This window comes from Mycobacterium simulans (genome assembly GCF_900232995.1).
GTDB classification, from domain to species: domain Bacteria; phylum Actinomycetota; class Actinomycetes; order Mycobacteriales; family Mycobacteriaceae; genus Mycobacterium; species Mycobacterium simulans.
The window spans coordinates 628,973-686,313 of the sequence record NZ_OCVX01000005.1 but is presented as its reverse complement, the minus strand read 5'-3'; the positions used below and the strand labels follow the sequence as shown (position 1 = coordinate 686,313).

The window sequence follows — 57,341 nt, the reverse complement described above, 5'->3', positions numbered from 1 at the left end:
AGCTGCTGGCCGAGCTGGACCGGGTGTGGGAGCACTTGCCCTTCGGCGCGCAGTGGTATTCGGCCAACGAGCTTGTCCGACACCGCGCCATGATCCGGGCATTCGTCGAGTGGCGGGCGGAGTCTCGTGGTGAGCTGACCGAGGCCGGCGTCGAGGTCGACATCGACGGAATCCTCAAGGGACTCGGTAAGGACGGCGGCGACGTTCGGCTGCGCGGCAGGGTTGACCGGCTCGAACGCGATGCCGCCGGTCGACTGGTAATCGTCGACATCAAGACCGGCAAGACACCGGTCAGCAAGGACGACGCCCAACGGCACGCTCAGCTGGCGATGTACCAACTGGCTGTCGCCGAAGGCCTGGTGGCGGCCTGTACCGACGTTCGTGAGCCCGGCGGCGCCCGCCTGGTCTATCTGGGCAAGACCGGGGCCGCCGGCGCCACCGAGCGTGAGCAGGATCCGCTGACCCCGGCCGCTGGTGACGAATGGCGCCACCTCATCCGGCAGGCGGCCGACGCGACAGCCGGGCCGCAGTTCGTCGCGCGGCGCAACGACGGTTGCTCGCATTGTCCAATCCGGTCGTGCTGTCCGGCCCACGCCGACGGGTCAACGCGGTGACCGGGCCTGCTGGTGGTGACCCGCTGCGACCGGCTGGGTCCGATGGTGGCGCGCCGCTGTTGCGATCATCGCGGGCAGCCGTGCGGTATAGCCCGTCCGAATTAGCTTGTGCGCTAGGTCTTTTCCCGCCCACCGATGAGCAGGCCGCCGTTATCGCCGCGCCGCCGGGGCCGCTGGTCGTCATTGCGGGAGCGGGAGCCGGCAAGACCGAGACGATGGCCGCCCGAGTGGTGTGGCTGATCGCCAACGGCTACGCCGAGCCCGAACAGGTGTTGGGACTGACGTTCACCCGCAAGGCCGCTGCCCAGCTGCTACGCCGCGTCCGGTCCCGGCTGGCCAGGTTGGCCGGCATCGGCTCGGCGGCAGCTGGTCCGGCGGCCGGGTCTCCGACGGTCAGCACCTACCACGCCTTCGCCGGCTCACTACTTCGCGACTACGGCCTGTTGCTGCCGGTAGAGCCCGACACGCGGCTGCTCAGCGAGACCGAGCTGTGGCAGTTGGCCTTCGATGTGGTGAACGGGCACGGCCCGGGGCTGCGCACTGACAAGACCCCGGCGGCGGTTACCTCAATGGTGCTGCGCTTGTGGGGTCAGCTCGCCGAGCATCTGGTGGACACCCGGCAGCTCCGCGATACCCACATTGAGCTGGAACGGTTGGTCCACACCCTGCCGGCAGGCCCCTACCAGCGGGAGCGCGGCCCCAGTCAGTGGCTGCTGCGGACGCTGGCCACCCAGACCGAGCGTGCCGAGCTGGTGCCGTTGCTCGACGCCATGGCCGAACGCATGCGTGCGCAGAAGGTGATGGACTTCGGCTTGCAGATGGCGTCAGCCGCACGGTTAGCCGCAACATTCCCGCATATTGGACAGGACCTGCGGAACCGCTATCGGGTGGTGTTGCTCGACGAGTATCAGGACACCGGGCACGCCCAGCGCGTCGCGCTGTCCGCACTGTTCGGCGGTGGAGTCGATGACGGGTTGGCGCTTACCGCGGTCGGCGACCCGGTTCAGTCGATCTACGGCTGGCGCGGTGCCTCGGCCACCAACCTGCCGCGGTTCACCACCGACTTCCCGTTGTCCGACGGGACCCCAGCACCGGTCCTGGAGTTGCGCACCAGCTGGCGCAACCCGCCGCGAACGCTGCATGTGGCCAACGCCATCTCGGCCGAGGCGCGGCGGCGATCAGTCGCCGTGCGCGCCTTGCGCTCACGACCGGATGCCCCACCGGGAACCGTCCGCTGCGCCCTACTGGCCGACGTGCAGGCCGAACGCGAATGGATCGCCAACCATTTGCACGGGCATTACCGGCGGGCCCAGGTTGACGGCGTCAGACCACCCACCGCGGCGGTGCTGGTGCGTCGCAACGCGGACGCCGCGCCCGTCGCCGAGGCCCTGCGCGCCCGTGGAATCCCGGTTGAAGTCGTCGGGCTGGCCGGTCTGCTGTCGGTTCCCGAGGTCGCCGACGTGGTTGCGATGTTGCGACTCGTCGCCGCCCCGATGGCCGGCGCGGCGGCGATGCGGGTACTTCCCGGTCCACGGTGGCGGCTCGGTGGCCGGGACCTCGCGGCGCTGTGGCACCGCGCCCAAGCTTTGGCTGGGCGATCCTGCACAACTGGGCCAAGCGCACCGCCGTCGCCCGAGTCGGTCGCGATTGCGGCCGACTCGGATGCCGACACGCCGTGTCTTGCGGACGCCATTTGCGACCCGGGTCCGCCAGACCGATATTCGGCGGCGGGGTTCGAGCGCATCGGTGCGCTGGCCGGCGAACTGAGCGCCCTGCGCGGCCATCTCGGCTACTCCCTGCCTGACCTGGTCGCCGAGGTGCGTCGGGTATTAGGCATCGACTGCGAGGTGCGCGCTGGGGTGGGGGTTGCAGGGGAGTGGGCCGGCGCCGAGCATCTGGAAGCTTTCGCCGACGTCGTAGCGGGCTACGCGGAGCGCGCGGGTGCGGTGTCCCACGAATCCTCGGTAGCCGGCTTGCTCGCCTACTTGGACGTGGCCGCGGTGGTGGAGAACGGGTTGGCGCCGGCCGAGGTAGCCGTCTCCCGCGACCGGGTCCAGGTGCTCACCGTGCACGCCGCGAAGGGTTTGGAGTGGCAGGTGGTGGCGGTGGCACATCTGTCCGCCGGGGCGTTTCCGTCGACCGTGTCGAGGAGCAGTTGGCTCACCGACCCCGGTGAGCTGCCGCCGCTGCTGCGAGGTGATCGCGCCTCGCCAGGCACGCTGGGGATTCCGGTCCTGGACACCTCGACCGTTCTCAATCGAAAGCAGTTGTCGGACAAGATCTCTGAGCATCGTCGCCAGCTCGATCAGCGACGCGTCGACGAGGAGCGCCGGCTGTTGTATGTGGCCGTCACGCGGGCCGAGGACACATTGCTAGTGTCCGGTCATCATTGGGGTGCCACGGGGATCAAACCGCGGGGGCCGTCGGATTTTCTGTGCGAGCTCAAGGACGTCATCGACAGTTCAGCCGCGGCCGGCGATCCCTGCGGGGTCATCGAACAGTGGTCGCCAGCCCCGGCCGATGGTGACCGAAACCCATTGCGTGACAATGTCGTCGAAGCAGTTTGGCCGGCCGATCCGTTGGCCGCGCGTCGCCGCGACGTCGAACGCGGGGCAGCGCTGGTGGCCCAGGTGATGTCGGCGGACGTGACTGTCGCCGGTGCAGATGTAGACGGTTGGGTCGCCGATGTCGATGCGTTGCTGGCTGAGCGTGCCCGTGCGACGCAACCGCCCGACCAAACTCTGCCAAGCCAGTTGTCGGTCAGCGGGCTAGTGGAGCTGGCACGCGACCCCGCGGGCGCCGGACAGCGCCTGAGGCATAGGCTGCCGACACGTCCGGGCCCGCATGCGTTGTTGGGCAATGCTTTTCACGCCTGGGTCCAGCGGTTCTATGGTGTCGAGTTGCTGTTCGATCTGGGCGACCTTCCTGGTGCCGCGGACTCCGACGTTGGCGACACGGAGGAGTTGGCCGCGTTGCAGGCGGCATTCACTCGGTCGCGGTGGGCGACGCGCACTCCGGTCGCGGTCGAGGTGCCGTTCGAAATGCCCATCGGCGATACCGTCGTGCGCGGGCGCATCGACGCGGTCTTCGCCGACCCCGATGGCGGGGCCACCGTCGTGGACTGGAAGACCGGTGAGCCGCCGCGCGGGCCGCTAGCCATGCGTCAGGCCGCCGTCCAGCTCGCTGTCTACCGGTTGGCGTGGGCCGCTCTGCGCGGATGCCCGGAATCGTCGGTGCGTACCGCGTTTCACTACGTCCGCACCGGAATCACCGTTGTCCCCGAGGAACTGCCCAACCCCCAGGAGTTGGCAGCGCTGCTGGCTGACTCCGGCCGTCCTGCCGCCGTCTGAGCGTGGTTACATTTGTCTCGTGCGTAGGTTATGCGCTGGGATTAGGCCGATGACGGATCGTTGTGGGCAACGTTAAGTCGCGGCACTTGAGCGGTCTGGATCAAACGTTGACCGCCCAGCCCAGTTATGCGCTTGTCGGCGTGCTGCGGATTCCGCAGGGGCGGGCCGGTCCGGCTCGCATCATTTCGCGGCGAGTGGCCATCGCCCTGGTGGCGTTGTTCATCGCTGCGATGGCCGTTTACGTCGATCGCGACGGGTACCGAGACGCCCAAGGCGATCAACTGTCATTTCTGGATTGCCTGTACTACGCGGCGGTGACCCTATCGACGACCGGCTACGGCGACGTCACGCCCATCTCTGAATTCGCGCGCGCGATCAACGTCTTGGTCATCACGCCGCTGCGCATCGCGTTCTTGATCTTGCTGGTCGGTACGACGCTTGAGGTTGTCACCGAAACGTCTCGTCAGGCACTGAAGATCCAGCGTTGGAGGAGCAGAGTGCGCAACCACACCATCGTCATCGGCTACGGGACCAAAGGCAAAACAGCCGTCGGCGCCATGCTCGGTGACGAGGCAGTCCCAGGTGAGATCGTCGTCGTCGATACCGATCGGGCGGCTCTCGAGCGCGCGGCGGCGGCCGGCCTGGTAACCGTGCACGGTGATGCCACCAAGTCCGACGTGCTGCGGCTCGCCGGGGCTCAGCATGCCGCCTCGATCATCGTTGCCGCCAGCCGCGACGATACTGCCGTGCTGGTCACGTTGACGGCTCGGGAAATCGCGCCTAAGGCCAAGATTGTCGCGTCCATCCGCGAAGCCGAGAATCAGCACCTGTTGCGACAATCGGGCGCGAACTCGGTGGTCGTCTCATCGGAGACCGCTGGTCGGCTGCTGGGCATCGCTACCACCACGCCCGGCGTGGTGGAGATGATCGAGGATCTGCTTACTCCGGATGCCGGGCTGGCCATCGCCGAACGTGAGGTGGAGCAGCACGAGGTCGGCGGGTCACCGCGGCACCTGCGCGACATAGTGCTCGGCGTGGTGCGCGACGGCCATTTGCTGCGGATCGGTGCGCCCGAGGTTGACGCCATCGAGGCCAGCGACCGGTTGCTCTACGTCCGCCAAGTGGGGCCGTAGCGGTGGCGATCGCAAGCGCCGTGGCGGTCGCGAGTGCGGCGAACCTGGGCGTAGCGGGTCGCCACTGTTGGGGTCAGCAGCCGGGCGCAGCTGGACGCCACCGAAAAACGCGGTATTAGCCGTGGAGTTTCAGTTGCGAAGCATTCCGCTGCTGTCGCGTGTCGGCGCCGACCGGGCCGATCAGCTGCGGACCGACGTCGAAGCGGCCGCCGCCGGATGGGCGGAGGCGGCACTGCTACGCATAGATTCTCGAAATCAGGTGTTGGCCGCCGATGGTCGGGTAGTGCTCGGCGAGGCCGCCGCGCTGGGCGACAAGCCGCCGCCGGAAGCGGTATTTTTGGGCCGCATCGAGGGTGGACGCCACGTGTGGGCGATCCGTAGTGCGCTGGAACCGCACGAGGATCCCAACATGCGGGCCGAGGTGGTAGACCTACGCAGGCTCGGCCGGATCATCGATGATACGAGCGGCCAGTTGGTGTCGTTGGCAACGGCATTGCTGAACTGGCATGACAGCTCCCGATTCAGCGCGGTGGATGGGACGCCGACGAAACCGGCCAGGGCCGGCTGGTCACGCGTCAACCCGATCACCGGCCGAGAAGAATTTCCGCGTATCGACCCGGCGGTGATCTGCCTGGTTCACAACGGCGGTGATCGCGCGGTGCTCGCGCGTCAGGCGGGGTGGCCACAACGGATGTTCTCTCTGCTGGCCGGATTCGTCGAGGCCGGCGAGTCGTTCGAAGTCTGTGTCGCCCGGGAGATCCGTGAGGAAATCGGCCTGACCGTTCGCGATGTGCGTTATCTGGGCAGCCAGCCCTGGCCCTTCCCGCGCTCGCTGATGGTTGGTTTCCATGCGTTGGCTGACCCGGATCAGAAGTTTTCGTTCAATGACGGCGAGATCGCCGAGGCCGCCTGGTTCACCCGAGAGGAAGTGCGCGCAGCGCTGGAAGCTGGCGATTGGACCAGCGGAGCGGAGTCGAAACTGCTACTGCCCGGGTCGATTTCGATCGCCCGCGTGATTATCGAATCCTGGGCGGCGCACGACTGAGGGGGGCGTGCCGCTACTTGATTCGTTCGGTGATGGCCTGCAGGACGTTCGTCGCGATCCGCTCTGCTGGTTCGATGCCCAACACGCCGACGGAGATCAACACCGCATTCTTCACGCGATACAGGTGGCTCCAACCCTGGTCGGTGATCCTCAGGGTGGATGAATCCGGTTTGTCCAGGGTGAAATCGTAGTTAGGGTCGTGCAAGGCGATACATGCTTGCAGCGACGACTCCAGCTGATCGAGCGCTTGGCGCGCCGCATGCGAGTCTGGGTAGATCGCAACGGCCTGGCTGACTGAGTCGATCATCGCGGGCCCGCCGGGCTCTAGGTCGTCGGTCACCCCGCTGTAACCGGCGCTACGAAACTCCAACCAGCCACTGGCGAAGGTGACATCGCTAGTTCCCGCTGCCCGGCAGGGACCCGGTGCGTTCAAATCTCCCTGTGGCGGATGGCGCAAGTCAGAATGCACCTGTGACGTCAGCCGGTCATAGTTGGCGATGCGCCGCACATCGTCGAGGCTGACGATCAGTGCATCGGCTCCTGACGGAGGCGCGGTAACGGTCTGCTTGGCAGCTGGGCTGTTATGCGAGCACGCCGTGATCGTGACCGCAGCACAGCAGACGATCAAAGCCGACCGGCAGGCCCGGGCAACAGCGATACCGATCATTAATAGCCGTTTTCTGCGGACTGCCGTCCGCGGTCGATTTGGCGTTATCGTACCGACGGATTTCGCCGAAATGTGTGCAACCGGCCGTGTAGGTCCAGGTACCGAGATTCCTACCCGGCCAGCTTCGCTTTGACTTCGCCCGCGCTTGGATTGGTCAGCGTCGACCCGTCGGCGAACTTCACCGTCGGAACCGTCCGGTTGCCTCCGTTGACCGAGCCAACGAACTCCGCGGCCACGGCGTCGTGTTCGATGTCGATCTCGTCGTATGGGATCCCGGTGGCCTGGAGCGCCGTCTTGAGCCGATGGCAGTAGCCACACCATGACGTCGTGTAGATGGTGAGCGCAGCGTTGGTCATAGCCCGTTAACCTAACGTGACAGCGGATCATTCCGGCACCGGCGGTGCGAAACGGCGTGGCGACACGCCCGCTTTGTCGGCGACCCCTGCCAGTATGAAAGCCAAGATGGACGCCATGCCAATGGTCGCAGACCCGTTGACCGCAGGGCTGGACGACGAGCAACGTGAAGCCGTGCTGGCTCCGCGCGGACCGGTGTGTGTGCTCGCGGGTGCCGGAACAGGCAAGACCCGCACCATCACGCACCGGATCGCACAGCTGGTCGCCAGCGGACATGTCGCCGCGGGGCAGGTGCTGGCGGTGACATTCACCCAGCGTGCGGCGGGGGAGATGCGCAGCCGGTTGCGGGCGCTCGGTACCGCGTCTCGGACCGGTGCCAGCGTTGGCGCCGTGCAGGCGTTGACCTTTCACGCCGCCGCACACCGTCAGCTGCGGTATTTCTGGCCTCGGGTGGTCGGTGACATCCGCTGGGCGCTGCTGGACACCAAGTTCGCTATCGTCGCTCGAGCCGCCAGTCGTTCCCGGTTGAATGTCAGCACCGATGACGTGCGGGATCTCGCCGGCGAGATCGAGTGGGCCAAGGCCTCGCTGATCGGCCCGGAGGAATATGCGGGCAAAGTGGCGGCCGTCAGCCGGGACATCCCGTTGGACGCCACCAAAATCGCAGACGTCTACGCCGCGTACGAGGCGCTCAAGGTCCGCGACGAAAACCTCGCCCTGCTCGACTTCGATGACCTGCTGCTGCACACCGCGGGGGCGATCGAAAACGATGCAGCGGTGGCCGACGAGTTCCGGGACCGCTACCGCTGTTTCGTCGTCGACGAATACCAGGACGTCACCCCGCTGCAACACCGGGTGCTTGCGGCCTGGTTGGGCGATCGAGACGACCTAACCGTCGTCGGCGACGCCAACCAGACGATCTATTCGTTCACCGGAGCCTCACCGCGCTTCCTGCTCGACTTCTCGCGGCGGTTCCCGGACGCCACGGTGGTGCGCCTAGAGCGCGACTATCGGTCCACGCCGCAGGTGGTATCGCTGGCCAACCAGGTGATCGCGGCGGCCCGGGGTCGTGTCGCGGGCAGCAAGCTGCAGCTCGTCGGCCAACGCGAGCCCGGCCCGGCGCCGTCGTTCCACGAGCATCCCGATGAGGCCGCGGAAGCCGCCGCGGTGGCTGCGTCGATCAGCCGGCTGATCGAATCCGGTACTGCGCCAGCCGAAATCGCCATCCTCTATCGGGTCAACGCGCAGTCGGAGGTCTACGAGGAGGCGTTGACCGAGGCCGGCATCGCCTATCAGGTCCGCGGCGGCGAGGGGTTTTTCAACCGTCAGGAAATCAAGCAGGCACTGCTGGCACTGCAGCGCGCTTCTGAACGCGGCGCCGAAGGTCCCTTGCCCGAGGTGGTGCGCGGCGTCCTGGAGCCGCTGGGCCTGACGGCCGAGGAGCCCGTCGGCACCCGCGCCAGGGAGCGCTGGGAGGCGCTCCACGCGCTTGCCGAGCTGGTCGACGACGAGGTGGCCCAGCGTCCGCAGCTGCAACTTCCCGGGTTGCTGGCGGAGCTGCGGGCCCGCGCCGACGCGCGTCACCCACCGGTTGTCCAGGGCGTCACGCTGGCCTCGCTGCATGCTGCCAAGGGCCTCGAGTGGGATGCGGTATTCCTGGTCGGATTGGTCGACGGCACATTGCCCATCTCGCACGCGTTGGCGCACGGCCCCGACAGCGAGCGGGTCGAAGAAGAGCGCCGACTGCTCTATGTCGGAATCACCCGAGCCCGAGTGCATTTGGCGCTCAGCTGGGCGCTAGCGCGCGCCCCCGGCGGGCGTCAGAGTCGCAAGCCGTCGCGGTTCCTGAACGGCATTGCGCCGCAGACGCGGGTCGAGCCACCGAGCAAGTCCCGGCGCAGCCGAGGTGCGGCGACCCGGTGCCGGGTCTGTAACAACGCGCTGACCACGCCGGCCTCGGTCATGTTGCGGCGCTGCGAAACATGCGCCGGCGACGTCGACGAGGAGTTGCTGTTGCAACTCAAGGCATGGCGGTTGGACATGGCCAAGGAACAGAAGATGCCGCCCTACATCATCTTCAGTGACAACACTCTGATCGCGATCGCCGAGATGCGGCCCACCGATGACGCGGCGCTGATCGCGATCCCGGGGATCGGCGCCCGCAAGCTCGAACAGTACGGGCCAGACGTATTGGAGTTGGTTCGACAATCGCGCTGAGTGACAAACGCGCAGGTCAGAAAATCGGTTGTCATCGCCCACGGTGACCGTTTACCCTCGATAGCGCATTCCGCCAGCTGTAGCTGAAGGCTGGACTCCGGGTAGGCAACACGAGAGGAGGGTCGCCACGATGATCAACGCAAACGCGTTCGGTGTAGGCATGGCGGCTTCTCTCTTCGCCGCCCATGTCGCCCATGCCGCCGTGCCGGCGGCAGCGGTCAAGCACCGTGTCGCCGCCGCGACCGAAGTGTCCGTGCATCGAGGCTCCACGTAACTACGTAACCAGCCCACTCGATGGCCACGGACCGGACGTCACAAGGATCCGTGGCCACAAATTTTGGGTCGATCACCACCAACCTGGTCCGGATCACTGAAAAGGACAGCCACCAGACCAGGAAGCAGGTGAACAGGACATGTCGGCACCGACAGTCCCCAAACAGACGCGCCGGCCCGACCACCAGCTGGCGTTGCCCTGTCATGTCGGCGATCCCGACCTGTGGTTTGCCGACACCCCAGCCGACCTCGAGCGCGCCAAGACGCTCTGCGTCGATTGTCCCGTCCGGCGCCAGTGCCTGGCCGCGGCACTCGAGCGGGCCGAACCCTGGGGTGTCTGGGGCGGCGAAATATTCGAGCGGGGATCAATAGTGAGCCGCAAACGTCCGCGCGGACGTCCACGGAAGGTCGCTGCTTAGGTCTAGACGACCGCTGTATCGGGTTCTGCGAAACCCGGGATCAGCTCTTCGGACAGGGCTTTGATCGGTACATGCGCATCCAGCTGGCACAGCATCGCGGCGACCGACGCGATCACCCGCATCGGAAGTGCGAGCTTGGGCGGTAAATCCATTTGCCGCGCCGTGCGGATCTGCGCCACCGAGCGGTCGATCTGGCTGACGGTCATTCTCTGCAACCACTTGCGGGTGTAGTGGAAGACCTCGACCTCGATGGGTTCGACATACTGGCGCAGCATCTCGTCGATCTCGCGGACGGACACCTGTTGTCCTCGCTGGATGAACCCGGCCTTCTCCATCGTCGGCAACAGCAGGTCGTAGTTCTTGTCGCGGGCCAAGCGAATGGTCATTCCGAGCTCGACCGGATAGCCCCCCGGCAAGGGCGCCACGGCGCCGAAGTCGATGACGCCCATCCGGCCGTCGGGCAGCAGCATGAAATTTCCCGGGTGGGCATCGCCATGCAACATCCCCAACCGGCGCGGCGCGTCGAAGGTGAGCTCGAGTAGCAGCGTGCCCATCAGGTCGCGCTGTTCGGGTGTCCCGTGGCGAATGATTTGCGACATCGGCACGCCGTCGATCCACTCCTGGATCACGACCTTGGGGGCGCTCGCCACAATGCGCGGCACCAAGAAGCGTGGGTGGCCTTGATACGCCTTGGCGAAGGCGCGCTGGTTGTCGGCTTCCAGCCGGTAGTCGAGCTCCATCTCGGTGCGTTCAATCAGTTCGTCGACCACGCCCTGGACGTCGGCGCCCGGCGAGAGCTGTTTGAGCACGCCGACCATGCGTTGCATGGTCTTGAGGTCAGCACGAAGTGCCTCGTCGGCCCCCGGGTACTGGATTTTGACGGCAACGTCGCGGCCGTCGGACCACACCGCCTTGTGCACCTGACCGATGCTGGCCGAGGCCACCGGGGTGTCCTCGAACGAAGTAAACCGCTCGCGCCACTTGGTGCCCAGCTGAGCGTCGAGCACCCGGTGCACCTTGTTTGCGGACAGCGGCGGGGCGTCTTTCTGCAGCTTGGTCAGTGCCTCGCGGTAGGGCTCGCCGAACTGCTCGGGAATGGCGGCTTCCATCACTGACAGCGCCTGGCCCACCTTCATTGCCCCGCCCTTAAGCTCGCCCAAGACGGTGAAGAGCTGGTTGGCGGCCTTCTCCATCAGCTCGGCACTGACCTCGTCTTTCGACTTTCCAGTGAGCCGCTTACCGAAGCCGAGTGCTGCCCGGCCGGCCATGCCGACCGGCAGGCTGGCGAGTTTGGCATTGCGGGCCGCACGGCCACGCTTGATGTCTGTCACACGACCATCATCCATGACGGGTTGTTCCTCCGGGCATCGATCTGGCAACAACCGTTTTCATGCCCGCTGGCGCACGCCGTCCGACCGGCGAGATCGCCGTCCGACAGACCACCAGACAGATATGTAGTCTCTTGCAGGTCACTCATCGAAACCCACGTCCGGAGGGTGGACCGCAAGAAACCATGTCAGCAAAATCAGCGCAGCACGACGCCGCCGAAGCCCTCTTCAGGGCGCTCATCGAAACGCTGGACAAGCACCGCAATGACCGCACCTTGACCCCAGGAGTGCTGGACGATTTGGCCCGGGCCTACGCGTCCGTCTCCACGAACGTGCCGGAGCAAGGTCGACTGGGCTAGCAGGCATCACGGAGGGGCGTCAACACGAGCACAGCGGGTGCTTGGTCCACTGCCGCGAGACGATGGAGCCGGCGTTGAGGTCGAACTCCAGAGTGGCGTTCAACGCGGACGGTGGATCGGTCGCGGTTTCCTCCCCGCGTACGGCTGCGATCACCCGGTTGACCTGGCTGAGTGCCAACGCCGCGGTCGCTAACAGGGTGGCCCGGTCGGCCACTCCGACGGTGTCTCGCAATTGGGCCGCGATCGCCGGCCACGCGGCGTCGCGGTCGCTACGGTGCAGGTCCGCGCAACTCAGGCAGCTAGTGACACCGGGAATGACCAGCGGTCCGATCAGCCCGGTACCGTCCCGAACCCGAACGGGAAGATGCGGCACGCCGTCGCTGTGCAGATCCCTAACCAGGCGCGGATCGGCAACCAGGTAATCCGACAACACCACCAGGTCCACAGCGGTGTGAGTCACCGCAGCATGAGGTTGGCTGCTGTGTCCAATCCGCGCCCCAGAGCGGCGCAGAGCCTGTATGAGCAGGTCGGACAACGGCCCGCGACCATGCACCCGGATCGACGCCGACCGGGCCGCGGAGTCCCGGTGTCGGCGGTTGGCTACACCGGCGCCGACCAGTTGCGCGACGAGATCGGCCAGGTCGTCTCCGTCCACCAATCCGCGGTCGGAGGCTTGGCGCTGCAGCTCGGCTAGTGGCATCGGTGATCGCATGGACCGCAGCAGTGCGGCCAAAGCCGCCGCGGTCAGACCGCACGGTGGACGGACCAGCACGGCGCGGCGGGGATCCCAGCCCACCTGTACAGCACCGTCCGGACGCAGCAGCACCGGCATCGCAGGATCTAACGAATAGGAGGCGGGCTTTAAGGAGGAGGTAGCCCGAGGCATGACCTGACACTGTGCCACGCCAAGCCTGGCCGCCCGGCTCAGTTATCCACAGGGCCGTCTTCGTCTTCGTTGCCGTCGTCGTCGCGGTCCTGCTCGAGTAGGGCGATCGCCTCGTCAATGCCGCTGGTGTCGCCGCCGATAACCCGGTCGATGAACCCGGCCGGGTCATCGAGATCCTCGGCGTCGGGCAGCAGGTCCGGGTGCTGCCAGACACCATCGCGGGCGTCCATACCGGCCGCCTGTGTTAGCCGCTCCCATAGCGAGCCGGCCTCGCGTAGCTTGCGTGGCCGCAGCTCCAAGCCCACCAGGGTCGCGAATGTTTGCTCGGCGGGGCCTCCGCTGGCCCGGCGCCGGCGAAGCGTCTCGCTGAGGGCGGCGGTGCCCGGAATCCGCTCACCCAGCGCGTCGGTCACCACCGTCTGAACCCAGCCCTCGATCAGAGCGAGCAGCGTCTCGAGTCGCTCGAGTGCCTGTGTTTGCGCCGGCGTCGCTTTCGGCTCGAATACACCTTGGCTCAGCAACTGTTCCATGGCGGCAGGATCGGCCAGCGAGGCCGGGTTGAAATCGCGGGCCAGCTCCTCGATCCCGGTCATGTCAATTTTCATGCCCATGGCGTAGGCCTCGACGGCGCCCAGCAGCTGGCTGGACAGCCAGGGAACATGGCTGAACAGCCGGTGATGCGCGGCTTCGCGGGCGGCCAGGAATGTCAAGATCTCGCTGCGCGGCTGCTCGAGTCCCGAGGCGAACGATTCGACGGCATCCGGAAGGACTGCGCCGATCCCCTTGGGGCCGAGCGGCAGACCGATGTCGGTGGACGTCAGCACTTCGCGAGACAACCGGCCGAGCGCCTGGCCTAGCTGCGACCCGAACGCAATGCCGCCCATCTGCGACATCATCGACAGCAGTGGCCCTGCCATGCTCTTGGCCTCTTCCGGCAGCGACGACGCCCATACCGCCGAAATCTGCTGGGCCATGGGGTCGCACAGCCGCTTCCAGGTCTCCAAAGTGTTGTCGACCCAGTCAGTCGGGCTCCAGCCCAGTGCCTTGGTAGTGCCGGCGGGTATTGCGGTCACCCCATCGAGCCAGGTCTCGGCAAGGTGGACTGCGTCGGCGATGGCAGAGTTGGTCGTGGCCGGGATGGGTGCGATGAACCCGATCGAGCTCGACGCGACTTGTCGGGCCAAGTCGTAGTTGACCGGACCCGAAGCTTTGCCCGCGGCCATCGCGGTACCGACACCGCCGAACATTTCACCCAGACGGGTGAACAGCTGCCCTAAGTCGGCCATGTCGAATTCCCCGCCTTGACCGAACGGGTTAGCGCCCGAGCCCGAGCCAGGATCGTTCTTGCCGCGTTTGTCGCGGTCGGGGTCCTCTCCGGAGGAGAAGCCGAACGGCAGGTCACCCATAACCCCAACGGTACCCACCGGGCCAACAGAAAGCGCGAGGCGCCGTCACGCTCGCAGCTGAATGAGCCTGGGACAGGTCCGTCTAGTGTATGCGGCGTGAACAGGCGGATTTTGACCTTGATGGTCGCGCTGGTGCCGATCGTGGCGTTCGGTGTGTTGCTCGCGGCGGTGACAGTGCCGTTTGTGTCACTGGGCCCCGGACCAACGTTCGACACCCTCGGCGAGGTGGACGGCAAGCAGGTAGTCCAGATCGAGGGAACCCAAACCCACCCGACCTCGGGTCACCTCAACATGACGACGGTGTCCCAGCGCGACGATCTGACCCTGGGTGAGGCACTTACCCTGTGGCTCTCGGGTCAAGAGCAGCTCGTGCCGCGGGATCTCGTGTACCCGCCGGGCAAGTCGCGTGATGAAGTTGATAAGGAAAACAACGCGGACTTCAAGCAGTCCGAGGACAGCGCCGAGTATGCGGCGCTGGGATATCTTAAATATCCGGAAGCCGTCACCGTCGCCACGGTCACTGACCCCGGTCCGTCGGCCGGCAAGCTGAAGGCCGGCGATGCCATCGACGCCGTCAATGGCACTCCGGTGGCCAACGTCGAGCAGTTCACGGGGTTGCTGAAAAAGACGAAGCCCGGCCAGGTGGTGACGATCGACTTCCGGCGCAAGAACGAGCCGGCCGGCATCGCGGAAATCACCTTGGGCACCAACAAGGATCGCGACTACGGCTTCATGGGCGTCGCGGTGCTTGACGCGCCATGGGCGCCCTTCGTCGTCAACTTCAACCTCGCCAACATTGGCGGACCCTCGGCCGGATTGATGTTCAGCCTGGCCGTTGTCGACAAGCTCACCACCGGAGACCTGGTCGGGTCGACGTTTGTCGCCGGCACCGGCACGATCAGCGTCGATGGCAAGGTGGGGCCCATCGGGGGGATCACGCACAAGATGGCCGCCGCTCGCGCGGCCGGTGCCACGGTGTTCCTGGTGCCCGCCAAGAACTGTTATGAGGCGAGCTCCGACGACCCGCCGGGCTTGCGGTTAGTGAAGGTCGAGACCCTCAGCCAAGCGGTGGACGCGTTGCACGCTTTGCGGTCCGGGGCTGCGACGCCAAGTTGCTAGCCCGGCGACGTGCGGGCTGACGATGCGTACAGTTGTGACCATCGGGAAGACAGAGCAGGGAGCGTAGCTAGTGGGAATGCGGCCCGCCGCAAGGATGCCGAAGTTGACTCGGCGCAGCCGGATTCTGATCCTGGTCGCACTTGGTGTGATCGTGTTGCTGCTCGCTGGCCCACGCCTGATCGACGCCTACGTCGACTGGCTGTGGTTCGGCGAGCTTGGCTATCGCTCGGTGTTCACCACCGTGCTGGTTACCCGCATCGTGGTGTTCCTGGTGGCCGGGTTGCTGGTTGGCGGCATCGTGTTCGGTGGGCTCGCGCTGGCCTACCGCACTCGCCCGGTTTTCGTTCCCAATAACGACAGCGATCCGGTGGCGCGGTATCGCGCCGTGGTGCTGAGCCGACTGCGGCTGGTGGGCATTGGAATCCCGGCGGCGATCGGCGTGCTGGCCGGCGTCGTGGCGCAGAGTTACTGGGTTCGGATCCAGCTGTTCATCCACGGCGGCGACTTTGGGATCACAGATCCACAGTTCGGCAAGGACCTCGGCTTTTACGCATTCGAGTTGCCGTTTTACAGGCTGGTGCTCACCTATCTGTTCGTCGCAATCTTCCTGGCATTCATAGCGAACCTAGTGGCGCACTACCTCTTCGGCGGCATTCGGCTGTCCGGGCGCACCGGCGCGGTGAGTCGTTCGGCGCGTATCCAGTTGGTCAGCCTGGTCGGCATCCTGGTGCTACTGAAAGCCGTTGCCTATTGGCTGGATCGGTATGAGCTGCTGTCGCATACGCGTGGCGGTAAGCCGTTCACCGGCGCCGGGTACACCGATATCAACGCGGTGCTGCCGGCCAAGCTGATCCTGCTGGCCATCGCGGTGATCTGCGCGGCCGCGGTGTTCTCCGCGATTACCTTGCGGGACTTGCGCATTCCGGCAATCGGTCTGGCGTTGTTGCTGCTGTCGTCGTTGATCGTCGGTGCCGGCTGGCCGCTGATCGTCGAGCAGATCAGCGTCAAACCCAATGCTGCGCAAAAAGAAAGCGAATACATCAACCGAAGCATCATCGCGACACGGCAAGCCTACGGCCTGACGTCCGACGTGGTGACTTACCGCAACTACACCGGCGACGGCCAGGCGACGGCGCAGCAGGTCGCCGCCGATCGCGCCACCACGTCGAACATCCGGCTGCTCGACCCGACCATCGTCAGCCCGGCGTTCACCCAGTTTCAGCAGGGCAAGAACTTCTACTATTTCCCCGACCAGCTGTCGATCGACCGATACCTCGACCGTAACGGCAGCCTGCGCGACTACGTTGTCGCTGCGCGTGAGCTCAACCCCGACCGACTGATCGACAACCAGCGTGACTGGATCAACCGCCACACCGTGTACACACACGGGAACGGGTTCATCGCGTCGCCGGCGAACACCGTCCGCGGAATCGCCAACGACCCGAACCAGAACGGCGGTTACCCCGAGTTTTTGGTCAACGTGGTCGGTGCCAACGGCAGCGTGGTGTCCGACGGTCCGGCGCCACTAGACCAGCCCCGCATCTATTTCGGTCCGGTCATCTCCAACACGTCAGCCGACTACGCGATCGTCGGGAAAAACGGTGCCGACCGGGAATACGACTATGAGACCAGCACCGAAACCAAGAACTACACCTACACCGGCGTTGGCGGGGTGTCGATCGGCAGCTGGATCTCGCGCAGCGTGTTCGCCGCAAAGTTCGCCGAGCGAAACTTCTTGTTCTCCAATGTGATTGGATCAAACAGCAAGATATTGTTCAACCGCGATCCGGCGCAGCGGGTAGAGGCGGTGGCGCCGTGGCTGACCACCGACAGCGCGGTGTACCCGGCGATCGTCAACAAGCGACTGGTCTGGATCGTCGACGGCTACACGACATTGGACAACTACCCCTATTCCGAACTGACATCACTGTCGTCGGCGACGGCGGATTCCACCGAGGTGGCGTTCAACCGCCTGGCCCCCGACAAGAAAGTCTCGTACATCCGAAATGCGGTGAAGGCAACGGTTGACGCCTACGACGGGACCGTCACGCTGTACCAGCAGGACGAGCAGGATCCAGTGCTGAGAGCCTGGATGCGGGTATTTCCGGGCACGGTCAAACCGAAGAGCGATATCACTCCTGAGCTTGCCGAGCACCTGCGTTATCCCGAAGACCTGTTCAAGGTGCAGCGCATGTTGCTGGCCAAATACCACGTGAACGATCCGGTGACGTTCTTCTCCACCTCGGACTTCTGGGACGTGCCGCTGGACCCGAATCCGACCGCGAGCAGCTACCAGCCGCCGTATTACATCGTCGCGAAAAACATTGCCAAGAATGACAATACGGCCTCGTATCAGCTGACCAGCGCGATGAACAGGTTCAAGCGCGACTATCTGGCCGCCTACATCAGCGCCAGTTCCGATCCCGCGACGTACGGCAAGATCACGGTGCTGACCATCCCGGGCCAGGTCAACGGTCCGAAGCTGGCCAACAACGCGATCACCACCGATCCGGCGGTGTCCCAGGACCTCGGCGTGATCGGGCGTGACAACCAAAACCGGATCAAGTGGGGCAACCTGCTGACGCTTCCGGTGGGCGTGGGCGGGCTGCTGTACGTCGAACCCGTTTATGCGTCGCCGGGAGCCAGCGACGCAGCCTCGTCGTATCCGCGACTGATTCGGGTGGCGATGATGTACAACGACAAGGTCGGATACGGGCCGACGGTGGGTGATGCTCTTACCGGGCTATTCGGACCTGGCGCCGGCGCCACGGCGACCGGAATACAACCCACCGACGCCGGTGTGCCGTCGGCGGCACCGCCTGCCAACCCACCGCCGCCGGCGAATGGACCGGCCTCGCCCCCGCCGGCGGCGGTGGTGCCGCCAGCCCCCGATGGTTCGGTCGCCTTGTCACCGGCCAAGGCCGCTGCCATGCAAGAGATTCAGGCCGCGATCGGTGCCGCACGTGACGCGCAGAAGAAGGGTGACTTCGCCGCGTACGGGGCAGCGCTGCAGCGACTCGACGAGGCCATCACCAAGTTCAACAACACCAAGTAGCGTGGCGGGCCGCCGGGCCGCCGGGCCGCGAGCGTGCGTGCCGCTACGCGGCCCGGGCCGCGAGCGTGCGTGTTTGTACAGCGACACGCCGTAAACCCTGACATTTTGCGCACTCTCGCCGAGTGCTACCGGTGCATGAGGCGCGCGACCTCGCCGTAGCGTTCGAAGCGCTCGTGATCGCCAAGTGCATCGCCAAGGGCGTTGTACAGCACCAGGCGGGTCGCGATCCCGGCGTACTTCTCGGTCAGCGCGTCGGCCAACCCGTCCCAGGTCGACTCGGTCGCAAAGACGGCGATGTGCTCATCGGTGATCTGGGCCGCCATGCCGGCGAAGCCCCCGGCCTTCTGCTTCTCGCGAATCCGCGCCGTCGTCCCCTCGAACCCAGCCTCGTCCCAGATGAACGCATAGTTCGGTGTGCTTCCGTAAAAGGCCAAGCTGGCTCGCACCGACTCGCGGTCGTTGTCGCGCTCTTCGTCGCTGTCGCCGACGATCGTCATCGTCGGTACGATCACCGCGACATCCGACGGGGTGCGCGCCGCTTTCGCCACGCCCTCGGCGACGTTCGGCAGGACGTGACGGGTGAGATAGCCGGGCTCGCCAATCGGGTGGACGTGCACGCCGTCGGCGACTTCGCCCGCCATCCGCAGCATCCACGGATTCACCGCTGCGACATCGACTTTGGGATCGGGTGCATCAATAGGTCCCGCGCTCCATTGCGGAGTGAGGAAATCGAGATCGTAGAACTCACCGTGGTGATCAAGTGTCCCGGTTCGGAAGGCGGCGAAACACGCTTTCACCGCAAGGACGTAGTCGCGCATCCGCGGTCCGGGACGGTCGAAGACCGCACCGTAACGCCGCACGACATGAGTGCGCACTTGCGTGCCGAGACCGAGCCGGAACTTCCCGCCGGTTGCTTCCTGGAGCTCCCACGCCGTGGCCGCGGTGACGAACGGACTACGCGGAAATGCCACCGCCACCCCGGTGGACAGCTCAAGGCCCGGTGCGGCCTGCGAGGCAACCGCGGCGTTGAGATACGCGGTGCGGCCGGTCTCGGTAAACAGCAGACCCGAGAACCCCGCGCCCTGGGTTCGACGCGCCAGGTCGCCGATCCGGGCCAGCGGTTGCGGGATCGCCATCACATCGATGTGCATGGCTGCACAGTATGCCCGAAGGGCGGACTGGCACTGTCGGTTTCAGTTGCGAGACGCGGTGCGAAACCTGGGTGCGTGCCGGCACGGTCTTAAGGGCATCGATCAGCGCGGGATCTATTGGCCGGCCGACCAGTTGATCGCCGCCGGCGACCAGGACGGTGTCGGCGGCGTCGATCGACGCAATACTGTGGTAACGGCGAAATGCGTTCCTATCGACGTGGTTACGTCGTGTCCGTTTACGGATGCGATCTCGAGCGAGTAATGCGCACCGAACCGGTTGGCTTCGTCGAACACCTCAGCGGGTCCGGCCGCGTCCAACAGCTTCCCGCCGCCGAAGACGACGATCGCCACGACGCGGGTCGTGTTGGAATTGCCGGCATCGTGATACCTGACACGCCATTGGTTCGTGAGGTCACCGAGTTCATTCGGGACGCCGAAAACGACCTGCTCTTCGACCATTCCCGGCGGGTGTTCCTCTTCGGTGTTCTGCATGGCCGTCGGCTCGGCCTGGAGCTAGACCGGGAGCTGCTCTATGTGGGGGCAATGTTTCACGACATCGGCCTGACAGCGCGCTACCGCAGTTCCGCCCGACGCTTTGAGGTCGACGGCGCCGACGCTGCTCGAGATTTCCTACTGGAACGTGGGTTCGACGAAGCCGACGCCGAGAAGGTGTGGTTGGGTATCGCGTTGGACACGACGCCCGAGGTGCCCGAGTACCTCCAACCCGAAATCGCTTTGTTCGCAGCAGGTGTCAAGACCGACGTGGTAGGTGTCGGTCGCGACGACCTGTCTGCCGAAGCCATCGCCGCGGTCACGGCAGCCCATCCGCGTCCGGACTTCAAGAACCGCATCTTGGCGGCATTCAACGACGGTATGAAGCACCGCCCCGAGAGCACCTACAGAACCATGAACGCCGATGTGCTGCAGCACTTCGACCCACATTCGTCCGCCAGGACTTCGTCGACGTCATCCTGAACAACCCCTGGCCCGAATAGCGCGCGTGCACCACCTTCGCAAGGTGTACACCAAGCTCGATCTCAAAATCACGCAGGGCAGCTCGATTGGGTCCTTTCGACCTGACCGCGATGACTAGCCACCGGCGGGTGCGACGCCATGTGCAACTACGCGCCGCTCGGCGATCGCCTGGAACGTGCTGGAAAGTCTCGGGGTCGGCGGCGTCACCGACGTGTGGATGTCGCAGGTATCGAATGGCACCAACATCGTGGTGCAGATCAACAAGGCCTATCGTGGCCACGCGCAACAGGTGGCGCAGCGCTGTGGGGGACTAGCGGGTTTCCCGATGGTTCTACAAGCACGTCATCGTCGTCGACGAGGATATTGACATCCACGACCCGGAGGCACTCGACGGCCATGGCGTATCGGGTGAACGCCGGCCTAGGTGATATCAGGTTCTATGGGCCAACTCTTAGCTCGCCATTGGATCCGTCGACCCCGCCCGCGAAGGCGAACATGGCCAAGTACGGCAGCGGCGAATGGACCCGGGTGCTGATCGACGCCACCCAAAGCTGGGAGTTCGAAACCTCGGCCGGAGTGGGGTGGCCGCCACTACCCGGCCATCAACAAGATCGCTCCCGACCTGGAATCCCGAATCGCTGCCCGCTGGGACGAGTACGGGATCGGCATCCCTTACCTCGACGACGAGCGGCGAGAGCTGCTGACGATGGATCAGCTGAGCAAGCGCCTGCCGGACGTGTAGTTGCGGGGCGACGGTGGTCGCGAACGCGCGATTTGGTGAGGTTCCCACGCGTTGGGTAACCTTGCGTTTACCGACGCGGGGTGGAGCAGCTCGGTAGCTCGCTGGGCTCATAACCCAGAGGTCGCAGGTTCGAATCCTGTCCCCGCTACCAAAGTTCGAAAGTTCGAGCTTGTGTCCTGATAAATGGGGCACAAGCTCGAACTTTCGATTTTCCGGCCCGGTGGGGTCTCGCGGGGCGAGTAGGCGATCTCCGTGAGTTCCTCGTCGAGGAGCTTCTTAAGGTTCGGGTCGAGCGGACGGTCGAAAAGTGCTGCTGCGACTGCGCATGTTGGACTGCGGCCTTCGCGCGGGCCGCCGTGCCGTCATGGCCTACCTGAACGGAATGGGCGAACAGGTGGCACTTGCCGCCAATTGCTGGCTCGGAAATGGTCATGCAGGTCGAAATACGTCAGTCTGGCCAGCTCGACTTCAACGGCTGTGGTGTCCACGAAGGCCAAGATGCGCGCCCGATGATGTCACCCCTGCTGAACTGCGCGACGATCCGCGGGCCCGCGAGGCGGCTGTTGTCGTACACGGTGGCGTTGTCGGCCAGCGTGACGGCTTGGGCGACAAGCTTCCATAGCCGTCGGTGACGCTCACGGATCTTGGTCTCCGGCACATCATGGCCGTCCGCACGTACGCGATGCCTGACGCGCTCGACCGCCAGGTCCTCGGGGATGAGCAGCACGTGCAGGACCACGGTGTAGTCGGACGCGCGGGCGGCGCCAACGAGCTCGAGCTTCGAGGGGTGCGAGAACACCGTCTCGGCAATGAACGGCCGGCCCAATTCGATGAGCCTTGCGCGGGTATCGGCGGCTACCTGGGCCGCCTCGTAGGCGTGCGGTGCTGGGTCGTTGGGCCAGCGTTGTTTGGCGATTTCGTCGACGTTGACGAAGACGCTGCCGGGCAGCAAGGGCGCCAGCGTAAGGGCGACGAACGTCGACTTGCCGGCGCCGTTAGGCCCGGCGACCAGATCGAGTCGCTTCACGCGCTACGGTGGCGCGTTGCTTTCAAATTCGCGGTCACCGCGTGCCCGCCAGCACGACCGAGGTGCCGTCGGGCCGGTGCTCGACGATGTCACCCGCGTCGTTCAGGGCGACCGTGGTGACGCCCTGCGCAGCGAGCACGTCGCCGTAGTTGGTGCGCGACAAGCTCTCCTCGATGGCAGCGGAGATCTCGGCGTTGAACACCACACCTTCCTCCAGCGTCAGGTCCGTCATCGGCAGATTGCCCGCAAGAGCGGCTTCCACGCGGCGCCGCGATGCCGTCTGCTGGCTCGACACCGCCCGCCCCACCCGGGCCCAATGGTCGAGCTGCTGCTTGGCCGAACGGCTCTGGCGAGCGCCCTCGGCGGCCGCGCTCTCCACCAGATCCGCGGCGACGCGCGTGACGCGATCGGCGGCTTCGGGCATGACGTCACCCCCTGTGTGTAGCGATCTGTTACAGATTGTAGCAAAATGCTACACATTCGATTGCCTCCTGCACGTGCGCTCGTCACGCGGGTGGCTGATGCCAAAGCACGCATCGCACCAGCGATTCACACCACCCCGGCGACCGTATTTCGACGTCGAGGCCCACACTGCGTGCCGACGCCCCCCGTTCATGCGCCGCGGCCGGTGTCGCCGCGATTTTCCGACTTAAGGGCAGACCGGAGACCGCGGCCGCGGCGATCGTTGGATCATCGGTAAAGTCAACGATCAATTCTCCCGATATTGGGGGCCTGGGCTGTAGGTCAAGGACCTCATGGCCTACTTTGGCATCAAGCGCGGCGCATCGCGACGCGCCGAAACTCTGTAGCGCGCTGGTGGATTCGAGTGCAGGACAAGCGACATGCACCGTACACCCGCGCTTGAGGGCTGCAGACGCTACCTGAAGGAGCGGCTCGTCGCCAGCTCCGGTGCGATCTTCGGCGCCGGATCCACACACATCGCTAGCCGCCACTCGGTCCAGTCGGATACGTTGGAGCGCAATGATCGTCGAACGGCAGAGCATTGTCGATGCGCCAGTCGAGCAGGTGCGGGCCGGCGTGGTCACACCCGACGGCGTCAATAACCGGCCGCCGCGGCTGCGGCGCCGAAAGAAGGAACCATGAGCATCGGTTTCAAGACAATCGCATTCAGTCTGTTGGGGCTTGTCTTCTTCGGCGTGCTGTTGTTCTTGCCCGCAGGCACGTTCAATTACTGGCAGGCTTGGGTTTTCATCGCCGTGTTCTCCCTCACGACGGCCTGGCCCAGCATCTATTGGGCCAAGAAGAAGCCCGAGGTTCTGCAGCGACGGATGAGCTCCGGCCCCATGGCGGAAACCCGGCCCGCGCAGAAGATCATCGTCCTCGGGCTACAACAGTGGTTCGCGGGGCTTCTGGTGGTCAGTGCGTTCGACTACCGGTTTGGTTGGTCGAACGTGCCGGTACCGGTCGTCGTGCTCGGCGATGTGCTGGTAGTGATTGGCCTCGGCATCTCCCTGTTTGTGGTGGAACAGAACAGCTTTGCGGCCGCCAACATCAGGATCGAGACGGAGCAGCAGCTGGTGTCCACGGGACTGTATGGGCTGGTGCGCCATCCCATGTATTCCGGAGCGCTCATCATGGCGGTCGGCATTCCGCTTGCGCTGGGCTCCTATTGGGGGCTTGTCCTCCTCATCCTGGGCGTGATCGTTCTTGTCTTCCGAATCCTCGATGAGGAGAAGGCGCTCAGGCAGGAATTGCCCGGATACGTCGAATACATGCAGCAGGTGCGCCACCGGCTAGTGCCATATGTCTGGTAGAGCGCACGTCGCGAGCCGCTTCTGATCATCAAGAGGAAAGAGGCGGCGGCCGATAAGCCTTGGCGCATCCGTTTGGGCCAGATGATGCCGCTACCAACGGAACGGCCCTGAGGGACCTCTCCGGGAGCACGATCGCAGTGGCAACGACTTGGCCGGAATCCTGCGAGCGGCTGACTCGAAGCTATTTACGCCGGCGTCGCGTCTCAGAAAGAATCAATGTCGCCGAACAAGCGAAACACCAGCGCGGAGAACGACGAGCGCGCCGACGATAAGCACGGGGCCCAGTGGGAGGACGGCAACATGGCGAGTGACCAAGACTGGAGCACACCCGCGGCTGTAGCGATCCCTAGAGAGGGCTACTTCGAACTCGAGCGCGGCCGATACGGCCCGATCTTTCCGAGGACGCCCGCATGCTATGGATTTTCCATCATCGCAAAGGTCAAGGAGGGCCGCGAGGAGGCCGTCCGCGCTTACGGCAAGCAGATCGAGGAAGCGATCAAGAGCAGTCCCGATGTGCTCGCGCCGCTGCGCCTGCATTACCTGCGCTGGGTGCTCTTCGACGTGGGATCGGGGCTGCACTTCCAGTATCAGGGGATTTTCGACACCGACTTCGACAAGTACACCGAGGACGCGGTGCAGCTGTTCAGCCAGACCGGCATCACGACCGTGTTCACGAACCTCGAGGGGTTTCCGGAGGACTGGAAAGAAAACCCGGCGGCGTTCGTCAAGTTCGTACGTGACCATCAGTGTCCAAGTTTTCTGGAGTACGGCGAATACCCGTTCGTCACCGCCGACGAGATCAAGAAAGCGCTGCGCTTGAAAGCGGCGTTCCAGACGATGCTGGATCAGATGCAGTGACACCCGCCGAAGCGTCCCAGCTTGAGCTCGATGACATCCAGCACATCCTGCTGACCCGAACTCCGGCCATGACCGGGCGCTACGAGTTCCTGTCGTTCGACAACCCCGCCGGCGCCCGAGCGTGGCTGTCCGAGCTCATTCCCGTCGTGGAATCCGCTGCAACGGCGCCGGTTACGGTCGACAGCACCCGGCGGTGGGTCACGCTGGCGTTCACCTGGAATGGCCTTCGGGCGCTGGGAGTTTCCGACGTATCGCTGGCAACGTTCCCCGACGCATTTCGCGAGGGCATGGCGGCCCGCGCGGATATCCTTGGAGACACTGGGATGAGCCACCCCGACAACTGGGTCGGCGGACTCGCGGGAGATGACCTGCACGCGATCGCAATCCTGTTCGCCCGCGATGACGGCGAACACGCCAGGGCCACCGGGGTGCACGACGAGCTCGTGGCCCGTTGTGACGGTGTGCGTAGATTGTCGTTTCTCGACCTGAATGCGACGCCGCCGTTCAACTACGCCCATGACCATTTCGGATTCCGGGACCGCTTGTCGCAGCCGGTGATCGAAGGTTCAGGCGAAGAACCGACGCCGGGCTCGGGGGCGCCGCTGAAGCCGGGTGAGTTCATTCTCGGCTATCCCGACGAGAATGGACCCGTCGCCAACCTCCCCCAACCGGATGTGCTCTCGCGCAATGGAAGCTACATGGCATACCGCCGGCTTCAGGAACACGTTTCCCTATTCCGGGGCTACATCAGGGACAATGCGCACAGCCCAGAAGCAGAGGAATTGCTGGCCGCCAAGTTCATGGGGCGCTGGCGCAGCGGCGCCCCACTCGTGCTCGCTCCGGAGCAGGATGATCCGGATCTCGGCGCAGATCCGATGCGCAACAACAACTTCAACTACAAGGAGATGGACCCGCACGGGTACGCCTGCCCGTTGGGGTCACACGCCAGGCGTCTCAATCCGCGGGACACCGCACACTACGTGAACAGGCGCAGGATGATTCGACGCGGCGCCACCTACGGTCCCGCGCTGCCCGAGGGTGCTCCCGATGACGGCGTGGAGCGTGGTATCGCAGCATTCATCATCTGTGCGGATCTGGTTCGTCAGTTTGAGTTCGCCCAGAACGTGTGGATCAACGACCGCACCTTTCATGAGCTTGGCAACGAGCACGACCCGATTTGCGGAACACAAGACGGCACAATGGATTTCGCAATTCCCAAGAGGCCGATCCGCAAGATCCTCAAGGGATTGCCGGCGTTCACGACCCTCAAGGGTGGAGCGTACTTCTTTGTGCCAGGCATCAACGCGATGCGATATCTCGCGGGGCTCAACTGATCAGCAAGGATTCACCATGAGCACACTGCCCGCCGCCCGGACATACAACCAAAGTCACACTCGGCGCCCACACACCGGCGGGCGACGCATCAGCATTTACTGGACGTGGAGCTACCCGTGGGAGTCTCAGCGCGATCCGGCCGAAATCTATAACCGCTTCTCAACGATGACCGAGGTCCGCAACGCGGCGTGGCCAGCGTACGAAACACCGGAATACGACGCGGCGCATTTCCTGCAAGGCATTGCCGGCACCTTGGAGTTGTTCCACCGCTCGACGCTGGCATTTCAGGAGCTTGCGGGTGAAGCAACGGGCCATCGGGTAGCGGTGTTCCAACGTGTCGACCAGGCTGGATACAAGCTGCATATCGACGAACGGGTACTGGCTGACACTGACACCCTGATGGTTTTTGGCCTCGATCATGTGGCCGGCGAAGCAGAAGCAGCGGCGGAAGAAGTCGCGGCCATTCGGGAATGGCTGAAACGGGAAGACACGTGCCTGCTCTTGGCTCCGCACCACGACGTCGGATTCACCGACGACACCGCGCAGCGACAGATCGAATTCCTTCACCACGGTGATCCTCTGGTCCCGCGGCAACAGCGGTTCACGGCGTACACCCGCTCGTTGATGAAGTCGTTGGATGTTCCCGTTCACAACACCTGGGGACTACGCCCTGCCGTTGTCGAGGGCACCAACGACATCGCGCCGCTCACCGGCTTCCGCGATCTGGACGCGCCGAGACTGCTCGACAACGTCACGACGTTCAACTTTCATCCGCATCTGCCGCACTACCAATTGACCGCTCCGGAAAGCGATTCGCTCCGCGTTCTCGGCAGGCAACCTGTCGATGTGAAGCGGCCCCATCCATTTATCGAGGCGGGCAACACCGAGTTCAATGCGCTGATTTGGATGCCGCCGTCCGGTGAGCGGGCTGGCGACATCGTGCTCGTTGACTCCACGAACTTCACGACACTCTTCGGCGGCACCGACAGTCTCAAGAACTTCTGGCACAACCTAGCCACGATGAAACGAACGGGTGTGGTCTAACCGCTGTGGTGCTGGTCGGCTTCACGGCGGGATGGACCTATGCGCCGTCGACTTCTTCTACCCTGCAAACGACGAAACTCCGCGCCATCGCTGAGCCACTCGGCCGGCTGAGATCGACCAGCGGCGCACGGGCCACTAAACTTCCGAAATCATGGCCATCCGGCGTGCCGTTCTGCTCATTGCCGACATCGGTGGATACACGCAGTACATGAGTTGGAACCGGATGCACCTGGCCCATGCGCAGCAAGCGGTGGCCGGACTGCTGGAGGCGGTCATCGACACCGGTAAAGGCCTCAAGCTGGCCAAGCTTGAGGGCGATGCCGCCTTCTTCTGGGCGCCAGACGGAGATGCCCGACTAGTGTGCGAACGGCTGCCGGCGATGCGGCGGTCGTTTGTGGCGCGGCGCGAGCGGTATAAAAAAGACGCCATCTGTGACTGCCGAAGCTGCGAACAATTGGGCCAGCTGTCCTTGAAATTCGTCACGCACGTCGGCGAGGTAGCCGAGCAAAAGGTGAAGCGCCGCATCGAGCTCGCTGGTGTCGACGTCATCTTGGTCCATCGCATGCTGAAAAACTCGGTGCCCATACCGGAGTACGTGCTAATGACCGACGTCGTTGCAGAGTGTCTCGACGATTCGATGCGCCAGCTGTCAAAGCCGCTGATCCACGATTTCGAGGGCATCGGCGAGACATCGACTTTCTACCTCGATCTTTCGACGTACGAGGCGTCGGACGTGGAGCCAGCCCTCGGCGCCCTCGGCCGGTTGACGGCGAAGCTGAACCTCCAGATGAAGTCGTTGCCGTTTGTTACCGGCTTGAAGAAGCCCGCGGCAGGTTTCCGCAATCTGGGCCGTGGCAGGCGGGAAGAGCTGCCGGCTTGAGCCAACCAGGCCCAGGGGCCCTGCTTCGCGAAATGTTCGACCAGATGGTCGTGGCCAAGAACGCTGGGCTCGTTGAGCGCTATTACGACCCCGACTTCGTCATGTACTCCGACGGACTGCGTCAGACCTTCGCCGAGTTTCGCGATAGCCACCGCGAGATCTACGCTACGGCCATCCGCTACGCCGTCGAGTACGACGAGCAGGCGTGGGTGGAGACCACCGATAAGGTCGCCTGTCGCGTGTGGATCACCACGTCGCGGCCCGGCGAAAAGCCGACCCGAATCGAAGTGGTGCTCATCGCGGCTTACCGCAACGGGCGAATACATCGGATCTGGGAAACGACCTGGCCGAGCTGGCGCGATCTAGCCGCATTCGAAAGTTACTGAATATCAACGCAATCGGCGCATCAGTTCGGCGGCCGCATATCGCCCGCTGAGCAGTGCACCGTGCACCGTTGCGGGATTGTCCACCCCGACGGCCTCACCGGCCAGATAAAGCCGGTCGCTAACGGGTTCCTGCAGTCGGCGACGGTCGTCAAGGCCGGATCCGGGCGCATGGAATGAGTACGCGCCGAGCGCAAAGGGATCCACGGTCCAACTCGACGATTTGATCGCCACCGGCGCGATGTCGCTGCCGAACAGTTGTCGTGCGATGGGCAGCGCGCTGGCCATCAACTCACTAGGTGCGGCTGACTCCACGTATCGGCCTCGATGACCGGCGTTGAAAGCCAACACAATCGGCCCCGCGGCGGTCGGCAAGCTGAACCACTGTGCCCACATGCCGTCGTCGGACCCCAGGAATTGGTAGAAAGAGTTGGCCACGTCCCAGGTTCGCCGGTCGAAGCGGAAGTAGCTCTTGGCTAGCACGCCAAATCCCAACGCACGCACCGCGTGGGCGTGTCCGTCGGGAAGCGGCGGATCGAAGGCGATCGCACCGGATTTCAGCACGCCCAGCGGAACGGTGACGATCGCGGCAGGGCCTTCGAACGACTGGCTTTCGGCCCGCACGGTAACGGAGTTGCCATGCCGCACAATGGCGTTGACGGCTGTGTTGAGGACGACTTGGAGCCCGTCGGCGAGTAACCGCGGTATGGCGTCGTAGCCGCTGCTGATAGCAAGCTGCGGCCCACCCGTGTAGTTGCCCATGTCAAACGTCGTGGCGGAGAGTTGGTTCGCATCGGCGGCGTACTCCTCCTCGATCTCGGTGTTGACATAGAAGGCCAACTCGGCGCGCTCGGTATCGGAGAGGTCTTCGCGATTGGCAGCGGCGTCGACCGCGGCGGCCAGGGACCCGCCGTCGACCTCGTAGCGGGCCTCCGCCACGAAACGCCGCCACTTGGTTTCGTCGTAACTGATGGACGGCAGCCCGGGGTCGACCGCCAGCTTCGTCCAGCTGTAGTAGTCGGTGGGACTGGTCTGCGCCTGCACTTTCTCGGCCAGCTCCACGAGCGGGTTGTTGGTCGCGCCGTGGATCCAGGACGCGCCCATTTCCAACGGCAGCCCCCAGTCGCGGTTGGTGTTCACTCGGCCACCGATTCGGTTGCGGGCTTCGATCAATCGCACGGGCCACCCCGCGTCGGCCAGGCTGCGGGCTGCGGACAACCCCGCCATGCCAGCGCCGACGACGAGGACGGACTTGGTGTCGGGTGGTGCCGGCTGTGGTGATGGTGCGGGGAGTGGCTGCCGACGCGCCGACGTGCAGGCCGCCAGCCCCGCGCTGGTTAGGATCGCCGTTGCCGCCAGGAACGCCCGACGGGATATCTGGCACACGCGTGTCAGCTTCTCATATGCTCCACAGCACCAACCTGTGCTTTGTCCAGCGTTTTGACACGTCAAACTTTGGCGAAATTGACCGGGTTCGCCGTTACGGTCATGTAAACTCGCGACAACCGGAGGGCGGCAATGGGGCCGTGTTCGAGGGGGGAGCGGTTATGAGTGCTCGAAAGACCACCCGTGGTGGTCCGCGCGGCCAGGTGCCCGAGGCTCTGCCGCCAAGCCGCACCCTGACCGTCCGTGCCGCCGACGGCACCCCACTGCACACTCAAGTGTTCGGGCCGCCCGATGGCTACCCGATTGTGTTGACGCACGGCATCGTGTGCGCGGTCCGGGCGTGGGCCTACCAGATTGCCGACCTGGCCACCGACTACCGCGTGATCGCATTCGACCATCGCGGCCACGGACAAAGCGGCATCCCGAGGCGGGGCGGCTACAGTCTCAAACACCTTGCGTCCGATCTCGATTCGGTACTGGACGCGACATTGGCCCCGCGTGAGCGTGCGGTGATCGTCGGCCACTCGATGGGCGGCATCACCATTGCCGCCTGGTCGGAACACTACCGCCGCAAGGTTGCCCGGCGTGCGGACGCCATCGCGCTAATCAACACCACCACGGGGGACCTGGTGCGCAAGGTGCAGCTGCTGCCGGTGCCACGGGGGTTGTCGCCGGTTCGGGTCTTGGCGGCCCGGAGTTTGATCAACGCGCTTGGCGGGGTTCCGCTTCCGGATGCGGTCCGTATTCCGGCTCGCTACCTGGTCGCGATGTTGGCGGTCGCGGCCGACGCCGATCCGAGTGCCGCAAATCTGGTCTACGAGCTGTTCGTGCAGACATCGCCGGTGGGTCGGGGTGGCTGCGCGCGGATGCTCGTCGAAGAATTGGGATCGCGGTACCTCAACCTGGAAGGTCTGACGGTGCCGACCCTGGTCATCGGCAGTGAACGTGATCGGCTGACACCAATCAGCCAGTCCCGCAGGATCGCAGCCACCGCACCCAATGTCGTCGGGCTTGTGGAATTGCCCGGCGGGCATTGCTCGATGCTGGAACAGCCGCAAGCGGTGAACAGCCAACTGCGTGCACTCGCCGAATCGGTGACCCGGCACGCGCGGGTCCGTCGCATCAGCTCATAGCAGGGCGGCGATCTCGGCGGCCGCCCGTTGGCCCGACCTCACGGCACCGTCGAAGTAACCGGTCCATTCGTCTGCGGTCTCGGTGCCGGCCCAGTGAATCGGTCCGACTGGCTCCCGTAACCACCGCCCGTATTTCGTCCACGACCCCGGCGGCACTGCGGCCGTCGGACCACCTGGTGCGAATCCATCTGTGCCCCAACGGTAATCGGCATAATCGAGGGGCTTGAGCGCTTCGTCGCCAAACAGTGTCGCGAAGCAGCGCAGCGCATCGCGGCGGCGCCGGTCGGTGGGCAGCGAGTCGAATGCGCGGGCATCGACAAACCCCAACAGGATGCCGGGCCCGTCGGCATGGGGACTGACATCGAAGGTGATGAACACCGGTCCCTGGTCGGACAAGGCCTGGCCGGAGAACCCGTTGGCTCGCCAGAACGGCGTCGAATAGGCCGCGTACACCTTGCTCAGGCGCCCCTGTGGCCAGTTCCTGGCGAGTTCCTGGTACTCCGGGGGCAGCGGGGGAGTGAACTCGATGACCGCGCGATGGGCCGGCGGGATCGCCACGATGACGAACCCGGCCTCGGCCTCGCCTTGATCGGAGGTGACGGTGACACCGGCGCCGTGCCGCTCGATGCGACGGACCGGTGCGTTGAGCACCACTCGGGCGCCGAGTTCGGCCGCCGCCAGCTCGGCGATCTGCTGTGTGCCGCCCGGGAAACGGTCCTGCTGGGCACCGTTCTCGACGTCGAGCAGTCGGTCCAGGCCGCCGGCGGCCCGGACGTAGCGGGCGGCGTGCAGCATCGACACGTCGTCGAGTTCACACCCCCATGTCACCCTGGCCATGATGCCCATCAGGTCGCGCGATGAGGCGGTCGCGTGCACCAAGCGCAACCACTGACCGAGCGACACGCCGTCGAGCTGCCGGGCTCGCGGCGCATCCCAGGGCGCGGAGATGGGGACGCTGCGGGAAATTCTTTCGAATTGCCAACGCAACCGCGCGATGTCGAGCAGCGCGGGCAGCGAAAGCCTGGGGACGGTGCCGCGGTAGACTCGCGCACCACCGCGCCACTGGATCACGTTCTTGCCGTTGTGATGGGTCGGGGTGGTCACGACCTGGAGCTCGGCGGCCAGCGCCAGGACCGCGTCCTGGGTCGGGCCAACGAACGAGCCGCCCATATCGGCTGGCAAACCAGCGACGCTACCGGTGAAGGAGCGGCCACCCACACGGTCACGGCCCTCCAGTACCAGCACGTCATGGCCCTGTCGCGTCAGCTCGCGGGCCGCGGATAGCCCGGCAAAGCCGGCGCCCACCACCACAACGTCGACAGTCCACGGCGGGTTTGTCACGTCCCTTAGTCAACCCCATTTCGTCGGCTCTCCGTAGGAAAACTTTTGATCGCCGGTGTTCCCATCGTCAGCCAGGCAGTTCGCGACGAGTCGATCGGGTGTGAATCCTGGCCTTTGAGGGTGAATTCTGGGCGCTGCAACCGGCCGGATCCCGCCCTGGATACACGCTGAAAGCCGTGAGTTCACACTCGATCTCGAGGCCCCGAGCGAGCATATCGAAAACCCCAGGGCCTAAGCCCAATTGGCCCGCAAGTCAGCCCACCGTTGGCTGCACCGAAGGTGCGCAGCAGTACGCCTGCGGCGATGGTCGCGCAGTACGCACTGACGGTGCGCGCGCGTGACCGATGCGGAACAGCATCATTGGCAAACGCCCCGGTGCCAAACCTTTCCAGCCGTCAGCAAGTTCCGAGCGCACGTTGGGTGATACCCACTCGCAGTCCGGCAAAGCAAGCAATGCGGAACCCGCGAGGGGCTGCAGGGCCATGCCCAGCAGTGTCGTTCGCAGCCAGATGCGCTCGAAAGCGGCGCCGGCGGCGATCGGACCCGCTTCGGTATCGAGTGACGTGGTCAAAGCACCCACGTGAGGCGCCAAACGGCAGGGTAGGTAGCCAGCGCGCAGTCCGAGCGCATGGTGCATTCCTACTCTCTGTAGCAGGCGCATGACATGCCAATGCCTCAGTGACCGGAACATCGGCCGCATCCAGCGCTCAATCTCCAGGGAGCCGGGCGGCAGCCCGTCGTCTGAAGTTGCTTTCCAGCCAACGTCGAAGCGCACTGCGGAGAAGAGCTCTTCGTGAAGCTCACGGCACCGGAAACGATCGGTTTCGGCAATTCTGACCAACCGCAGGATCTGTGCCCTCTTCTCGGGGGAGTCAAGCCAGTGCAGCTCGACACCGTCGATGCCGTTGACTTCAGCCGACAGGGCGTGCAATTCACTCTGCGCCAGCGCCGGTCCGTGGAACATCATGCGACGAGTCGTGTGCCGTTGCGCGATAGCTGCTTCTAGCGGATCCGTTGTTGTCGACGGAACGCGGTGAAAGTCAATTTCCGCAAGCAGCCCGGCCGAGTCTTGGCTGGGAAACCATCGCACCTCCATGTTGAAACCAAGACGTGCGGCGCGCAGCCGCATGTTTTCGGCGGCGGCGCCGATCGACACCAGCCCCAGGATGCGGCGTTGTTTCGGTCCTGACACGTAGGTTTCGTCACCCCAGACCCGCACCACACTTCCCGAATGTTCGAGCTGGAATGTCTGCCTGTTGTCCGCGGAGGGCGCAAGCATCGCCGCCTCTACCAGCGACATAAATTCACTCGAATCCAATTCCGTCATATCCCTGTCACCCCGTTTGGATCGCGCTGTTCGATTGATTGATGAAGTTGAGTAGCCGACGACGCTTCAATCTCTGCAAAGGATGCCGATTGCCTCCCCGCAGGCGCTTGCGGACATAGATGCCGCGATAGGCATCGAACTGATGAAAGTAGGGGGCCGAGTAAATGCGTCCACGCCCGAGCAGGATCTTCAGTACCTCGACCGCGACCACACCCGACGCCAGATGGCATGCGAGGCCTGCCGACGGTGCGGTGTGATTCTCGAGATCGATGTAGGACAAATCCATATAGGGTCGATGTGTCGACGACGGCGCCGCTCCGGCCACGAAGGCGACGAATTTCTCCACCGCGCTCATCTGATCGGAGAGATCGTAGTACCGATCGAACGTCATACCCGTGGGATCGAAAACCGACCAGGCGGTGCTGAACCCAAACGGACCGGCGCCCAGTGCGTAGATCCCGCGTTGTTGCGCTTTGCGATACAGCAGGCGGCGCAGATCGATTTCGAATGCGTCGATGGCGTCCACGAAAACGTCGGCGCCCTCGATAAAGCTCGCCGCGTTCTCGGGCCCGATAGGTTTGCAGTAGACGCGAATGTCTGCCCCGGGGTTGATATTGAGGACGACATCGCGCATGACTTCTGCCTTGAGGTGGCCTTCTGTCGAACGCGTCGCACCGTACTGTCGATTCATGTTGCGCAGTTCAAACACATCCGGATCGGCGATGGTGAATTTTCCTATCCCCAATCTCGCAAGCGCAACCAAATCCACACCGCCCACTCCGCCTAGCCCAGCGATGGCGACGCGGCTCTGCCGAAGGCGCTGTTGTTCGCTCGGGCTAATCAACCCGAGGTTGCGTGAAAAAGCTTCTTCGTAGGACCATTCCGCGCTTGCCGGCAGTGTTCCGGTGATGGCGAATTCTGCGTCCTGAAACATTTTGTGTCGATCCTTTCAATGGCGGACCTGGACGCGAGCCCAGATCGGGCCGTCGGCGATGATCGTGAACGGCGCGGTCAGCGGGAAATCTGTGTGCAACGAGTGCACGGCGGCGCGCCGGATGAATGTCGCAAGACCGAGCGTGGCCTCCAGCATGGCGAAATGGTCACCGATACACGACCGTGGGCCGGCGCCGAATGGTATGTATTGCCAACGACTGTGGTCTTTCATGTGCTGCGGACTGAACCGGTCCGGGTCGAATGTCGACGGCCGGTCCCACAGTGTCGGATCCCGATGCACTGCCATGCGCCCGAATGCGACCAACGTTCCGGCTTCCACTCGGTAGCCGGCGATTTCGACATCACGCGTGGCCATTCGCGTCCCGGTGGCGCCCGGTGGACACATTCGCAGGGCCTCCATGAGCACTTGCCCGGTGTAGGGCAGCCGCGGTATGTCCTGCGGCCTCAATTGCCGGTCCGGCAGCTTGGCGACCTCGGCGGCGACGCGACTCTGAATCTCCGGATGACGGCCGAGCTGCCACATCGCGTAAGCCAGTGTTGTCGCGGTGGTGTCATGACCGGCGAACAAAAAAAGGATCAGCTCCGCGGCAATGTCACCGTCGGAAAGGCGCTTCTTGGTGAGCGGGTCTTTGGCCTCGATCAACGCCTGCACCAGGGGCGCGTCCGTATCTGGGCGTGCGCGACATTCCCGCAGGATGGTCCTGGCCAGCCGGTGGAGTGTGGCCGCGGCGGCGCGGGCTCGGCGGCGCGCGGGCGTCGGCAACCAGGCAGGGGCCCGCAGGGGATGCAATGCCCGGCTCACCACATAGGTCAGCGCCGTTCGCAGCGGCTCGGTGACCTCAGCGACGTGCTCGGTCAGGTCCATCCCCAGCACTGCCCGCCCCAGAGCGCGCATCGTCAACTTGCGGCATTCCGTATCCAGGTTGATCGTGTGCCCGTCCTGCCAGGACGACGAGACCGACTCGGCGGCCTCGGCCATGTGTCCACCAAACCGCTGGACCTGTTGTTTGGTGAACACGGGTTGCAGCGTGCGCCGGCGGGGCAACCACAGTGCATGTGGCAAATCAAAGAGGTTGTCGCCCATCACCCGACGAAACTCCGACAGGACCCGGCTGGTTTTGTCGAGGGATCCGTCCCTGTTCGTGAGGATGTCGTGAATGGCTTCGGGTGAGGTGGCCACAACGATTGGTGGTATCAACCATTTTGGTCCCAAAGTGACCCGAGAAACCGGACCACCGGCGTCCCGCAGTTGATCGATGCCGGTGTGAAATGACCTGATCGCTCGTGCCCGCTGCCGGTATGGCAGAGGATTCTTCGGGGCCAGCGGCAGCAATGCCTTCTTGTCGTGCATGCGTCAGTGTGCTGCGAGTTCCGCAAACGCTTCTGGACACGCGATGCGCGAAGCGTCAAACCTCACATGCCACTCAGCCATCTGCGTCGCCAAGTCGCGCATTTCCTGCAGCATCTTCGTGAGCTGGGTGGGCTCGCAGAGTCGGGTGAATGTCCTGCGGTCCCACCACATGACTTTCGTGCGGTATCGGTCGCTGGGATAGGGTGCGGCGGGGATTTCAGCGGCCACAACGCCACCCGAGGTACGCCAGCGCTCCAACACATGAGCGGCCGCCGTGGCGAGAATGAAATTAACGTCCAGCAATGACAGCGTCGGAAACGCCACGCGGGCCAACGCTTTGGTTATCAACTGGCTGTAGTTCCGGTGGTCGGTCACCCACGCCGCCCTCATCTCCACTATTCCGAATGGCAGCCGTTCGGTGATCATCTTGCGAACCGCACCCTGATTGGGTTGGCCGACCCATTCAACGAGTGCATGCGCCTCCTCAGCGCTGCGTAGGGGACCCCTGACCCGTACGCCGCCCAGCACCCGCCCACCATCGTCTACGGCGGTATAGAAAAGCGTTGTGTCTCGCCCGTCGCGCATCTGCTCAAAATCGAGCGCACTCTCGACGCCGTATTTGCTGTAGCTGGCGAGTGCCCCAGATAGGTATTGCTCCCATAATTTCGGTTCGCACTCCGGTTGCGACAACACAATCGTGCAGCCAGTGTCCCGATCCAGCCAGTTGAAAGTCGCGGGCAAGTGATATGGCATCGTCTTCACGGCGCCCGGCATTGACAGGTCCATGATTTCGGAATCCCTAAGCAGAGGACCTGATAGCGGGACTGCCGACCTTCGCGGGAGCCCGGCGACCGGAGATCATGAGCAGCGGCGAATCAGGGATGCGACGAGAATCGTTGTCGATCAGATCGAGTCCGCTTGCGATGGCGCGAGCGTCTTCCATGTCGATCGAGCGACCCGCGACCCAGGTGCGAAACATTGCGAGCATTGGGCCACGCAGGAATCGCGGTGCTCGGTACCGGCAGACGAACGCGTAGGCATTGTCGAATGTCATGCTGCGATCAACCTCGACGATCAGCAACGGTCCTGCCGGTTTGAGCACCCGAACGCATTCAGCGAGGCCGGCATCGCGCGATGTCCAGTGTTTGATGGAGCCGTAACTGATCACACCGTCAAAGCTGTAGTCGTCGAATTGGAGATGGGTTGCGTCACCGAGTTGGAATTTCACCCGATCGCCGTAATCGTGCATGCGTTTGCTGGCCCGGCGAATCTGCGGCAGTGACAAATCGATACCGACGATGTTGATATCGGGTCGCTGATCGGCGATGTGCTTTGTGAATTGCGCGCCGCCGGATCCGACATCGAGGATGCGGGCTCCCGGCGGTAGGTGTTCCAGGAAGTGCTCGTCTATCACATAGCCGGTGTAAAGGACGGCCGGCGCCACGACGTTCTCGTAATACCACCCGTGCAACCACGACCACGTCGTGGTGTCGTTATTGAATGGCGGCAATGGTATCGGCATGGCAAAACGATCCCGGCCGCGTCACAGCGGCACCAGGGCAAATTCACTAAAGCTGGCGGAACGGGCGTTGCACAGTGCACCTATGCCCTGACACCAGGCCGTGTTATCGCGGCATCCTTGCCGTGGCCACAAAGTTACGGCGCGACCGTCAACCAGTCCTTGAATCCCGATGGGTCGTGGCGTCCCAACGCCCCGTGCTCGTAGAGACCCCAGCCCTCCACCGGGTCGGCGTCCCCATCCCGGCAGACCGCGCGACCCACGTGGTCGATCACACCGAAGCCCGACCGCGCGATGATCGCCGGATCGGTCATGTCGTAGGTCAACCGCTCGACGAACTTTTCACCCTTCCACATGCCGTGCAACCAGTCCGAATCGCCGCCGTAGCCGCCGCCGACGTGAATCGGCACCGGCAGCTTGGATTCCACGTCGAAGTGGACGGGGGTGCCGTCGGGCGCAGTCGCGTCGATGGTGGCGCCGGTTGGGATTCGGGTGCCGGAGCGGTAGTGGATCTTGACCCGAGGCCAGCCCAGCTGCTCGACACGGCCGTCGCGCCACACCCGCGTGCAGTCGTTGAGTGATCGGAAGCCGCTGGGCTCTTCCTGGATGATCAGCACGATGGCGAAGTTGTCGAACGCCATCGGCACGTACAGCCACCACATGCCCTCGAACGGCGGGTCGGCGGGCCGGCCCGCCGGTTCGGGCTCACCCCCCGGCCGAATCCCCCAGGAGCGGTCGCGGCTGCCGATCCACGTGGCGGGGTCGACGGCGATTTCCTCGCCGTCGACGACGATCCGTCCACTCCAGGTACCGAGCTGGGCGAATCGTTGTGCATCCAGCGTGACCCGGTTGCCCGACCGCAGCAGATGGGGCTGTTCCTGGACCACGTGGAATAGTCCCTCCCAGCTGAGATCGGCTGCGATGCCTTCGGTTTCGTCGAGGACCAGTCGCAATTTGCGCAGCGGCTCGATGACCTCGATCCGGTAGCCGTTGACGTGTTGGTGCAGCCGGTCCTGGTCAATGGCGTCCGAGAGGTGTACTGCGGTTTGGGTATCCCCGCGCCGGATGAGCAGGAACGCGTCCTTGACGCCGAGGTTGGGGTAGTAGCCGATGCCGCTGATGACGAAGATGTTCCCGGTGCGGTCGTGGGCGTTGAAGTAGGAGCGGTCGTAGAAGTTGCGGTCGGAAGAGCCCGGCCAAGCGATGGGTTGGGGTACCTGGTGTACCGGGTACTCGTCGAGCGGGCCAAGCATTTGCGGCATTAGCGCTCCTCTCCGATAAGACGCTTCATCAATCCGGCGTGATAGAACAGCGATTCCACATCGCCCGGTTTCTCGATCTCGCCGAAGTGCACCCGCCGCGCACTGGTGCGCATGAACACAATTGCCCACATGACGCCCGAATACACGTAAAACCAGTGCAGATCGCCGAGTTCCACGCCGGTGAGCCGCTCATAGGTGGCGCGCACGTGGTCCTCGCGCATCACCTCCGGCAACCCGGGCAACGTCGCTAAACCGGCCAGCTCTTCAAAGACCTTGTGCGCGTATATCATCCAGGCAACATCGAGCTCGCGCGGGCCGACGGTCACCATCTCCCAGTCCAGCACGGCGACCGGAGCGAAGTCGCGATACAGCACGTTGCCCACTCGGGCGTCGCCCCACAACAATACCGGCTCGCGTGCCGCCGGTTCGTCTGGCCAGTTGTCTAGCAGCCACTCGAAAGTCCGTTCCAGCAGCGGCGACCGACCGATATCCGGGACCGCGAAGTCGTACCAGGACTGCACCCAGCTGAAGTGCCGTCGCAGCGCGGTATCGCCGGCGAGGCCCTCATTCAAGAAGCCAAATACGTTCTCTGCGTTAGGAATCGAATGTAACTGCGCCAGCACCCCCACGGTGGTGTCCTGCAATTGGCGTTGGCATTCGGGGGGCGCATCGGCAAACCAGTTATTGCCGAAGGTGTAGGGCATGACGTCGGGCGGCACCACACCGTCGACGTAGTCCATCAGGAAGAAGGGCTTTCCCAACACCTCGCCGGTGGTCTCGATCCAGCGCACCTCGGGGACGGGGACATCGGTCAATTCGCCGACCTGCCGGATGACTTCGAATTGATGATCCAGCCGATAGGTTGGGAACACCGGCACGTCCGCGGCAGACGGTGCCACCCGGGCCACCAGCTTCTGCTCGGCCGGTTGGCCATCCTGTTCCCAACGAGCGGTCAAGATGATGGTTTCCGACGACATGCCCGTGGCGTCCACGCCGCTTTCCACGGTCACGTCGGGTATCGCGTTGCCGGGCAGCACCGTGGACAACCATCGCGACATCACCGCCGGCAGCATGGTGACATCACGGCTCGAGCGCTGCAGGCGGTCTACATTGTCGAGGGCCGGTTCTTTGGCCACGAGGCTTCCTTCGTGAAGTAATTACGATACGGTAGGTAGCGTTATGAAAGCAGACCCGTCCTCCGTTGACAAGGGGCCCGGCGCCGGACGGCCCCGCGATCCGCGCATAGACTCCGCGATCTTGTCGGCGACCACGGAACTGCTTGTGCAGATCGGCTATTCGAATCTCAGCTTGGCCGCCGTCGCCGAACGCGCTGGGACCACGAAATCCGCGCTGTACCGACGTTGGTCGAGCAAGGCCGAACTGGTGCACGAGGCTGCTTTCCCGGTTGCGCCCACGGCGCTGGAGGCTCCGGCCGGCGACTTCGCCGCTGATATCCGGATGATGATCGAGGCCACCCGCGATGTATTCACCACCCCGGTGGTGCGGGCCGCGCTGCCTGGTCTGGTCGCCGACATGACCGCCGACGCCGAGCTCAATGCCCGCGTACTTGCCCGCTTTGCCGACCTGTTTACCCTGGTGCGGATTCGGCTGCGTGAGGCGGTCGACCGCGGCGAGGCGCACCCGGACGTCGACCCCGACCGGTTGATCGAGTTGATCGGGGGAGCCACGATGCTGCGGATGTTGCTATCGCCGGACGACAAACTTGATGACACTTGGGTGGATCAGACCACCGCCATTCTCGTGCACGGAGTTACCCGATGAGACTTGCCGGGCGGGTCGCCATCGTCACCGGCGCCAGCCGCGGATTGGGCCGCGCGATCGCCTTGGCGCTGGCGGCAGAGGGCGCCGCGGTGGCGGTATCCGGACGCACCGAACAGGTGTGGGATGACCGGCTGCCTGGCACCATCGGCGAGACGGTCGCCGACATCGAGGCGGCGGGCGGACGAGCCGTGGCGGTCCGCGCCGATCTGACCGACCGAGAGGATGTCGCGCGGCTAGTTCAAGCCGCCCGAGATGCCTTGGGCCCCACCACAATTCTGGTGAACAACGCCGCATTCACCGCTCCTGGGCGCCCGCCGGCGCCTGGCGATCAGCCGCGAGCCAAACCCGCTAGATCGACTAGGCCGGGTTGGCCGGGGTTCGTGAGCACGCCGTTGGCCGCGTTTCGCCGGCATTTCGACATAGCAGTCTTCGCCGCCTATGAGTTGATGCAACTTACCTCGCCCGACATGATCGCCGCGGGTGGCGGCTCGATCATCAACATCACCTCGGTCGCATCCCGGCTGCCCGGCAGCGGGCCTTACGCCGACCGTAGCGGCGGCGTCCTGCCCGGCTACGGGGGCTCGAAGGCGGCACTCGAGCACCTCACCCAGTGCGTGGCGTTCGACCTGGCCGCCCACAACATCGCGGTAAACGTGCTGGCGCCGTCCAAGCCGATCCTCACCCCGGGGCTGTCCTATTACGCACGTGACTTCGATGACGTAGCAAGCGCCGACGAGTTCGCGCAGGCAGCGGTGCAGCTGGCGCGGGTAGACGCAGCCGTGGTCACCGGACGTGTGATCGGTCATCGTCAGGTGCTCGACGGCAGCTTCGCGCCCTTCACCGCCTGAATCGTCAAGCGGCGTGCAGGTCGATCAGCGTGACCGCAATGCCACTCTCGACTTTGCTGATCTCGACCATTGGGTAACCTGGTAGCGGTGGCGCGGTGGACTGGTGACAAGCGCCGGTTGGCATGACGTATTCAGCTGTGTGCCTGCCGTTTTCGATACCGGTGGTGACTCGCCAACCCGGTGATTCCTTGACGTAGTTGCAGCGCTCGCACAATCCGAGGCCATTGTCCGCCGTGGTGGGTCCCCCGCGACTGCGCGGCCGAGCGTGATCACGGTGTCGGATGGGAGCGTCGCAATAAGGGGTGCGGCCTGAGTGACCAGGATGCTCGCCACCCCGGCGGAGATTGGCCCATAGCCGTCGACCACCGCCGGGGCGGAGTCGTCCCCAAACAAGGTCGACCAAGTTATCGGCCATCACCTGACCTCGCGAACGGTCGTCGAACGTGGTGTCCGCGGCGCGGCGCCAGGCTGCAACGACCCCTACGCCCTGCGCGACCGGGAGCAAGGCGCTGATCCAGGTCATGGTGTCAGGGCCGGCCGTATCGTCACCGTGCGGTCGTTTTCGGCTTTCGCGGCACGGATCGAGCTCGAACATGTGTGTTCGAGCACAACTGAGCCCGGTGACAAGCTGGACCCGTGCTGCCCACCGCCGCTAGCCTTCGGCTATGAGGCGCATCACTGCCTCGCCCACGGGGCGCGTTACCGTCCTGATCGCTCTGTTGATCGTGGTTGCGGCCGCGCTGCGCGGCTATCTTCCGGCTCGCCACGGTTCACGGCTCGCGGAGGCGGGCGGCAATCGGGCGGCGTTGATGTTCATTGTCACGGCCATCGCCGCGACGCTCGCCATACTGGCGTTCTCCATCGTCACGCGGTTGCGGGATCCCCGCACGGTGGCGCCCAGCGTGGGCGATCTGTCCGACATGCTTGGCACCGGCAAGGGGCGGCCGAGTTGGCGCGCGCTATTGATCGGATTTGGGGTGATCCTGGCCTGGCTACTCATCGTGCTATTGCTTTCGCGACTATTCGCGCCACCCGAGGTCGTTCTCGAAGCCCCCACCCCGGATTCGGGCGCGCCGCCGTCGGTGAACGGCAACGCACCGCCGCCCCAGCCGCATCCGCAACACAGAAACGACAGGGACATGCTCGGCATCCTGATTGCGAGCACGCCGGTCCTCCTGATGATCGTCGCGGCCGGAGCGATCCTGTCCCGGCGGCGCCGGCGCACAGCTCTACCGGGCCTCGTCGCCAAAGATGACGTCGCAATCCCGCCGCCGCCCCCACCGCCAAGAAGTTCGGAATCACTGGCACGGGCAGCCGAAGTCGGACTGGCCGAGATCGCCGACCTTAGTCGCGAACCACGTCAAGCGATTATTGCGTGTTATGCGGCGATGGAACGTGAACTCGCCAATGTTCCCGGAGCTGCACCTCAGGACTTCGACACCCCAACCGAAGTCGTCGCCAGAGCCGTGGAACACCATGCGTTGCACGCCGATAACGCTGTCCAGCTGGTGGACCTGTTTACCGAGGCGCGATTTAGTCCGCATGTGATGAACGAGGGGCATCGCGAGGTTGCGGTGCGGATACTTCGGCTGGTTCTCGACGAGCTGGGCGCCCGGAGTCCGATATGAAAAAGCTTATAACACTGGGCGTTTGCCTCATGGTCGGAACAGAGCTATTAGCGCTGATACTGCAAGATCGCCGGTATGTGCTGGCTGCGGCGGGCGTCGCCTTGGCTATGGTGCTGCTCAACATTCGCCGAGTTCTGGGACATCCGAACGAACCCGTCGCCGAACCGGAGTCCGACGATCTGGGGGAGGGGTTGCGCCGCTGGCTGTCCAACACCGAAACGACAATCCGGTGGTCGGACTCTACCCGCGCGGACTGGGACCGGCACCTGCGCCCGATGCTTGCCCGGCGTTTCGAAATCGCCACCGGGCAACGGCATGCGAGAGATCCGGCGGCCTTTACTGCCACCGGCCAAATGTTGTTCGGCGCCGAACTATGGGAATGGGTCAACCCGAACAACGTCACGCATACCGGTGACCGCCAGCCCGGTCCCGGTCGTGGAGCCCTAGAAGAAATACTGCAAAAGTTAGAACAGGTATGACTCAGCCATGACTGAACTATGACTATGCCGGCGGCTACCACCACCGCCCATTGCGAGGCGGTGCTCGACGAGATCGAACGGGTCGTTGTGGGGAAGCGCTCGGCGCTGACGCTGATCCTCACCGCCGTCCTTGCGCGTGGGCACGTACTGATCGAAGATCTTCCCGGCCTGGGCAAGACGCTGATCGCACGATCCTTTGCCGCGGCGCTGGGGCTCGAATTCACGCGGGTCCAGTTCACGCCCGATCTGCTGCCGGCCGACCTGCTCGGCTCGACCATCTACGACATGCAGTCGGGACGCTTTGAGTTTCGGCGCGGGCCGATCTTCACCAACCTGCTGCTTGCCGACGAGATTAACCGCACGCCACCCAAAACCCAGGCGGCGCTGCTGGAGGCGATGGCTGAGGGCCAGGTGAGTATCGACGGCCAAACCCACCGCTTGCCAATGCCTTTCATCGTCCTGGCCACGGACAACCCGATCGAGTACGAAGGCACCTATCCCTTGCCCGAGGCGCAACTGGACCGGTTCGCGATCCGGCTAGAACTGCGATATCTCTCGGAGCGCGACGAAACCTCGATGCTGCGCCGTCGCCTCGAACGTGGTTCAGCAGAGCCGACGGTGAACCAGGTCGTGGACGCGCACGATCTGCTGGCTATGCGGGAATCGGTCGAGCAGGTGACAGTGCATGAAGACGTCTTGCACTATGTGGTGTCGCTGGCCACGGCGACCCGCAATCATCCGCAGGTGGCGGTGGGCGCGAGTCCGCGTGCCGAACTCGACCTGGTGCAGCTTGCGCGTGCCCGGGCGCTGCTGCTCGGCCGGGACTACGTGATCCCAGAAGACGTTAAGGCGCTTGCGATTGCCACGGTCGCGCACCGCATCACCTTGCGTCCAGAGATGTGGGTGCGAAAAATTCAGGGCGCCGATGTGGTCGGAGAACTGTTGCGGCGCTTGCCGGTGCCTCGAGCTAAGGGAGCCGATGGGGTGACCGGATCGGTGTGATCGAGATTCGTGAAGTCGAGTTACGCTGGCGTGCATCGCAACTGACGCTGGCGATCGCCACCTGCGCCGGAGTTGCACTGGCCACTGCCGTCATCGGTGGTCGCTGGCAGCTGATCGCTTTCGCGGCACCGCTACTCGGTGTGCTGTGCTCGATTAGTTGGCAGCGCCCGGTCCCGACGATTCATGTGCGCGGGGAGCCGGATTCACAGCGATGCTTCGAGAACGAGCAGGCACGGGTGAAGGTGTGGGCAACAACGGATTCCGATGCTGGGGCAGTCGAGCTCACCGTCTCGGCTATCGACGGAATGCAACTCGAACCTGTCGAATCGGGCTCTCGTCAAGCGAAAACCGTTGCGGTCCTAGCCCAGCGTTGGGGACGCTATCCGATCCGGGCGCGGGTCGACGTCGTCGCGCGCGGCGGGCTGTTGAGGGGGACGGGGACCGTCGACGCCGCCGAAGTCATAGTCTTTCCGTTGACACCGCCGCAGTCGACGTCGATCCCACAGACCGAATTGCTCGACCGTCTGGGCGCTCACCTCACCCGGCACATCGGCCCGGGTGTGGAATACGCCGACATACGTCCCTATGTCCCAGGTGACCAACTGCGCGCCGTGAACTGGGCGGTGAGCGCGCGCCGCGGCCGACTACACGTAACGCAGCGGTTGACCGACCGTGCCGCCGACGTGGTGGTTCTGATCGACACATATCAGCAGCCCGCGGGCCCGGCGACCCAAGCGACCGAACGCGTCGTGCGCGGTGCGGCTCAGGTTGTGCAGACTGCGCTGCGAAACGGCGATCGTGCCGGGATCGTCGCGCTCGGGGGCAACCGCCCACGATGGCTCGGCGCGGACATCGGTCAACGCCAGTTCTATCGGGTGCTCGATACCGTGCTCGGAGCCGGTGACCGCTTCGAAAACACCACCGGGACACTGGCGCCGCGCGCCGCCGTTCCCTCGGGCGGGATCGTCATCGCCTTTTCCACGCTGCTCGATACCGAGTTCGCGCTGGCGCTGATCGACTTGCGCAAACGCGGCCATGTGGTGGTTGCTGTCGACGTTCTCGACACATCTCCGTTCGAGGCCCAGCAGGACCCGCTGGTGGTCCGGATGTGGGCGCTGCAGCGCTCCGCGATGTATCGCGACATGGCCACGATTGGTGTCGATGTGCTGTCCTGGCCGGGGGAGCGGTCGCTGGACCAGTCGATGAGTGCGCTGCCGGTCCGCCGCCGTCGGCTGCGGGGACGGCTTGCGGGAAGGCACTGAGATGGCGTCCATCGCGCAGTCCGGCAGCCATGCCGTCGCACCGGTATTCGGCCTGCTGATGGTGGGGGCAGCCGCTGTCGAATCGCACGGACCGGCGATTATCGCCGCCGTTGCAGCCGTGATCGCGGTGGGGGTGGGGACGGTGGTTCGCGCGGCGGCGACACTGGCCGTGCTGCTCTCGGTGTCCGTGATGGCAATGTCCGATCAGCCGCAGGTACTCGCCGCACTCTCGGGACTTTGCGCCGCCGCCTATCTGGTGTGCCGGCATGGAGCCGGCACTGCGGCCGGTCATGTCATGGGCAGCTCGCCGACAATCATTGCCGCCGCGGGGTTTACCTTCGTCGGGTTGGTCGGGACTTCGTTCCCGCTACAGCTGCCGTGGTTGCCCTTGGTAGCGCCGCTGGCGGTGTTGGCGATCTACGTCTTGGCTACGCGCCCGTATTTGGGCTGAAGGCATGTTCCGGCTCCAAATCCGCCAATCCGCGAATATTTGGCAGAGATTTTTCTAAGGTTTCGTCGTATAGGTCGAGTGAGGCAGTTGCAGGCGGGCCTTAGTGGGAGGGTCCTGTCGCGACTCTGCGGAAGGGGATTGGCTCATGAACTACTCGGTGTTGCCGCCGGAGATCAATTCGTTGCGGATGTTCTCGGGAGCGGGTTCGGCGCCGATGTTGGAGGCGGCGGTGGCCTGGGATGGGCTGTCGGCGGATTTGGAGCCGGAACATGCCTTCAGCCCAAATACGGGCGCGTAGAAGAGACCGTCTCCCGGCCATCAACACGGGTCTGGGGAACATCGGTAACTGGAACGTGGGCGGCGGGAACAACGGCTCGTTTAATTTGGGCAGTGGGAACTTCGGCAACGTCAATCTCGGTGGCGGAAACATCGGAAATTTGAACTTTGGTAGTGGCAACTTCGGCTCTTATAATTTGGGTAGCGGAAATATCGGCCACATCAATTTCGGTAGCGGAAACTTTGGCCGCCTCAACTTTGGCGGTGGAAATGATGGTAGTGGCAACTTCGGCTGGGGGAATATTGGCTCCGGGAACTTCGGCGGCGGAAATACCTTCAACCCCATGGATTTCTCTGCTAACACCAACTTTGGTAGTGGGAACCAGGGTGGGTTCAATGTGGGCAGCGGCAACATCGGTTCTTCCAACATCGGGTTCGGCAACAAAGGTAATTTGAACTTCGGATTTGGGAATAACGGCAATAACAACATTGGGTTCGGGCTCACCGGCGATAATCAGGTGGGTATTGGTGCGCTGAACTCGGGGACCGGGAACATGGGTTTCGGAAACTCGGGTAACAACAACATCGGGTTCTTCAACTCTGGCGATGGAAACTTTGGTTTCTTCAACTCGGGGAATGGGAACTTCGGATTCGCGAACTCGGGTGAGACCAACACGGGGTTCTGGAACTCCGGTAATTTCAACACCGGCTTCGGGAACTCGGGCGTCATAAACTTCGGTTCCGGGAACTCGGGCAACTTCAACGTGGGCTTCGGAAACGCAGGCGACGCCAACATGGGATTTGGGAATTCGGGCATCGACAATACCGGCGCGTTTAATTCCGGGGGTGCGCAAGGCCTGGACTTCGGCCATAATACGGGCCTATTTAATTCGGGCAGCCTGAACACGGGCTTCGGGAATGCGGGTGACACCAATACGGGTGCGTTCAACACCGGGAACCTGAATACCGGTTTCGGCAGCACGATCACCCCAGCCGGTGTGACCTCGTCGGGCTTCGGCAACACCGGTACTAATGTCTCGGGCTTCTTTAATTCGGGAGACGGTACCTCTGGCTACCAGAATGCGGGCGACAGTAGCTCGGGATTCATGAATTCGGGCGACGGACAAACCGGCCTGTTTAACACGGGTAATGACAACACGGGCATCAGCAACTCGGGTAGCTTCAACTACGGCATTGCCAACAGCGGGTTTGGCGGCAACAATTCCGGTATATACAATTCCGGAACCTTTAGCTCCGGCGTTGGGAACTCTGGAGACAACGACGCGGGCGCCTTCAACCAGGGTAACAACCAAGCGGGTATTTTCGGTCAGCCCTAAGTAATCCGGATTTACCCATTGGCATCGACAAGGCGTCGCGGCTGGTTCATTCGCATGCCTGAACTATTTCGGTGTGGCACGTTTCGGAAGTCCACCTAGGAAAGGGATCGACTGTCATGAACTACTCGGTGTTGCCGCCGGAGATTAATTCGTTGCGGATGTTCTCGGGAGCGGGTTCGGCGCCGATGTTGGAGGCGGCGGTGGCCTGGGATGGGCTGTCGGTGGAGTTGGGGTCGGCGGCGGAGATGTTTGGGTCGGTGACGTCGGGGGGGTCGGGTCAGGCCTGGCAGGGTGCGGCGGCGGCGGCGATGGCGGCTGCGGCGGCGCCGTATGCGAGCTGGTTGAGCGCGGCGGCGGCGCGTGCTGCGGGGGCGTCGGCTCAGGCTAAGGCGGTAGTGAGTGCGTTTGAGGCGGCGCGGGCGGCGATGATTCATCCGTTGGCGGTGGCGGCTAATCGGAATGCGTTCGTGCAGTTGGTGTTGTCGAACGTTTTTGGTCAGAATGCGCCGGCGATTGCGGCTGCTGAGGGCATTTATGAGGAGATGTGGGCCGCCGATGTGGCCGCGATGGTGGGTTATCACGGTGGGGCGGCCGCGGCGGCGGGGGCGTTGCCGTCGTGGCAGCAGGCGTTGGTGGGTTTGCCGGGTCTGGGTCAGGTGGCGGCTGCGGCTGCGGCGCCCGCGGCAAGTGTTCTCCCGGCCATCAACACGGGTCTGGGGAACATCGGTAACTGGAACTTGGGCGGCGGGAACAACGGCTCGTTTAATTTGGGCAGTGGGAACTTCGGCAACGTCAACCTGGGCAGCGGGAACATCGGCGACACCAACCTGGGCAGCGGGAACTTCGGATTTGCCAACCTGGGCAGTGGGAATATCGGCCACACCAATTTTGGTAGCGGAAACTTTGGCCGCCTCAACTTTGGCGGTGGTAATGAGGGTAATGGGAACTTCGGCTGGGGGAATGTTGGCTCGAGGAACTTCGGTGGTGGGAACAGCTTCAGCCCCATCGATTTCACTAGTGGGACCAACTTCGGCAGTGGGAACCAGGGTGGGTTCAATGTGGGTAGCGGCAACATTGGTTCTTCCAATATCGGGTTTGGCAACAAAGGTAATTTGAACTTCGGGTTTGGGAATAACGGTAATAACAACATTGGTTTCGGGCTCACCGGCGATAATCAGGTGGGTATTGGTGCGCTGAACTCGGGGACCGGGAACATGGGTTTCGGAAACTCGGGTAACAACAACATCGGGTTCTTCAACTCTGGTGATGGAAACTTTGGTTTCTTCAACTCGGGGAATGGGAACTTCGGTTTCGGGAACTCGGGTGAGGGCAACACCGGGTTATGGAACGCGGGCAATGTCAATACCGGCTTCGGAAACGCCGGTCACACCAACTTCGGCTTCTGGAACGCGGGCGACTTCAACGTCGGCAATGGGAACGCGGGCGACTTCAACATGGGTTCGGCAAACGCGGGCGTAGGCAATACCGGCAGTTTTAATGCGGGTGGTGCCAACGGCTCTGGCACCGGGCTAGGGGCAAATACGGGCTGGTTCAACTCCGGCAGCTTGAACACCGGCTTTGGGAACTCAGGTGCAACGAACACTGGACTGCTCAATTCCGGTGACCTGAACACCGGTGTCGGCAGCTCGATCACCCCGGCCGGCGTGACCTCGTCGGGCTTCGGCAACACCGGCACCGGTCTCTCGGGATTCTTCAATTCCGGCACCGACACTTCCGGATTTCAGAACACGAATACGGGCTCCGGCGTGAGTTCGGGTTTCAATAACTCAGGCGACTTTCAAGTCGGGATCAATAATTCGGGCAGCTTAAACACAGGCTGGGGCAATTCGGGCCTCGAAAACGCGGGCTTCTTCAATACGGGCCAGTTCAGTTCCGGCATCTCGAACTCGGGCAATAACAGCAGCGGCATTGGGAATTCGGGTGACAACGACGCTGGTGCGTTCAACAGGGGCAATAACCAGGCCGGTATCTTCGGACCGGCTTAAGGTCCGCCGTCGACTCAGGCCCCGCCAGCTCGGCGGCGGCCGGATTGGTCAGTGCACCAACTGGGCGGCGTGCTCGGCCAGATCGAGCACCGGCTGTGGCACGATCCCCAGAATCAGGGTGACCGCCGCGCATAACGCGATGGCGGCCTTGCTCAGCACCCCGGGAGCCACCACCTGTGGTGTGTCATCGGATCCCTCGGTGAAGAACATCAGCACGATCACCCGGACGTAGAAGTACGCCGCCACCCCGCTGGAGATCACACCGATGATCACCAGTGGCACCGCGCCGCCCTGCGCGGCGGCCTTGAACACGGCGAACTTGCTGACGAATCCACTCGTCAGCGGGATGCCGGCGAAAGCCAGCAGAAACATCGAAAACATCACGCCCACAATCGGTGAGCGCTGACCAAGCCCTGCCCAGTGCGACAGGTTGGCGTCTTCTGAACCGTCTGAGCCGTCGGGTTTACGGATCAAACTCACGATGGCGAAGGCGCCCACTGTGCTGAAGCTGTAGGCGACCAAATAGAACAACGTCGCGGAGAGGCCCGAAGGGCTGTCGGCGATCACACCGGTGAGGATGAAGCCGACGTGCGCGACCGACGAATAGGCCAGCATCCGCTTGACGTCGGTCTGATTCACCGCGGTGATGGTGCCAACCGCCATAGTCAGAATCGAAATCCCCCACAGCACCGGACGCCATTGATCATGAAGCGGCGGTAGCGCGACATAGACCACGCGAAGCAGTGCGCCGAACGCCGCGACCTTGGTGGCCGCCGCCATGAAGCCGGTGATCGGGGTGGGTGCGCCCTGGTAGACATCGGGAATCCAGGAGTGGAACGGGACCGCGCCGACCTTGAACAGCAGGCCGACCGACAGCAGCGCGACGCCGGCCAACGCCATCGAGGTGTCGGTGTGTGTTGCGAATGAATTCCGGATTCCGGACAGGGTCAGCGTGCCGGTCGCGCCGTAGAGCAACGCGACACCGTAGAGGAAGAAGCCCGACGAGAACGCACCCAGCAGAAAGTACTTCATCCCCGCCTCCTGCGACAGCAGTCGGCGGTGCCGGGCAAGGCCGCACATCAGGTACAGCGGCAGCGAGAGAACTTCCAGCGCGACGAACATCGTCAGCAGGTCGTTGGACGCGGGGAACACCATCATGCCGCCGACGGAGAGCAGCGCCAGCGGGAAGAGCTCCGTCTGGGCCGCACCCGCGCGTTCCGCCTCGCGCTCGGCGTCGCTGTCGGGAACCGCAGAGGCTTGTGGCGTAAAGGAATCCAGCCCCCTGAGCCGCCCAACCCCCACAGCGATCTTGCTCGTCGAAGCAACCTCGCTGCGCTCGGCTATGAATATCACCGCCAATATCGCGACCAGCACCACGGTGCCTTGCAGGAACAGCGTCGGTCGATCCACGGCCATTGCGCCCAGCACGGTGCGACGACCGGACGCCGGAATTGACCTGGCCACCACGATGATCGCTACCAGGGCCGCGACCAACCCGCCGCGGGCCAGTATCACTTGCGCGCCGTAGCGGAACCGGCGTGGCAGGAACGCCTCGACCAGCACACCGGCCACCGCAACTGCAAAGACGATGAGCATCGGGCACAGCAGGAAGTACTCGATGCTGGGACTGGGCAGGGTCATTGGTGCGGTCCTTCGGCTGTCCGGGGCGCGCCGCCCGTCATTGGCACGCTGGGCGCGGGATCATGCTGGCCGATGGTGGTCATAGTGTTCTCGACCGCCGGGTTGATGACGTCGAGCACCGGCTTGGGATAGATCCCGAGCACCAGCAGCAATGCGATCAGGGGTGCCACGACGACCATTTCACGCGGCCTGAGGTCGCCGATTTTTTCGTTGCCGGTGGCCACCGGCCCCGTCATCACGCGCTGGTAGAGCCACAGCATGTAGATGGCCGAGAGGACCAGCGCACTGACGCCGAACGCCGCCGCCAACCAGTAGCGGTTGAAAGTACCCAGCAGAACCAGGAATTCGCTGATGAACGGAGCCAGGCCGGGCAACGATAGGGTGGCCATGGCCGACACCATGAATGTGCCCGCCATAATTGGCGCCACCTTCTGCACGCCGCCGTAGTCAGCGATCGAGCGGCTGCCGTGGCGAGCGATCAGGAAGCCCGCAATCAGGAATACCGCCGCCGTAGACAGGCCGTGGTTGAGCATGTACAGCGTCGAGCCGCTCTGTCCCTGGCTAGTCATCACGAAGATGCCCGCGATGATGAAGCCGAAGTGTGAGATCGACGTGTAGGCGATCAGGCGCATCATGTCGGTCTGGCCAATCGCCACGACCGCGCCGTAGATCACTCCGATGATGGCCAAGGTCACAATCAGCGGACGGAAATATGTTGAGGCATCGGGAAATAGCTGTAGGCAGTAGCGCAGCATGCCGAAAGTACCGACCTTGTCCATGATCGCCATCATCAGCACCGCGCTCGCGGGTGTGGATTCGACCGCGGCGTCCGGCAGCCAGCGGTGGAACGGCCACAGCGGTGCCTTGATGGCGAACGCGAACATGAAGCCGCCGAACAGCGCCTTGAACACTGCGGGATCCACACCGGCGTAGCGGCCAGAGGTCACGCCTGCAACGATTTCACGGAAGTCGAAGGTGCCGGAACCGTGCTGAGCGGTGACCACGTACAGGCCGATGACCGCGGCCAACATGATGAGCCCGCCGAACAGGTTGTACAGCAAGAACTTCACCGCGGCGCGCGAGCGCCCGGGACCCTGGCCGAAGCCGCCGATGAGAAAGTACATCGGGATGAGCATTGCTTCGAAGAACACGTAGAACAGCAGCACGTCCAGTGCGATCACCGAGATCAGCACCATCGACTCGATGGCCAGCGTCAAAGCGACGTAGGCATGTACGCCACGGGTACGTTCGCCGCCATCGTTCCAGCCGGCGACCAGCAGCAGCGGAATCAGCAACGCGGTCAGTATCACCAGCACTACCGCGATGCCGTCCACACCGAGCGTGTAGCCGGCACCGAAAGCCGGTATCCACGAGTGATTTTCGAGGAATTGGTAAGTATCGCCGCCGGGTTTGAAGCCGACGGTGATTTTGATTGCCACCGCTAACGTCAGAACGCTGACCACCAGGCCCGTCCATTTGGCGAGCTGGCGCAGCCCGGGGGGGAGCAGGATGATCAACACGGAACCTGCCAATGGCACCAGCCACAGCACGGACAGCCAGGGGACATTGCTCATGAGCGCCGCTCCTCTCCCCCGCAAGCGGGAGGTGCCCCCACAGCGCTCTTTTGCTCTGCAGCGTCGCCGGCGCGGTTCACCACAGGTTCACCGCCAGGAGCACCGCGGCCACGAGTGCGGCTCCGGCCAGCATCGACAATGCATAGTTGCGGGCGAAGCCAGTTTGCATTCGCCGCAGTCGATTTGACGTCTGACTCACCAGCGCGGCCAGTGCGTTCACCGAGCCGTCCACACCGGCGTCGTCGACCGCGACCACAGCCTTGGTCAGTTCCGCGCCAGGGCGCATGAACACCTCCTCGTTGAAGGCATCGCCGTAGGCGTCGGCGCGTGCGGCGGTGGTCAGCACCGACACCTGGACGGGCGCCACTCTCGGGACGGGTGCCGTGCCATACATCCGGTAGGCGACCGCGATGCCGATCGCGACGACGGATAGCGCCAGGGTGGTGCTGGCCCAGGCCGGGAGGGCATGGGCGGTTTCTTCATGAGCTCCGACAACCGGCTCGAGCCAGTGCTGCAGAGTTCCACCGATCGCGAACAGGCCGCCGGAGAAGACCGAGCCGATAGCCAGCAGAATCATCGGCCACGTCATCAGCGCCGGCGCCTCGTGCGGATGGGCGTCTGGCGCCCAACGCTTCTGGCCGAAGAAGGTCATCAGCATCCCCCGCGTCATATAGAAAGCGGTGATGCCGGCACCCAGCAGCGCGGCGCCGCCAAGGACGTAGCCCCGGCCGCCGCCGGCCCCCAGCGCCGCCTCGATGATGGCGTCCTTCGAGAAGAAGCCCGCGACCGGCGGCACACCGATGATCGCCAGATATCCCAGCCCAAAGGTGACGAACGTGACCGGCACGGCGGCGCGCAGGCCGCCGTAGCGGCGCATGTCCTGCTCCCCATCCAGTGCGTGGATCACCGCCCCGGACCCAAGGAACAGGCCGGCCTTGAAGAAACCGTGGGTGAGCAAGTGCATGATCGCAAACGCATAGCCGGCCGGGCCCAAGCCGGCGGCGAGCACCATGTAGCCGATCTGGCTCATTGTCGAGGCTGCCAGTGCGCGTTTGATGTCGTCTTTGGCGCAGCCAATGAAGGCCCCGAGCAGCAATGTGACGGCGCCGACGATAACCACGCCCAACTGCGCATCGGGGGACAGGTTGTACAGCGGGTTGGACCGCACGATCAGATACACGCCTGCGGTCACCATGGTGGCGGCGTGAATCAATGCCGACACCGGGGTGGGGCCCTCCATCGCGTCACCCAGCCAGGCCTGTAGCGGAACCTGGGCGGACTTGGCGCAGGCGCCCAGCAGCAGCAACAACCCCATCGCGGTCAACGCCCCCCGGCCGGCCGCAGGCGCGCCGGCGAACACGCCGGCGAAAGAGAGGGTGCCGAAGGTGCTGAACATCAAAAACATGCCCAGCGCCAGGCCGGCGTCTCCAACTCGGTTCATCACGAATGCCTTCTTGGCTGCCGTGGCCGCCGACGGCTTGTGGTACCAGAAACCGATCAGCAGGTAGGACGCCAGGCCGACACCTTCCCAACCGACATAGAGCAGCAGGTAGTTGTCGGCGACAACCAGCAGCAGCATCGAGGCCAGAAACAGGTTCAGATAGCCGAAAAACCTTCGGCGGTCCGGGTCTTCGGCCATGTAGGAGACCGAATAGATGTGGATGAGCGAACCGACGCCGGTGATCAGCAGCACAAAGCACATGGACAGCTGATCGATCTGCAACCCGAAGTCGATCTGCAGACCGCCGACGGGAATCCAGGTGAACACCGTCTGGTGGATCACCCGGTCGTCCGCGCTCCGGCTGAGTAGGTCTGTGAGCAGTGTCGCACCCACACCGAAGGCCGCCAGCGCCGCTGCGCAGCCCAGCCAATGGCCCCACGCGTCGGTGCGTCTGCCGCCGAACAACAAGATCGCAGCACCCGCCAATGGCAGCGCCACCAGCAGCCAGGTGTAGTGAGTCATCTTGGCGTTCTTAGCCTTTGAGTAGGTTCGCGTCGTCGACCGACGCCGATTTGCGGGCACGGAAAATCGTCATGATGATGGCCAGGCCGACGACCACTTCGCAGGCGGCAACCACCATCGTGAAGAACGCGATCATCTGTCCGTCGAGATGGCCGTGCATTCGTGCGAAGGTGACGAACGCCAGGTTGACGGCATTGAGCATCAGCTCGACGCACATGAACATGACGATCGCGTTGCGTCGCAATAGCACACCGGCGGCCCCGATGGTGAACAGCAGCACCGAAAGATAAAGGTAATTGGCTGGATTCATGACGGGGTTCCCTTAACGGCTTCGGCGGAGGGCGTGTGCTGCCCGTCGGCCCCGCGGGTCCTCAGTATCCGGGAGACCGATCGTTCCGAATAGGAGCCGTCGGGGAGCAGTGCGGCCACGTCGACCGCGTTGTGACGCGCATAGACACCCGGGCCGGGCAGCGGGGTGGGGTGTCCGCCGGGACGGAAACGTTCCTGGGAGAGCTCCCGCTGGGTCTTGCGGCGCTCGAAACGTTCCCGGTGTGCCAGGACCATCGCCCCGACGGCGGCGGTGATCAGCAGCGCGCTGGTCAACTCGAACGCCCACAGATAGCGGGAGAAGATCAGCGCCGCCAGGCCTTCGACGTTGCCGTTGGCATTGGCAGCGGTCAATCCCGCGAAACTTCCGGTCGCCACGTTGCCTATGGCGGCGATCAGCAACACGCCGAACCCGACACCGGTCACCACCCCGGCGATCCGCTGGCCGCGCAACGTCTCCTTCAGCGATTCCGCCGAGTCCACACCGATGAGCATCAGCACGAACAGGAACAACATCATCACCGCGCCGGTGTACACGACGACTTGAACCACACCCAGAAACAGTGCGTCCTGGACCATGTAGAACACCGCCAGGATGATCATCGTCATGGCCAGAAACATCGCCGAGTACACGGCATTGACGGCCAGCACCACGCCCAGCGCGCCGATGACGGCCAGCGCACCCAGCACCCAGAAGGTCACCGCTTCACCGGTGGAGGTGCGAACGAGGGTGTCGGAGGCCAATACCGCGATCACCGAGGGCCTCCGGCTGTTTGGCTCTCGCGCAAGCCATCTGCGGTCACGTTGCCCTGGTAGTAGTCCTTATCGGTGGCGCCCGGCGCCCTCGGATGCGGCGGCGGGGTCATCTCGGGCAGCAGCGGGGCCAGCAGCCGGTCCTTCTCGTAGATCAAGTCGGCGCGGTTGTCGTCGGCCATCTCGTAGTCGTTGGTCATGGTCAGCGCACGGGTGGGGCAGGCCTCGATGCACAGACCGCAACCTATGCACCGCAGATAGTTGATCTGATACACCCGGCCGTACCGTTCCCCGGGCGAAAACCGTTGCTCTTCGGTGTTATCCGCGCCCTCGACATAGATCGCGTCGGCCGGGCAGGCCCAGGCGCACAATTCGCAGCCGATGCATTTCTCCAGCCCGTCGGGATACCGGTTGAGTTGATGCCGGCCGTGGTAGCGCGGCGCTACCGGGCCCGGCTTCTCCGGGTACTCCTCGGTGACTGTCTTTTTGAACATCGAGCCGAAGGTCACGCCGAATCCTGCTATGGCGTCAAGAAATTTAGGCACGTGCGTTCTCCTTGCTCGCAGCGACTGGTTGCGTCGGCAGCGGCGGTGTCGGGAATGCAGGTTCAGGAATTTCCAGGCCGGCCTCGCGATGCTTACGGCGCTGCCGCGCCAGCGCGCGAGCGCCGGGAACGCTGAACGGTTTTCGCAGCGAGAGCACCAGGGCCGTCGCGACGACGAGGCTGCTGATCACCAACACCGGGGTCCAATACGGGTAGCCCTGGTTGCGCATGGAGCGGATGACGGCCGCGATCATGATCCAGATCAGCGAAACCGGGATCAGCAACTTCCAGCCCAGCGCCATGAACTGGTCGTAGCGCAGCCGGGGTAGCGAGGCCCGCAGCCAGAAATAGATGAACAGGAAGCCCCATACCTTGGCGGTAAACCAGATCAGCGGCCACCAGCCGGTGTTGGCTGCCAGCCACATGTTCAGCGGCCAGGGCGCGTGCCAACCGCCGAGGAACATGGTCGCGGCCAGCGCCGAAACCGTTGTCATGTTGACGTACTCGGCGAGCATGAACATCGCGAACTTCAGCGACGAGTACTCGGTGTGGAAACCCGCGACGAGTTCACCCTCGGCTTCGGGCAGGTCGAACGGCGCCCGGTTGGTTTCGCCCACCATGGAGATGAGGTAGGTCACGAACGACGGCAGCAACAAGAAGATGTACCAGACGCGGTCCTGTGCGGTCACGATCTGGGACGTCGACATGCTGCCGGCGTAGAGGAACACGGTCGCGAACGACAGTCCCATCGCAACCTCGTAGGAGATAACCTGCGCGGTCGAGCGCACGCCGCCCAGCAA

At 64.1% G+C, this 57,341-nt stretch carries 51 protein-coding genes, 1 tRNA gene and 5 pseudogenes (1 of these 57 cut by a window edge); 31 read left to right on the top strand and 26 right to left on the bottom strand.

Features of this window, described 5'->3' with window-relative positions:
• The 4 genes from MSIMFI_RS21770 to nudC form a co-directional block, all read left to right on the top strand.
• Positions 1-614, top strand: partial view of an ATP-dependent helicase gene (locus MSIMFI_RS21770; RefSeq protein WP_186242017.1) — the 3' portion only. Its footprint begins 2,530 nt before the window's first position; the window shows 614 of its 3,144 coding nt (coding positions 2,531-3,144); the start codon falls outside the window, past its left edge; the stop codon is at positions 612-614.
• 59 nt (positions 615-673) lie between these two features.
• On the top strand, positions 674-3,964 hold the full coding sequence (locus MSIMFI_RS21765; protein ID WP_191499130.1) for an ATP-dependent helicase: 3,291 nt from the start codon (positions 674-676) through the stop codon (positions 3,962-3,964).
• 62 nt (positions 3,965-4,026) lie between these two features.
• Complete coding sequence (locus MSIMFI_RS21760) at positions 4,027-5,097, top strand: potassium channel family protein (protein WP_191499068.1); 1,071 nt, start codon at positions 4,027-4,029, stop codon at positions 5,095-5,097.
• A 67-nt stretch (positions 5,098-5,164) separates the two neighbouring features.
• A complete protein-coding gene (gene nudC, locus MSIMFI_RS21755; protein WP_396820537.1) occupies positions 5,165-6,142 on the top strand; it encodes an NAD(+) diphosphatase in 978 nt (325 codons plus the stop codon).
• 13 nt (positions 6,143-6,155) lie between these two features.
• Here nudC and MSIMFI_RS21750 read toward each other — a convergent pair whose 3' ends face one another.
• Both MSIMFI_RS21750 and mrx1 read right to left on the bottom strand, forming a co-directional pair.
• On the bottom strand, positions 6,156-6,800 hold the full coding sequence (locus MSIMFI_RS21750) for a sensor domain-containing protein (protein ID WP_224770370.1): 645 nt from the start codon (positions 6,798-6,800) through the stop codon (positions 6,156-6,158).
• Between the two features lie 119 nt (positions 6,801-6,919).
• Positions 6,920-7,165, bottom strand: a complete 246-nt coding sequence (mrx1, locus tag MSIMFI_RS21745; RefSeq protein ID WP_191499065.1) for a mycoredoxin Mrx1 — start codon at positions 7,163-7,165, stop codon at positions 6,920-6,922.
• Between the two features lie 115 nt (positions 7,166-7,280).
• Between mrx1 and MSIMFI_RS21740 the strand changes: the two genes are divergently transcribed.
• The 3 genes from MSIMFI_RS21740 (at position 7,281) to MSIMFI_RS21730 (ending at position 10,072) form a co-directional block, all read left to right on the top strand.
• Complete coding sequence (locus MSIMFI_RS21740; RefSeq protein ID WP_191499129.1) at positions 7,281-9,380, top strand: ATP-dependent DNA helicase UvrD2; 2,100 nt, start codon at positions 7,281-7,283, stop codon at positions 9,378-9,380.
• Positions 9,381-9,510: 130 nt separating this feature from the next.
• The gene (locus MSIMFI_RS21735; protein WP_191499135.1) at positions 9,511-9,654 is read left to right on the top strand and encodes a hypothetical protein; all 144 of its coding nucleotides are present in this window, start codon (positions 9,511-9,513) and stop codon (positions 9,652-9,654) included.
• A 139-nt stretch (positions 9,655-9,793) separates the two neighbouring features.
• On the top strand, positions 9,794-10,072 hold the full coding sequence (locus tag MSIMFI_RS21730; RefSeq protein ID WP_191499064.1) for a WhiB family transcriptional regulator: 279 nt from the start codon (positions 9,794-9,796) through the stop codon (positions 10,070-10,072).
• A 2-nt stretch (positions 10,073-10,074) separates the two neighbouring features.
• Here the strand turns inward: MSIMFI_RS21730 and MSIMFI_RS21725 are convergent, their stop codons facing one another.
• Positions 10,075-11,418: a macrolide-binding ATPase MABP-1 gene (locus MSIMFI_RS21725; protein ID WP_191499063.1), complete on the bottom strand. Its 1,344-nt coding sequence runs from the start codon at positions 11,416-11,418 to the stop codon at positions 10,075-10,077.
• A gap of 167 nt (positions 11,419-11,585) precedes the next feature.
• On the opposite strand from MSIMFI_RS21725, the gene MSIMFI_RS21720 reads away from it, so the two are divergent.
• Positions 11,586-11,759, top strand: coding sequence for a hypothetical protein (locus tag MSIMFI_RS21720; RefSeq protein ID WP_139828596.1), 174 nt, complete (start codon positions 11,586-11,588; stop codon positions 11,757-11,759).
• Between the two features lie 19 nt (positions 11,760-11,778).
• Here MSIMFI_RS21720 and MSIMFI_RS21715 read toward each other — a convergent pair whose 3' ends face one another.
• Positions 11,779-12,645: a TOMM precursor leader peptide-binding protein gene (locus MSIMFI_RS21715; RefSeq protein ID WP_191499062.1), complete on the bottom strand. Its 867-nt coding sequence runs from the start codon at positions 12,643-12,645 to the stop codon at positions 11,779-11,781.
• Positions 12,646-12,683: 38 nt separating this feature from the next.
• On the bottom strand, positions 12,684-14,069 hold the full coding sequence (locus MSIMFI_RS21710; RefSeq protein ID WP_191499061.1) for a zinc-dependent metalloprotease: 1,386 nt from the start codon (positions 14,067-14,069) through the stop codon (positions 12,684-12,686).
• A gap of 78 nt (positions 14,070-14,147) precedes the next feature.
• On the opposite strand from MSIMFI_RS21710, the gene MSIMFI_RS21705 reads away from it, so the two are divergent.
• Both MSIMFI_RS21705 and MSIMFI_RS21700 read left to right on the top strand, forming a co-directional pair.
• The gene (locus tag MSIMFI_RS21705; protein WP_186242027.1) at positions 14,148-15,170 is read left to right on the top strand and encodes a YlbL family protein; all 1,023 of its coding nucleotides are present in this window, start codon (positions 14,148-14,150) and stop codon (positions 15,168-15,170) included.
• Positions 15,171-15,240: 70 nt separating this feature from the next.
• Positions 15,241-18,225 carry a UPF0182 family protein gene (locus MSIMFI_RS21700; RefSeq protein ID WP_191499060.1) on the top strand — a complete coding sequence of 995 codons (2,985 nt, stop codon included), beginning with the start codon at positions 15,241-15,243 and terminating at the stop codon, positions 18,223-18,225.
• Positions 18,226-18,350: 125 nt separating this feature from the next.
• Here the strand turns inward: MSIMFI_RS21700 and MSIMFI_RS21695 are convergent, their stop codons facing one another.
• Both MSIMFI_RS21695 and MSIMFI_RS28440 read right to left on the bottom strand, forming a co-directional pair.
• Positions 18,351-19,376 (bottom strand): TIGR03617 family F420-dependent LLM class oxidoreductase, encoded by a 1,026-nt coding sequence (locus MSIMFI_RS21695; RefSeq protein WP_191499059.1) that lies wholly within the window; start codon positions 19,374-19,376, stop codon positions 18,351-18,353.
• Between the two features lie 73 nt (positions 19,377-19,449).
• Positions 19,450-19,727: pseudogene (locus tag MSIMFI_RS28440) on the bottom strand (DJ-1/PfpI family protein); the annotation flags it as partial.
• An 18-nt stretch (positions 19,728-19,745) separates the two neighbouring features.
• Between MSIMFI_RS28440 and MSIMFI_RS21685 the strand changes: the two are divergent.
• From MSIMFI_RS21685 to MSIMFI_RS21675, 3 genes and pseudogenes are all read left to right on the top strand, one after another.
• A pseudogene (locus MSIMFI_RS21685) lies at positions 19,746-20,371 on the top strand (HD domain-containing protein).
• A 143-nt stretch (positions 20,372-20,514) separates the two neighbouring features.
• Positions 20,515-20,718 (top strand): hypothetical protein, encoded by a 204-nt coding sequence (locus tag MSIMFI_RS21680; protein ID WP_396820554.1) that lies wholly within the window; start codon positions 20,515-20,517, stop codon positions 20,716-20,718.
• Positions 20,719-21,167: 449 nt separating this feature from the next.
• A tRNA-Met gene (locus MSIMFI_RS21675) sits at positions 21,168-21,244 on the top strand.
• Positions 21,245-21,541: 297 nt separating this feature from the next.
• Here the strand turns inward: MSIMFI_RS21675 and MSIMFI_RS21670 are convergent.
• Both MSIMFI_RS21670 and MSIMFI_RS21665 read right to left on the bottom strand, forming a co-directional pair.
• Entirely contained in the window at positions 21,542-22,120 is a 579-nt protein-coding gene (locus MSIMFI_RS21670) for an AAA family ATPase (RefSeq protein ID WP_191499056.1), read from the bottom strand.
• 34 nt (positions 22,121-22,154) lie between these two features.
• A complete protein-coding gene (locus MSIMFI_RS21665; RefSeq protein WP_191499055.1) occupies positions 22,155-22,544 on the bottom strand; it encodes a TA system antitoxin ParD family protein in 390 nt (129 codons plus the stop codon).
• Positions 22,545-23,101: 557 nt separating this feature from the next.
• Between MSIMFI_RS21665 and MSIMFI_RS29045 the strand changes: the two genes are divergently transcribed.
• The 7 genes from MSIMFI_RS29045 (at position 23,102) to MSIMFI_RS21635 (ending at position 28,398) form a co-directional block, all read left to right on the top strand.
• Positions 23,102-23,224 carry a hypothetical protein gene (locus MSIMFI_RS29045; protein WP_263597430.1) on the top strand — a complete coding sequence of 41 codons (123 nt, stop codon included), beginning with the start codon at positions 23,102-23,104 and terminating at the stop codon, positions 23,222-23,224.
• A complete protein-coding gene (locus MSIMFI_RS21660) occupies positions 23,221-23,895 on the top strand; it encodes a methyltransferase family protein (protein ID WP_191499054.1) in 675 nt (224 codons plus the stop codon). Before MSIMFI_RS29045 ends, MSIMFI_RS21660 begins: the two co-directional genes overlap by 4 nt.
• A 300-nt stretch (positions 23,896-24,195) precedes the next feature.
• A complete protein-coding gene (locus MSIMFI_RS21655; RefSeq protein WP_191499128.1) occupies positions 24,196-24,753 on the top strand; it encodes a hypothetical protein in 558 nt (185 codons plus the stop codon).
• Positions 24,750-26,087 carry a Dyp-type peroxidase gene (locus tag MSIMFI_RS21650; protein WP_396820532.1) on the top strand — a complete coding sequence of 446 codons (1,338 nt, stop codon included), beginning with the start codon at positions 24,750-24,752 and terminating at the stop codon, positions 26,085-26,087. Before MSIMFI_RS21655 ends, MSIMFI_RS21650 begins: the two co-directional genes overlap by 4 nt.
• Positions 26,088-26,103: 16 nt before the next feature.
• Positions 26,104-27,132: a hypothetical protein gene (locus MSIMFI_RS21645; protein WP_191499053.1), complete on the top strand. Its 1,029-nt coding sequence runs from the start codon at positions 26,104-26,106 to the stop codon at positions 27,130-27,132.
• A gap of 151 nt (positions 27,133-27,283) precedes the next feature.
• Positions 27,284-28,012, top strand: a complete 729-nt coding sequence (locus MSIMFI_RS21640; RefSeq protein WP_186242034.1) for a DUF2652 domain-containing protein — start codon at positions 27,284-27,286, stop codon at positions 28,010-28,012.
• Positions 28,013-28,044: 32 nt separating this feature from the next.
• The gene (locus tag MSIMFI_RS21635; RefSeq protein WP_191499126.1) at positions 28,045-28,398 is read left to right on the top strand and encodes a nuclear transport factor 2 family protein; all 354 of its coding nucleotides are present in this window, start codon (positions 28,045-28,047) and stop codon (positions 28,396-28,398) included.
• Positions 28,399-28,401: 3 nt separating this feature from the next.
• Here MSIMFI_RS21635 and MSIMFI_RS21630 read toward each other — a convergent pair whose 3' ends face one another.
• Entirely contained in the window at positions 28,402-29,781 is a 1,380-nt protein-coding gene (locus tag MSIMFI_RS21630; protein ID WP_191499052.1) for a flavin monoamine oxidase family protein, read from the bottom strand.
• 161 nt (positions 29,782-29,942) lie between these two features.
• Between MSIMFI_RS21630 and MSIMFI_RS21625 the strand changes: the two genes are divergently transcribed.
• The gene (locus MSIMFI_RS21625; protein WP_191499051.1) at positions 29,943-30,914 is read left to right on the top strand and encodes an alpha/beta fold hydrolase; all 972 of its coding nucleotides are present in this window, start codon (positions 29,943-29,945) and stop codon (positions 30,912-30,914) included.
• Here the strand turns inward: MSIMFI_RS21625 and MSIMFI_RS21620 are convergent.
• The 8 genes from MSIMFI_RS21620 to MSIMFI_RS21585 all read right to left on the bottom strand — a co-directional run bounded on the left by MSIMFI_RS21620 (position 30,909) and on the right by MSIMFI_RS21585 (position 39,804).
• Complete coding sequence (locus MSIMFI_RS21620) at positions 30,909-32,255, bottom strand: flavin monoamine oxidase family protein (protein WP_191499050.1); 1,347 nt, start codon at positions 32,253-32,255, stop codon at positions 30,909-30,911. The two genes, MSIMFI_RS21625 and MSIMFI_RS21620, sit on opposite strands and share 6 nt — an antisense overlap.
• A 253-nt stretch (positions 32,256-32,508) precedes the next feature.
• A complete protein-coding gene (locus tag MSIMFI_RS21615) occupies positions 32,509-33,582 on the bottom strand; it encodes a nitroreductase family protein (protein ID WP_191499049.1) in 1,074 nt (357 codons plus the stop codon).
• Between the two features lie 7 nt (positions 33,583-33,589).
• A complete protein-coding gene (locus MSIMFI_RS21610; protein ID WP_191499048.1) occupies positions 33,590-34,516 on the bottom strand; it encodes a ThiF family adenylyltransferase in 927 nt (308 codons plus the stop codon).
• Positions 34,517-34,531: 15 nt separating this feature from the next.
• On the bottom strand, positions 34,532-35,887 hold the full coding sequence (locus MSIMFI_RS21605) for a cytochrome P450 (RefSeq protein ID WP_191499047.1): 1,356 nt from the start codon (positions 35,885-35,887) through the stop codon (positions 34,532-34,534).
• A gap of 3 nt (positions 35,888-35,890) precedes the next feature.
• The gene (locus MSIMFI_RS21600) at positions 35,891-36,673 is read right to left on the bottom strand and encodes a hypothetical protein (protein ID WP_191499046.1); all 783 of its coding nucleotides are present in this window, start codon (positions 36,671-36,673) and stop codon (positions 35,891-35,893) included.
• Between the two features lie 13 nt (positions 36,674-36,686).
• Positions 36,687-37,409, bottom strand: coding sequence for a class I SAM-dependent methyltransferase (locus MSIMFI_RS21595; protein WP_224770355.1), 723 nt, complete (start codon positions 37,407-37,409; stop codon positions 36,687-36,689).
• A 134-nt stretch (positions 37,410-37,543) separates the two neighbouring features.
• Positions 37,544-38,668, bottom strand: a complete 1,125-nt coding sequence (locus MSIMFI_RS21590; RefSeq protein ID WP_191499045.1) for a hypothetical protein — start codon at positions 38,666-38,668, stop codon at positions 37,544-37,546.
• The gene (locus tag MSIMFI_RS21585; RefSeq protein ID WP_191499044.1) at positions 38,668-39,804 is read right to left on the bottom strand and encodes a phosphotransferase family protein; all 1,137 of its coding nucleotides are present in this window, start codon (positions 39,802-39,804) and stop codon (positions 38,668-38,670) included. The genes MSIMFI_RS21590 and MSIMFI_RS21585 overlap by 1 nt, the downstream gene beginning before the upstream one ends.
• A gap of 43 nt (positions 39,805-39,847) precedes the next feature.
• On the opposite strand from MSIMFI_RS21585, the gene MSIMFI_RS21580 reads away from it, so the two are divergent.
• Together MSIMFI_RS21580 and MSIMFI_RS21575 are read left to right on the top strand one after the other, a co-directional pair.
• Positions 39,848-40,450, top strand: coding sequence for a TetR/AcrR family transcriptional regulator (locus MSIMFI_RS21580; RefSeq protein ID WP_191499043.1), 603 nt, complete (start codon positions 39,848-39,850; stop codon positions 40,448-40,450).
• Entirely contained in the window at positions 40,447-41,298 is an 852-nt protein-coding gene (locus tag MSIMFI_RS21575) for an SDR family NAD(P)-dependent oxidoreductase (protein ID WP_191499042.1), read from the top strand. The genes MSIMFI_RS21580 and MSIMFI_RS21575 overlap by 4 nt, the downstream gene beginning before the upstream one ends.
• Positions 41,299-41,302: 4 nt before the next feature.
• Here MSIMFI_RS21575 and MSIMFI_RS21570 read toward each other — a convergent pair.
• Positions 41,303-41,877, bottom strand: a pseudogene (locus tag MSIMFI_RS21570) (HNH endonuclease); the annotation flags it as partial.
• 86 nt (positions 41,878-41,963) lie between these two features.
• On the opposite strand from MSIMFI_RS21570, the gene MSIMFI_RS21565 reads away from it, so the two are divergent.
• From MSIMFI_RS21565 to MSIMFI_RS21535, 8 genes and pseudogenes are all read left to right on the top strand, one after another.
• Positions 41,964-42,926 (top strand): DUF4129 domain-containing protein, encoded by a 963-nt coding sequence (locus MSIMFI_RS21565; protein WP_191499041.1) that lies wholly within the window; start codon positions 41,964-41,966, stop codon positions 42,924-42,926.
• On the top strand, positions 42,923-43,405 hold the full coding sequence (locus tag MSIMFI_RS21560) for a hypothetical protein (protein WP_186242047.1): 483 nt from the start codon (positions 42,923-42,925) through the stop codon (positions 43,403-43,405). Before MSIMFI_RS21565 ends, MSIMFI_RS21560 begins: the two co-directional genes overlap by 4 nt.
• 18 nt (positions 43,406-43,423) lie before the next feature.
• Complete coding sequence (locus MSIMFI_RS21555) at positions 43,424-44,407, top strand: AAA family ATPase (protein WP_186242048.1); 984 nt, start codon at positions 43,424-43,426, stop codon at positions 44,405-44,407.
• A complete protein-coding gene (locus tag MSIMFI_RS21550; protein WP_191499040.1) occupies positions 44,404-45,669 on the top strand; it encodes a DUF58 domain-containing protein in 1,266 nt (421 codons plus the stop codon). The genes MSIMFI_RS21555 and MSIMFI_RS21550 overlap by 4 nt, the downstream gene beginning before the upstream one ends.
• A gap of 1 nt (position 45,670) precedes the next feature.
• A complete protein-coding gene (locus MSIMFI_RS21545) occupies positions 45,671-46,120 on the top strand; it encodes a hypothetical protein (protein WP_191499039.1) in 450 nt (149 codons plus the stop codon).
• 145 nt (positions 46,121-46,265) lie between these two features.
• Positions 46,266-46,418 (top strand): PPE domain-containing protein, encoded by a 153-nt coding sequence (locus MSIMFI_RS30075; protein ID WP_449870968.1) that lies wholly within the window; start codon positions 46,266-46,268, stop codon positions 46,416-46,418.
• Positions 46,419-46,446: 28 nt separating this feature from the next.
• A pseudogene (locus MSIMFI_RS21540) lies at positions 46,447-47,733 on the top strand (beta strand repeat-containing protein); the annotation flags it as partial.
• Positions 47,734-47,849: 116 nt separating this feature from the next.
• Positions 47,850-49,739 (top strand): PPE family protein, encoded by a 1,890-nt coding sequence (locus MSIMFI_RS21535; RefSeq protein WP_191499038.1) that lies wholly within the window; start codon positions 47,850-47,852, stop codon positions 49,737-49,739.
• 48 nt (positions 49,740-49,787) lie between these two features.
• Here MSIMFI_RS21535 and nuoN read toward each other — a convergent pair whose 3' ends face one another.
• The 7 genes and pseudogenes from nuoN to MSIMFI_RS28435 form a co-directional block, all read right to left on the bottom strand.
• Positions 49,788-51,380 carry an NADH-quinone oxidoreductase subunit NuoN gene (nuoN, locus tag MSIMFI_RS21530; RefSeq protein WP_191499037.1) on the bottom strand — a complete coding sequence of 531 codons (1,593 nt, stop codon included), beginning with the start codon at positions 51,378-51,380 and terminating at the stop codon, positions 49,788-49,790.
• The gene (locus tag MSIMFI_RS21525; protein WP_191499036.1) at positions 51,377-52,954 is read right to left on the bottom strand and encodes an NADH-quinone oxidoreductase subunit M; all 1,578 of its coding nucleotides are present in this window, start codon (positions 52,952-52,954) and stop codon (positions 51,377-51,379) included. Before MSIMFI_RS21525 ends, nuoN begins: the two co-directional genes overlap by 4 nt.
• Before the next feature lie 76 nt (positions 52,955-53,030).
• Positions 53,031-54,917 carry an NADH-quinone oxidoreductase subunit L gene (nuoL, locus tag MSIMFI_RS21520; protein WP_191499035.1) on the bottom strand — a complete coding sequence of 629 codons (1,887 nt, stop codon included), beginning with the start codon at positions 54,915-54,917 and terminating at the stop codon, positions 53,031-53,033.
• 10 nt (positions 54,918-54,927) lie between these two features.
• Positions 54,928-55,227 (bottom strand): NADH-quinone oxidoreductase subunit NuoK, encoded by a 300-nt coding sequence (gene nuoK, locus MSIMFI_RS21515; protein ID WP_085249761.1) that lies wholly within the window; start codon positions 55,225-55,227, stop codon positions 54,928-54,930.
• Positions 55,224-56,000: an NADH-quinone oxidoreductase subunit J gene (locus tag MSIMFI_RS21510; RefSeq protein WP_191499034.1), complete on the bottom strand. Its 777-nt coding sequence runs from the start codon at positions 55,998-56,000 to the stop codon at positions 55,224-55,226. The genes nuoK and MSIMFI_RS21510 overlap by 4 nt, the downstream gene beginning before the upstream one ends.
• Positions 55,997-56,560, bottom strand: a pseudogene (gene nuoI / locus MSIMFI_RS21505) (NADH-quinone oxidoreductase subunit NuoI); the annotation flags it as partial. The gene MSIMFI_RS21510 and the pseudogene nuoI, both read right to left, overlap by 4 nt.
• The coding region (locus MSIMFI_RS28435; protein ID WP_224770353.1) for a complex I subunit 1/NuoH family protein at positions 56,535-57,341 on the bottom strand (807 nt) is incomplete at its 5' end. The pseudogene nuoI and the gene MSIMFI_RS28435, both read right to left, overlap by 26 nt.

Bases quoted from the DNA above. Each gene is read 5' to 3' on its own strand.
- MSIMFI_RS21535 (WP_191499038.1), top strand. From the start codon at position 47,850: ATGAACTACTCGGTGTTGCCGCCGGAGATTAATTCGTTGCGGATGTTC.
- MSIMFI_RS21720 (WP_139828596.1), top strand. From the start codon at position 11,586: ATGTCAGCAAAATCAGCGCAGCACGACGCCGCCGAAGCCCTCTTCAGG.
- MSIMFI_RS21640 (WP_186242034.1), top strand. From the start codon at position 27,284: ATGGCCATCCGGCGTGCCGTTCTGCTCATTGCCGACATCGGTGGATAC.
- nuoK (WP_085249761.1), bottom strand. From the start codon at position 55,227: ATGAATCCAGCCAATTACCTTTATCTTTCGGTGCTGCTGTTCACCATC.
- MSIMFI_RS21625 (WP_191499051.1), top strand. From the start codon at position 29,943: ATGAGTGCTCGAAAGACCACCCGTGGTGGTCCGCGCGGCCAGGTGCCC.
- MSIMFI_RS21605 (WP_191499047.1), bottom strand. From the start codon at position 35,887: ATGCACGACAAGAAGGCATTGCTGCCGCTGGCCCCGAAGAATCCTCTG.
- MSIMFI_RS21665 (WP_191499055.1), bottom strand. From the start codon at position 22,544: ATGCCCGAAGCCGCCGATCGCGTCACGCGCGTCGCCGCGGATCTGGTG.
- MSIMFI_RS29045 (WP_263597430.1), top strand. From the start codon at position 23,102: ATGATCGTCGAACGGCAGAGCATTGTCGATGCGCCAGTCGAGCAGGTG.
- MSIMFI_RS21735 (WP_191499135.1), top strand. From the start codon at position 9,511: ATGATCAACGCAAACGCGTTCGGTGTAGGCATGGCGGCTTCTCTCTTC.
- MSIMFI_RS21575 (WP_191499042.1), top strand. From the start codon at position 40,447: ATGAGACTTGCCGGGCGGGTCGCCATCGTCACCGGCGCCAGCCGCGGA.
- MSIMFI_RS21615 (WP_191499049.1), bottom strand. From the start codon at position 33,582: ATGACGGAATTGGATTCGAGTGAATTTATGTCGCTGGTAGAGGCGGCG.
- MSIMFI_RS21590 (WP_191499045.1), bottom strand. From the start codon at position 38,668: ATGCCGCAAATGCTTGGCCCGCTCGACGAGTACCCGGTACACCAGGTA.
- MSIMFI_RS21740 (WP_191499129.1), top strand. From the start codon at position 7,281: ATGCCAATGGTCGCAGACCCGTTGACCGCAGGGCTGGACGACGAGCAA.
- MSIMFI_RS21645 (WP_191499053.1), top strand. From the start codon at position 26,104: ATGAGCACACTGCCCGCCGCCCGGACATACAACCAAAGTCACACTCGG.
- MSIMFI_RS21600 (WP_191499046.1), bottom strand. From the start codon at position 36,673: ATGGACCTGTCAATGCCGGGCGCCGTGAAGACGATGCCATATCACTTG.
- MSIMFI_RS21725 (WP_191499063.1), bottom strand. From the start codon at position 11,418: ATGGATGATGGTCGTGTGACAGACATCAAGCGTGGCCGTGCGGCCCGC.
- MSIMFI_RS21525 (WP_191499036.1), bottom strand. From the start codon at position 52,954: ATGAGCAATGTCCCCTGGCTGTCCGTGCTGTGGCTGGTGCCATTGGCA.
- MSIMFI_RS21595 (WP_224770355.1), bottom strand. From the start codon at position 37,409: ATGCCGATACCATTGCCGCCATTCAATAACGACACCACGACGTGGTCG.
- MSIMFI_RS21545 (WP_191499039.1), top strand. From the start codon at position 45,671: ATGGCGTCCATCGCGCAGTCCGGCAGCCATGCCGTCGCACCGGTATTC.
- MSIMFI_RS21635 (WP_191499126.1), top strand. From the start codon at position 28,045: ATGTTCGACCAGATGGTCGTGGCCAAGAACGCTGGGCTCGTTGAGCGC.
- MSIMFI_RS30075 (WP_449870968.1), top strand. From the start codon at position 46,266: ATGAACTACTCGGTGTTGCCGCCGGAGATCAATTCGTTGCGGATGTTC.
- MSIMFI_RS21565 (WP_191499041.1), top strand. From the start codon at position 41,964: ATGAGGCGCATCACTGCCTCGCCCACGGGGCGCGTTACCGTCCTGATC.
- MSIMFI_RS21715 (WP_191499062.1), bottom strand. From the start codon at position 12,645: ATGCCTCGGGCTACCTCCTCCTTAAAGCCCGCCTCCTATTCGTTAGAT.
- MSIMFI_RS21655 (WP_191499128.1), top strand. From the start codon at position 24,196: ATGGCGAGTGACCAAGACTGGAGCACACCCGCGGCTGTAGCGATCCCT.
- MSIMFI_RS21610 (WP_191499048.1), bottom strand. From the start codon at position 34,516: ATGTTTCAGGACGCAGAATTCGCCATCACCGGAACACTGCCGGCAAGC.
- MSIMFI_RS21660 (WP_191499054.1), top strand. From the start codon at position 23,221: ATGAGCATCGGTTTCAAGACAATCGCATTCAGTCTGTTGGGGCTTGTC.
- MSIMFI_RS21555 (WP_186242048.1), top strand. From the start codon at position 43,424: ATGACTATGCCGGCGGCTACCACCACCGCCCATTGCGAGGCGGTGCTC.
- nuoN (WP_191499037.1), bottom strand. From the start codon at position 51,380: ATGACCCTGCCCAGTCCCAGCATCGAGTACTTCCTGCTGTGCCCGATG.
- MSIMFI_RS21695 (WP_191499059.1), bottom strand. From the start codon at position 19,376: ATGCACATCGATGTGATGGCGATCCCGCAACCGCTGGCCCGGATCGGC.
- MSIMFI_RS21560 (WP_186242047.1), top strand. From the start codon at position 42,923: ATGAAAAAGCTTATAACACTGGGCGTTTGCCTCATGGTCGGAACAGAG.
- mrx1 (WP_191499065.1), bottom strand. From the start codon at position 7,165: ATGACCAACGCTGCGCTCACCATCTACACGACGTCATGGTGTGGCTAC.
- nuoL (WP_191499035.1), bottom strand. From the start codon at position 54,917: ATGACTCACTACACCTGGCTGCTGGTGGCGCTGCCATTGGCGGGTGCT.
- MSIMFI_RS21730 (WP_191499064.1), top strand. From the start codon at position 9,794: ATGTCGGCACCGACAGTCCCCAAACAGACGCGCCGGCCCGACCACCAG.
- MSIMFI_RS21580 (WP_191499043.1), top strand. From the start codon at position 39,848: ATGAAAGCAGACCCGTCCTCCGTTGACAAGGGGCCCGGCGCCGGACGG.